We start from the raw sequence: 55,567 nt of genomic DNA, 5'->3' as shown, positions 1-55,567 counted from the left end.
GCCGTAGTGGCCGTCGAAGCGGCGGTAGAGCACCCGGGCCCGGTGGTCGCCGGGGTCGGTCCAGCCGACGAACGGGCGGCCGGTGAGCCAGAGCCGGCGGGCCGCCTCGGCGAGGTCGAGCGGGGGCATCGCGCTGGTGCCCGCGGCGCACAGTTCCACCGTGCCGCCCGGCGTGCAACGGTGCACCAGGCCGTCCCGTCCGGTCGCGGCGTCCGCGAAGAGGTGGAACCGCCGGTCGAGGGCGAGCAGTTCGAGCACGGCCTGTTCGGGGCCGCGGCGGGCGAGCACGACCGCCTTGTGCCGGGCGATCCGCCGCTGGGCGAGCGGACGGTCGGCGAACTGCGGGCGGTAGGCGCTCTCGTACGCGACGGCGAAGCCGATGTCGCCCTGCTCGCGCAGCCGGACGGCCCGGCCGGCCAGTGTGCCGAGCACCAGGTCGACGGACTCCCGCGCGGTGCCGGTGGCCAGCTGCACCCGGACCGGACCGACGCCCGCCAGCTCGACGTCCGCCTGGGCCAGCGCGGGCCGGGTCACCGAGCGGTTTCGCGAGCGGGTCAGCCGCAGTCGCAGCGCGTGGGTGCCGGGGCCGAGCGCCGCGGCGGTGGCCAGTGCCCGGGCCCGGGCGTACTCGGCCTCCTCGCGGGGCAGCTCACCGCGGATCTCCACCCGGACGTCGAGGGCCGGCCGGTGGCGCAGACGGGTCATCAGGTTCCTCCTTCTTCGCATCCATGCTGTCCCTCGTACGCCCGTGCGGCGAGGGTCCAAAGACCCTGCCCCGCGGGCGAGCCGCCGACCGCCCGGAGGGCCGCATCGGCGCAGGTCAACACCGGGTTTCGAGCACGCACGAAAGGGTCGATCCACTCGGCCGTTGGAGTGATCCCCGCACATTCGGCGCAACGCTCGGGAAACCGGCGCGTTTGTTCAACGTGCGCCCTCCCGCCGGGGGCGCGCGCGGGGCCCGCGCTGGGCGGACCCCCGGCTCCCGGCCGGCCCGCCGCTGCCACCCGGCATCGCCCGCACCGGCCCCTCTGGTGAGAGGTAGTGTCATGTCCCTGCTGACCGAGACGCGGAAGCTGATCGTCCCCCCGAGAACCGCACCCGGCCCGGCCCCGCTGGCCCGCGCCGCCGTCCCGCCGCTGGCCCCCGGCGCCCTGCCCGGCCTCGGGCACGCCGGCGCCCTGCTGCGCGACCCGCTCCGCTTCCTCGGTTCGCTCTCCCGCCACGGCGGGGTGGTCCGCATCCGCCTCGGCCCGCGCACCGTCTGCGTGGTCACCGACGCCCGGCTGGTCCACACCCTGCTCGTCGCGCTGGCCCACGACTGCCCGCGCGGCGCCGTCCAGGACACCCTCAAGACGGCCTTCGGCGACGGCCTGCTGATGTCCGAGGGCCAGGCCCACCGGGACCGCCGCCGGATCATCCAGCCGGCCTTCGGCCCGGACCGGATGGGCGAGTACCTGGCCGTGATGCAGCAGGTCACCGAGGAGCGGGCCGGGCGCTGGCGCCCCGGGCAGGTCCTCGACGTGGCCAAGGAGATGAACCACCTGGCGCTGGAGATCGTCACCCGCACGCTGTTCGACGCCCGGCTCAGCGAGGACGCCACCGTCGCCTTCCACCGGGCGCTGCCGGACCTGGTGAAGGGCCAGATCGTCCAGTCCCTCTACCCGAGCCCGGCGCTCGCCCGGCTGCCGCTGCCCGTCAACCGGCGCTTCGACGACGCCGTCCGGGTGCTCAACCGGGTGGTCGACCAGGCCGTCAACGGCCGCGCCGCGGGCGCCGAGGAGGGCCGCCGCACCCTGCCCGCCCTGCTGCGCGCCGCGACCGACCCGGCCAGCGGGTGCCCGCTCACCGAGGCCGACGTGCGGTCCGAGGCGATCGCCATGTTCGGCGCGGGCACCGAGACCGTCTCCACCACGCTCACCTGGCTGCTGGACGAGCTGCTGCGCCACCCCGAGGTGGAGGCCCGGATCCTCGCCGAGCTGGACGAGCACCTGCCCGCGGGCACCGTCCCCACCCTCGAGGCGCTGGCCCGGCTCACGTACACCCGCAGCGTCACCCAGGAGGTGGTGCGGCTGCACGCGCCGAACGCCTTCCTGATGCGCACCGCCCGGGTTCCGGTCGATCTGGGCCCGTACCGCGTCCCGGCCGGCACCGAACTGCTGTACAGCCTCACCGCGCTGCACCGCGACCCGCTGCGCTACCCCGAGCCCCTGAGCTTCCGGCCCGAGCGCTGGCAGGACGCCGGCGGCACCGGACGGCCGTCCTTCCTGCCGTTCGGTGCGGGCAAGCACAAGTGCATCGGCGAGGCCTTCGCCTGGGCGGAGCTGACCGTCGCGGCCGCGGCGATCCTGCGGCGCTGGCGGCCGGTGGCGGTGCCGGGCGCCCGGGCCCGCGAGGTGGTGTGGACGACGGTCCAGGCGCACGGCCTGCGGGTGCGGCTCGCGCCGCGCGGCGCGCGCTCCCCACGCAGGAGCTCCACCGCGGCCTCCCGCGAGGGTGATACCGGCTCCTCACCGGGGGACACAGTGCCCTCCTCCCCCGGTGAGCCGCCGTCGGGCCGGTGCCCGTTCACCGGCGCCAGCCGTGCGACCGCCCCCGCCGACCCGGCCGCCCCGGCGGACCTCCGGTCGCGTGCCGACCTGCTCCTCTCCGCCGACCGGCACGCCGACTGGGCGGTCCGCCGCGGCCTGCTCACCCCGGCGGAGCTGCCCCGCTACCGGGGGTACGCGCTGCACGAGCTGATCGGCTACGCCTATCCCCGCGCCCGGGGCACCGAACTCGACCTCCTGGTGGACATGCTGGGCTGGTTCACCATCCTGGACGACCGGTTCGACGGCCCGCCCGGCCGCCACCCCGTCCAGGCCCGCGCCGTGGTCGACCCGCTGATCGCGGTCCTCGACGGCGCCTGCGGCGGGAGCCCTTCCGAAAGTCGACTACTGCTCTCCTGGAGGGAGTTGTGGGAGCGCCAGACCGCCTCGATGTCCCCCGAGTGGCGCGCCCGGGCGGCCCGGGAATGGCGGGCCTGCCTGGCCACCTTCCCCGCCGAGGCCGACCACCGCGCCAACGGCACCGTGCCCGCCCTCGGCCTCGACCTGACGGACACCATGTGGCTGCGCCGGCACGGCAGTTGCCTCTACCCGTTCATGAACATAATGGAACGGGTCCACGGCACCGACGCCCCGGCCGCGCTGCACGCGGAGCCCGCGCTGCACCAGCTGCGCGCCAACACCGCCGACGCCGCCACGCTGATCAACGACCTCTACTCGCTGAAGCGCGAGGAGCGGCAGGGCGGGACGGCGTTCAACACCGTGCTCACCCTCGAGCGGGCCCACGGCTGCACCCGCGACCGGGCGGTCCACGCGGTGCGCACCCGGGTGGCGCAGCTGCAGCAGGAGAGCGAGGAGCTGCGCCGCGACCTGCTGCGCCGCCACCCGGCCGGGCGCTGGTACCTGGACGGCACCCGGGAGCTGGTCGCCGGCGTGCAGGCCTGGACCAGCACCAGCCACCGCTACCGCGTGCGGGACCGGGAGGCGCGCCAGTGAGCGGCCCGGTCCGGGAGCGCTACTTCCGGCCGCCGAGCGCGAACAGCAGCAGCACGAAACCGGCGAACAGGTGGGTGGCGAAGATGTAGATGCCCGCGCGGATCAGCATCGCCTTGCGGCGCCGCTTCTCCTCGCTCGTACCGTCCCCGCCCGTACCGCTCCCGCTGGTACTGCCCTCGCTCACGCTGTCGTCGCTCGTGCTGGCGCTCATGGTGGTGCTTCTCCTCGGATCGGGCGGACGGGCCGGGCGCGGCTCAGCGGGGCCGACCGCCGGGGGCGCGCAGCTCGGTGAGCAGCGCGCCCTGGTCGGTGATCAGCTCGGTCAGGATCCGGCGGGCCGCGCGCAGCAGTTCGGCGACGTCCGGGGTGCTGAGCGCGTACACCACGGTGTTGCCCTCACGGGTCGCCGTGACCAGCTGGGTGCGGCGCAGCACCGCGAGCTGCTGGGAGAGGTTGGACGGCTCGACCTCGATCTCCGCCAGCAGCTCGCGCACCGGCCGGGGGCCGTCCTGGAGCAGTTCCAGGACCCGGATCCGTACGGGGTGGCCGAGGGTGCGGAAGAACTCCGCCTTGGCCTGGTACAGCGGCACCGGCATCGTCCGCGCTCTCCCTCGGGTCCGGCTGGATGGTCGTCCGGCCGGGCGGGGATCTCCGCCGCGGCCGGTAGGCATCATCGCGACAGATGAAGATTTCTTCAAGTCGTCACCGCGCGCAGCCGGGGTGCGCCGGGATCCGGAAGGCCCCGACCGGACGCTCCGCCGGGCGGTCGCGATCGGGTCGGGGCATACGAAAGCCGAGCCCGGGACGCTGCCAACTCCCGGGCTCGGCAGTCATGGTGATGAGCCGTCAGCAGACTACAGGCACATCGACCGTGGCCGGGACCTGCCCGCTCCAGAAGCCCTCGACGTCGAAGGAGACGTGCACGGTGGACCCGCACGGCACCGTGCTGGAGATGCCGTCGACCCGCACGGTGGAGACCTGGAACACGGTGCGGCCGTTCACGGTGCCGAGCGAGGCCCCGCCGGTCACGTTGGCCGACAGGTGGGTCACCAGCTCCTTCGGCGCCGGCGGCCACGGGGTGCCCGGGGACGGCGGGCCGGCCAGGCCGATCTTCCCGTAGACCGCGACGCTGTCACCCGTCACGTCGGCGCAGGCGTAGGTGGCCAGGCCGGCCTGCAGGCTGGAGTAGCCGCAGGTGGTGACGGTGGCGGTGGTGGTGGCGGCGGCCGGGGTCGCGGCGATGGCCGGGACGGGGGCGGCGAGCAGGGTGACGGCGCCGGCGGCGATCCAGGTGGCGCGACTCATGCGGTTCATCGGTGCCTCCTCCTTCGGAGGGTATGAGGACGGACTGGGAACAGGTGACGTGGTACATATGACATTTCATAGGCCCACGACAGAAACTTTGACATGCGATTCCTCGGCCATGAGGCGGATTTACCCTCGGAAGTCAGGTGTCGACCGAAACTGAACCTTCGATGGCGCAATCAGCGCTGGACAGTCGAACGGGCGCCCCCGTCCAGGGGACGCCCGCGTGGAGCCCGGGTGAACCGTTTTCGAACGCCCCCGGAGCCGCCTTCGAAGCCGCCGCCGAAGCCGCCGCCGAGCCGCCGCCGGCTCAGCCCAGCGAGCCGCGCAGGGCGTCGACCCGGACCACCGCCTCGCTGAAGGCGTGCCGGTCCAGGCGGCCGTCGTCCAGGGCGGCGGCCAGCGCCTCGGTGGCCTCCTCGCCCTGCCGGGGGTCCCGCCCGGAGCAGAGCATCAGGTCCATCCCGGCCGCCGCGGCGGCCAGCGCGCGGTCACCGGGGCCGCCGTACGGGGCGAGCGCGGCGGCCTCCATGGCGTCGGTGACGGTCACGCCGTCGAAGCCGAGCCGGCCGCGCAGCTCGCCCTGGATGATCGCGTGCGAGAACCCGGCCGGGTGGTCCGGGTCCAGCGCCGGGTAGACCGCCCAGGAGGCCATCACCAGGCGCACGCCCGCCGCGATGGCCGCCCGGTACGGGGCCTCGCCGCGGGCGCGGAGCTGCGACAGCGGGACGTTCAGGGTGACCGGGCTCTCGTCGGTGTTCGCGCCCCGGGGCGCGGCGCCGAGACCGGGGAAGTGCTTGGCGGTCGCGGCCACGCCGAGGCCCTGCTGGGCGGTGAGGAAGGCGCTGCCCAACTCCGCCACCTTGGCCGGGTCCTGGCCGAAGGAGCGCTCGGAGTGGTCGATGAAGTTGTCCGGCGTGTCGTAGACGTCGAGCACCGGGGCGAGGTTGAGGTTCAGCCCGGCGTCGGTGAGGGTCCGGGCGGCGCCGGCCCCGGACTCCGCCGCCGCGGCGACCGGGTTCGCCGCCAACCCGACGCGGCGGGCGGAGAGTTCGGGCGCACCGGGCAGCCGGCGGACCTTGCCGCCCTCCTGGTCGGTCATCAGCAGCAGCGGGCGCGGATGCGGCGCCTCGGCGGCGGCCTGCTTCAACTCGGCTATGGCCTCGGCGAGTTGCTCCGGGCTGGTGATGTTCTCACCGAACAGGATCACCCCGGCGGCCCGGCCCTCCCGGATCGCCTGGAGCGTCGTGGCCGACGGTATCGGGCCCGGGTACGACAGCACGACCCGCCGCCCGGCGAGCACCCGGGAATCCTCCTGCGCCAGGCCGGCCATCGCCGCGGTCCTCTCGTCCGGTGCGCCCGGGGCACCCGGAGCGCCCGGGGCACCCGGAGCGCCCGGGGCACCCGGAGCGCTCGGGGCACCGCGCGGCGGGGCGGGCGAGCCGAGCGGCACCGGCCCGAGCGCGGCGCCCATGACGGCCAGCACCACCCCGAACTGGGCGACACTTCGGAACAGGGCCATCACGCCTCCCGGTCGACAGGTGACTTCGGCATGTCAACGTACCCAGGGGTGCGGCGCGGCATTCCCCCATACACCGTATTCATCCGATAATCCGACTCAATCTCCGCGAGGTGACACCTCTCCGCGGACCAGCCGGCCCAGGACGGCCACACCCTCGGCGATCTCGGACACCGAGCCCGCCGCGTAGCCGAGGACCAGGCCGGGCGGGTGCGGCAGCCGGGCGTGCCAGGACAGCGGCTGCACCTTGACCCCCTCCGCCAGGGCGGCGGCGGCCAACCCCGTATCGGTACGGCCGCATCCCTCCGGGAGCGTCAGCATCAGGTGGAGGCCGGCCGCCGCGCCGTGCACCGTGGCCCCCGGCAGGTGGGTGCGGATGGCGTCGATCATCGCGTCCCGGCGGCGGCGGTGGCGGCGGCGCAGCAGCCGCAGGTGCCGGTCGAGGTCGCCGGACTCCATCAGCCGGGCGAGGACCAGCTGGGGCAGCACCGGGTTCCCGAGGTCGGCGAACCGCTTGGCCTCCAGGACGGCGTCCCGCAGCCGGTCCGGGACCAGCAGCCAGCCGGTGCGCAACGCGGGGGCGAGCAGCTTGGAGACGCTGCCCGCGTAGCAGACCCGATCCGGCAGGACCGCCCGCAGGGCCGGGACGGGCGGACGGTCGTAGCGATGCTCGGCGTCGTAGTCGTCCTCGATGACCAGGCCGCCCTCCGCCGCCCAGCGCAGCAGTTCGCGGCGCCGTTCGCCGCCGAGCACGACACCGGTCGGGAACTGGTGGGCGGGGGTGAGCAGGACGGCCGGGGCGCCGGTGGCGCGCAGCGCGTCGACCCGGACGCCCTCGGCGTCGACCGGGACGGGCGGGGTGGCGGCGAGCCAGTGGGCGAGGTGCTGCCGGACGCCGACCGAGCCCGGGTCCTCCACCGCGACCTCGTCGATGCCCGCCCGCCCGAGCGCGCGGCCGAGCAGGGCGAGCGCCTGGGCCGTACCGGCGACGATCAGCACCTCGTCGGGGTCGGCGCGGATGCCCCGGTTGCGGGCCAGCCAGTGGGCGACGGCCCGGCGCAGGGCCGGGGTGCCGCGCACGTCGCCGTAGCCGAGGTCGGACGCGGCGAGGCCGTCGAGGACGGCCCGTTCGGCGCGCAGCCAGGCGGCGCGGGGGAAGGCCGCGAGGTCGGGCACGCCGGGGGTGAGGTCGATCCTGGCGGGGGCACCGCGCAGCTGCTCGAAGACCTCGGGGTCGGGGTCGTCCCGGAACAGCGCGGGCACCTGGCGGGGCGGCCGCGCCGCGGGCACCTCGCCCGGTACGACGGCGGCCGTGACCGGTACGGCGGTGGCCGCGACCACGACTGTGCCGCCCCGCCCGCGGCCAGCGACCTGCCCCTCCTCGGCGAGGCGCCGGTAGGCGTCGGTCACCACCCCGCGGGAGACGCCGAGTTCGGCCGCCAGCACCCGGCCGGCGGGCAGCCGGGCCCCGACCGGGAGCCGCCCGTCGGCGACGGCCTCGCGCAGCCGGCGGGCGAGCCAGTCGGTGAGGCCGCCGGGCGGGGCCTCGGCGGTGTCGAGCTCGAGGAAGTCGGCGCCGGCCTCTTTGGACCGGTCGGATGCCTCGGCTTTGGACCTGTTCACCGGACCATAGTGGCGGCGAGGGTGGGGCCATGACCACGGAAACGACGGCGCCCGCGAACGCGGCGGCGCCGGAGCACGGGCTCGACCACGGCCCCGACCACGGCCCCGACTACGTCCACGGCTACTCGGAGACCGAGGCCCGGCGCCTCGGCGACCAGGCCGACACCCTCGCCGAACTGCTGCACGCCGGCACGGCCTACCCCGCGGGCAGCCGGGTGCTGGAGGCCGGCTGCGGGGTGGGGGCGCAGACCGTGCACCTGCTGGCCGCCAGCCCCGGCGTGCGGCTGACGGCGGCCGACCTCTCGGCGGACTCGCTGGCCCAGGCCCGCTCCCGGGTGGCCGCGCAGGCACCCGCCGCGGACGTCACCTGGCACCACGGCGACCTCCACCGACTGCCGTTCCCGGACGGCTCCTTCGACCACGTCTTCCTCTGCTTCGTGCTGGAGCACCTGACCGACCCCGCCGCCGGGCTGGCGGCGCTGCGCCGGGTGCTGCGGCCGGGCGGGACGATCACCGTGATCGAGGGCGACCACGGCTCGGCGCTCTTCCACCCGGAGACCCCGGCGGCCCGCCGCACCGTCGACCACCTGGTCCGGCTGCAGGCCCGGGCGGGCGGCGACGGCCTGCTCGGCCGCCGCCTCCACCCGCTGCTGACGGAGGCCGGGTTCGCGCGGGTGACGGTCCGCCCGCGCACGGTCTACGCCGACGACGCCCGGCCCGCCCTGGTGGAGGGCTTCACCCGCCGGACCTTCGTCGCGATGGTCGAGGCCGTCCGGGCCGAGGCGCTGGAGGCCGGACTGAGCACCCCGGAGGCCTTCGACCGGGGCATCGCGGAGCTGCGCCGCGCGGCCGAGCCGGGCGGGACGTTCCACTACACCTTCTTCAAGGCGGTGGCGGTCCGGCCGTAGCGCGGGCCTGCCGGGACCTGCTCCTGCCGGAGCGGGCCCCGCGGGCGGGGTCGTGGACGGGGGTCACGATCGCGCCCGCGGGGCCCGCCGGGGAGCCGGGCACTACTCCGGGCTGTCCCCGAGGTCCGCCAGCAGGGTGCGCATCACCTCGACGAGCGCCGTCCGCTGCGCCTCGTCGAGGCCCGCCAGCATGCGGTACTCGGTGGCGAGGTGGTCGGGCAGCGCGCGGTCGATCAGGTCCCGGCCCTCGGGGGTGAGGGCGACCTCGCGGCTACGGCCGTCCTGGTCGCTGCGGGCGCGGGTGACCAGTCCGCGCGCCTCCAGTCGGTCCAGCCGCTGGGTGATGGCGCCGGAGGTGACCATCGCGGACCGCATCAGGCCGGTGGGGGTGAGGCGGTAGGGCGGGCCGCTGCGCCTGAGAGTGGCGAGGACGTCGAAGGAGGCGGCGTCCAGCCCGTGCTCGGCGAAGGTGCGGTTGAGCTCCGTGTCCACCAGCCGGTAGAGGCGTTTGAGCCGGCCGAACACCTCCATCGGGGAGACGTCCAGGTCGGGGCGCTCGGTGCCCCACTGCGCGACGACGCGGTCCACATGATCTGCCACGGGTTCAGGGTAGGCGATCCCGACCACATTCCTTAGCGCTGAGGTAACCGTGAGCCATGTCACTCACTCGATGCGGTGAAGAATGCCTTAGCGCTGAGATACATTGCCTTAGTGCTAAGAAATCGCCTCGCCCTCGTCCTGGTGACGGCCCTCGCCCCGGCGGTCTGGGGCACGACCTACCTGGTCACCACCGAACTCCTGCCACCCGGGCGCCCGCTGCTCGCCGCCGTCATCCGCTGCCTGCCCGCCGGACTCCTCCTGATCGCCCTCACCCGCCGTCTGCCGCAGGGCAGTTGGTGGTGGCGCTCGCTGATCCTCGGCGCGCTGAACATCGGGGTGTTCCAGGCGCTGCTGTTCATCGCCGCCTACCGTCTGCCCGGCGGCATCGCCGCCACCGTCGGCGCCGTCCAACCCCTGGTCACCGCCGGGCTCTCGGCCCTGGTCCTCGGCGACCGGCTCACCCTGCGCACCGTGCTGGCCGGGATCGCGGGCGTCGCCGGCGTCAGCCTGCTGGTACTGCGGGCCGACGCCGAGCTGGACGCGGTCGGGGTGGTCGCCGCGCTCGGCGGTGCCGTGGTGATGGCCGCCGGCATCGTCCTCTCCAAGCGCTGGGCCTCCCCCGCCCCGATGCTCGCCACCACCGGCTGGCAGCTCACCGCCGGCGGACTGCTGCTGGTGCCGGTCACGCTCCTCACCGAGGGCGCCCCACCGTCCCACTACAGCCTCGCCAACGTGCTCGGCTACACCTACCTCTGCCTGATCGGCGCGGCCGTCACCTACGTGCTCTGGTTCCGCGGGCTCCGCGCGCTGCCGCCGACCTCGGTCTCCTTCCTCGCCCTGCTCAGCCCGGTCGTCGCCACCCTGCTCGGCTGGCTGGCGCTCGGCCAGGACCTCAGCCCGCTCCAGGCGCTCGGCGCCCTGGTCGTGCTCGGCTCGCTGCTCGCCGCCCAGGTCCAACGGCCGCGCACCGCACCGGAGTCCGCACCCGGAGCCGGGCCGACGGCCGCCCCGCGGCCCGTCCGCGAGAACGCCTGACCCCGCCCCACCCCACCGTTCCTACCCCTTTCCCACCACCTCCAGGGAGTACCCCATGCGCATCACCGTGTTCGGCGCCACCGGCAACGTCGGCCGCCGGGTCGTGGCCGAGGCCCTGTCCCGCGGCCACCACGTCACCGCCGTCGTACGGGACCCGGCGAAACCGCACGACCTGCCGTCCGCCGTCACCCTGGTCGTCGGCGACGCCCGGACGCCCGAGGACGTCGCCCGGATCGCGGCCGGACAGGACGTGGTGGTCACCGCCACCCGCCCGGTGCCCGGCAGCGAGCACGAGCTGGCCATCGCCACCAAGGGCCTGCTCGCCGGGATCGCCGGCACCGGCGTGCGGCTGCTGGCCGTCGGCGGCGCGGGCAGCCTGCTCGTCCCGGGCGGCGGCGGGACCACCCTGGTCGAAAGCCCCGGCTTCCCCGACGCGATCCGGCCCATCGCCCTGGCCTGCGGCGAGCAGCTCGACCTCTACCGCGCCGCCGGCCCGGACACCGACTGGACGTACCTGAGCCCGGCCGCGCTGCTGGAGCCCGGCGTGCGCACCGGCCGGTTCCGGACCGGCCGCGACGAGCTGCTGGTCGACGCCGACGGCACCTCGGCGATCTCCATGGAGGACCTCGCCGTCGCACTCCTCGACGAGACCGAGCGGCCCGCCCACCGCCGGTCCCGCTTCACCGCCGCCTACTGACCACCTGCCCATCCACCTGACCACCCGAGGCCCTGGCACCCCCGCCCCGGCGGGGGTGTACTCAGCACCACCCCGAAGACGGCAGTGGGGGTGATCGATCGTCAGACCGGGGCCGGACATGATCGTTCCTGTGACCGAGACCGTGACCAAGACCCCGGCCCAGAACCAGAACCAGACCCGGAACAAGGCCGGGAGCCGGCCCGCCGAGACCGCCCCGCGGCGCGCCCGGCGCAGCCGCCGTGCCGTGCTGGCCGTCGCCGCCGCCGTGCTGGCCGGCCTGGCGGCGCCCGCCACCGCGGGGGCCGCCACCGGCCGCGACCCGGGCGACGCCGACCCGGCGCCCGCCCGATACACCCACCAGAGCCTGAACTGGCAGCCCTGCGCCCAGCAGCCCGCGCTGGACTGCGCGGCCATGACCGCCCCGCGCGACTGGCACCACCCCGGCGTCGGGGCCGACCTGACCATCGCCGTCTCCCGGCACCGCGCCACCGACCCGGCCAAGCGCAAGGGCACCCTGCTGATGGCGGCCGGCGGCCCCGGCGGCTCGGGCCTGCTGCGCCCGGCCGGGCTGGCCGGCGCCGCCCCGGCGCTCGGCGCCGCGTACGACGTCGTCGGCTTCGACCAGCGCGGGGTCGGCGAGAGCACCAAGGCGGTCTGCCAGACCCCGGAGGAGTTCCAGGAGTTCCTGGCCGGCGACTACCGCGACCAGTCCCCCGCCGCGATCGACCGGGTCATCGCCAACTCGAAGAAGCTGGTCGCCGGTTGCCAGGAGCGCAGCGGGGACCTCCTCCCCTATCTGACCACCGAGCAGACGGCCCACGACATCGACCTGTTCCGCGGCCTGCTCGGCGAGCGCAGGCTCAGCTACTACGGCCCGTCCTACGCCTCCATGATCGGCGCCTACTACGGGACGCTCTTCCCGCACCGGGTCGAACGGATGGTGCTGGACAGCAACATCGGCTTCGACGGCACCTGGGAGGCCTTCGAGCTGGGCCAGCCGATGAGCTTCCAGCGCCGCTTCGACGAGGACTTCGTGCCCTGGCTCGCGGCCCGGGACGCCACCTACCACTGGGGCGCCACGCCGGAGCAGGTGCGGGCGCACTGGGAGCAGCGGCGGGCCGCGCTGCACGACTCCCCCATCGTCGAGGGCCCGGTGACGATCGGCCCGAACCAGCTGGACAGCCTCACCATGTCGGCGATCTACCGGGCGGCCAACTTCCCCGACCTGGCCGGGATCCTGGCCACCGTCGACGACTGGCAGGGCGCCGCTCCGGCGACCAGGGCGGCGGCCGCGAAGGCCTTCAACAGCTACCTCAGCCCGGAGTTCCTCGCCGAGTACTTCGCGGTGACCTGCAACGACACCCCGTGGACCAGGGACCTGGGCAGCTGGATCGAGCGCGGCGCCGAGAACACCGCCCGCTGGCCGCTGGCCGGGGCCCGGACGCTCGCCTTCAGCGCGGTCTGCGCCGCCTGGCCGGTCGCCCCGGCGCCCAAGGTCACGGTGACCGGCGCCCACCTGCCGACCACGCTGATGCTCAACTCGGTGCACGATCCAGCGACCTACTACGAGGCGGCGCTCGGCGCCCACCGCGCGCTGCGCGGCTCCAGGCTGGTCACCGTCACCGGGAGCGGCGACCACGGCCAGTACCCCACGTCCAACACCTGCGTCAGCGCGGTGGTCGAGCGCTACCTGCTGGACGGCACCGCACCGGGGCGCGACCTCACCTGCCCCTCCCCGCAGGCCGGTTGAGACCGGCCGCCCGGTCAGTTCCGGGGCCGCGCCCGCAGTCTGCCCCGGAGCCAGGCGAAGCCGACGGCCAGCCCGGCGAAGCCTCCGACGGCGAGCTTGATCCCGGCCTTGGCGACGATCCAGCCGACCCACGGGACGCCCCACCCCAGCCAGTGGAACACGGCCAGCAGGACCGCGGCGCCGGACAGCGCCGCGAGCAGGGTGACCACGACGGCGGCGGCCCGTGAGAGCTCCCGCGGGCCGTCGGCGTGCTCCCCCGCGGCCGTGCCGTCCGGGTCGGCGGTCGGGTCCTTCGTCATCTCGTTCGTACCCCCCTCGGTCATGAGGGCGATGATACGGCGTCAGCGGTAGGCGTGGTGGGTGTCCCCGACGTGCTCGCCGGTCTCGTCGTCGGGGAAGCTGACGGCCATGGTGACGCGGTACTCGTGGACGTCCTCGCGGTGTCCCGGCACCCGCGCCCAGGCCAGCGAGTGCACCTCGGCCTCGGGGGCCTGCCGACACCAGGCGGCGGCCTCCTCCAGGACGCCGGCGGGGGACCGCCCGGTGCACACCACGGCGGTGTACGCGGCGACCGCGACGTCCCCACCGGAGCGGCGGGTGCGCGACACCGCCCGGACGGCCGCGGCGGCCTGGGTCAGGTCACGGGCCAGGTCGTCCACCACCCGAGGGGGAGCCGGCAGGACGACCGTCCCCTCGGCGAGGGTCTCCGGCAGGTTCGGGCTCACGGTCTGGACCTCCATCCGCATCATCACGCGGCACAGCATGCCGGGCAGTCATTCCTGGCATGCCCATTTTCACCAGAACGTCACCCGTCCAGGGCCGAGTCGGGGTCGCGCCCTGGCGTCCCGACGTCCTTCCTGGTAGTGGCGCCACCGACGCCCTCCGACGTTCCAGCAGGTCAGCAGGGGCGGCAGCGGGCGGCGCCGGGGGGCCCGAAACGCCGCGGACGCACCACCCCCGTGCCCCGAACCGCCGGTCCGGCGCCCGGGAGCGCCCGTCCCACCGGTGTTGGCCTCACAGTCAACTCTCCGTACCGGAACGGGAGTTGCCGCCGGGTCGCGGTCGGGAAGCGGAAGGCGGCACAGGCGGCCGGACGGCACGGCGCCCGGCCGCACCCCCGCTGAGGTGCCGAGTTAACCCCTCGGAGGGCTCCGGTCCGCCTCCCGGTCACCCTGTCCCTGTCAGATCGTCGTGATACTAATCGTGGCGGCGGCGGGCCCGGTCCTCGGCTGGACGGGCACGATGACGACAGCTCAACCGTTCCGGAAGGGTCCGGACGGCAACGGGGAGGGGCAGCGGATGACGGTGCGGATCGGCAAGGCCAAGGACGGGCGGAAGGTCCGGATAGGCAAGCGGGTCACGGGGACGGCGGCGGCCTTCGCCGCGCTGGCCGCGCTGACCGGCTCTCAGGTGACGGGCATCGGGCTCGCCCCGGCCGCGGTCGCCGACGCCGGTCCGGCGAACGGCGCCGCCGATCAGGGCGCCGGCCGCTACCTGCCCGGCGGCGGCCCCTCGACGGACCTCCCCGGCACCTTCGGCACCGGCGTGCCGGCCGACGGCGGCGGCACCGTCCAGCTCCCGCAGCCTCCCGGCACCCTGCCCGGCCTGCCCTCGGCCGGCCCGTTCGCGGCCACCGGCCCCGCGCTGCCCGCCACCGTGCTCGCCGCCTACCGCCAGGCCGAGGCCTCGCTGGCGCAGCGCTCGCCGGGCTGCCACCTGCCGTGGCAGCTGCTCGCCGCGATCGGCCAGGTCGAGTCCGGCCAGGCCAACGGCGGCCAGGTGGACGCCGCCGGCACGACGCTGACGCCGATCCTCGGCCCGGCCCTGGACGGCAACGGCTTCGCCGCGATACCCGACAGCGACGGCGGCCGCTACGACGGCGACGCCCGCTGGGACCGCGCCGTCGGGCCAATGCAGTTCATCCCCTCCACCTGGGCCTCCTGGGGCGTGGACGCCAACGGCGACGGCAAGGCCGACCCGAACAACATCTTCGACGCCGCCGAGAGCGCCGGCCGCTACCTGTGCGCGGGCGGACGCGACCTCGCCGACCCGGCGCAGCTCGACCGGGCGATACTCAGCTACAACAACTCCGGCGAGTACCTGCGGACGGTGCGCAACTGGATGGCGCACTACGGCAGCGGCACGGTGACCACCGTCCCGAACCGTCCGGGCTCCCCGGTGCCGCCCGCCCCGCTGCCCTCGCCGTACCTCCCGGGCCTGCCCACCGGCGGTTCGGGCACGGGCACCGGCGGCACGCCCACCACGGAGCCGCAGCCGCCCGCACCGGTCACGCCGACGCCGGACCAGTCGCCGAGCCCCCAGCCGACGACGACCCCGAGCGCCACCGCCACGCCCACGCCCGGCGGTTCGACCTCGCCGTCGGCGACACCGACGACCACCCCGAGCGGCGGCGCCTCCCCGACGGCGACGCCGACCGGCACGCCCACCACGACTCCGACCGGCACGCCCACGGGTACCCCGACCGGTACGCCCACCAGCTGCCCGGACCCGACGGCCACCCCCACCGGCACGCCCACCCCGACGGGCTCCCCGTCCCCGGCCGCCACGCCCACCGGCACCCCGACGGCGACGCCCCTCCCGGGCTGCCCCACCCCCACCCCGACCGCGACGGACACCCCGAGCGGCGCGCCCAGCACCACTCCCAGCGCCGCCTTCTCGCCGTCGGCCGCCCCGACGAAGTGAGCAAAGGGGCGCGGTTCCTCCTGAGGAACCGCGCCCCGCTCAACCGGCGCTGCCGGTCACTGCCTCACGGCCGCGCCGTTGTCCGCCCCGACCACCCGGAAGCGCCGGGCGACGGCCGGCGTTCGCCGAACCACGGCCCGCCCCGATCAACGGATTCCTCCCCGCGCGCAACGGCCCCGGCCGGGCTCCGGCGCCGCGACGTCCACTGACGCCCGCAGCGCCGGGCACCCGCCGCAGCGAATCAGAGGTGCTTCACCAGCTCCGGCATCAGGTCCTGGAAGGTCCGCCCGCTGGCGGGCTGGCCGATCGCAGTCATCTGCCAACCCGTGGCCGTGCGCTGCACCTTGGCCATGACCTGGGCGGTGTACGGGCCGCCGGCGGTGAGCGTGTAGCGGGCCAGCTCGACGCCGGTGGTCTCGTCCACCAGCCGGCAGAAGGCCGCCTCGACCTCCTGGAAGGTCTGCCCGGTGAAGGAGTTGACGGTGAAGACGATCTGGTCGACCTCGGCGGAGACGGCGGTCAGGTCGACCGTGATCGACTCGTCGTCGGTCGCGTCGCCCGCGCCGCCGACCAGGTTGTCCCCGCTGTGCCGGACCGAGCCGTCGTTGCTGTTGAGGTGCTGGAAGAACACCACGTCCACCGGACGCCCCTGGGCGAACAGCACCGCCGAGGCGTCCAGGTCGATCTCCCGGCCTGCGGCGAGCAGCTTGGCGAAGAAGCCCTTGCGCTCCGCCGCCTTCCAGCCGAGGCCCATCCGGACCAGGCTCAGTTGTCCACCGCCCGGCTTCTCCAGGCTGATCTTCTGTCCCTTGGCCAGCGAAACGCTCATCGCGTCCTCCTCGTTCTGCCACCGCCCGTGCCGCGAATCTACAGCACTGTAGAGAATTTATGATCATCGACGGCGCCCTGCGAGCACCCCTACCCCGAACTCCCCCGGACCTCACCCCGACAACGGTCCGCACACTGAGGGAACCGGCGGTCAGACGTCTGGCGTAGCCGTGGACCGCGACCGGACGACCGGGGCGGCGCACGGTCTAGGGTCGGCCCCGGGACCGCCGCCGGCAACCACGGCGCGCCGTCCGCGCACCGATCGCCGTACGCCACGATCCACCGTGCCCACGACCCACCGTGTTCACCACTCGCAGTGCCCACGATCCACCGTGCTCACCACTCGCAGTGCTCACGACCGTTCCCGGGCCAGGCCGACCCGCGCCGGCCCGCTCACGCTGGGGGGACCACCATGCCCGAGCAGCACGAAGGAACCGAACAGCACACCACCCCCGAACGCCCGGGGGGATCCCGCCTCGGCCGCCGCAGACTGCTCCGGGCCGGCCTCGGCGCCGGCGGCGCGCTGGCCACCGTCCGGCTGCTGAACGGCGGCGCCGCCTGGGCCGCCGGGCCGCCGCCCGCACCGGCCGCGGCCGAGGACTACGGAAACTCGGAGTACCAGGGCCAGTGGCCCACCTCCCACCTGGCCGCCGCCCCCGGGACCGCCGCGCAGACCTGGCCGGACTGGGCCCGCTACGCCCGCATCGCCGACGGCACCTTCAACGAGCCCGCCGACATGCAGAGCGCCGTGGACGCCCTCAAGGCGCAGGAGGTCAGCGTCATCGAGCTGGACACCCTGCTCTCCGACTGGCTCACCGACGCCCAGTTCGCCGCGCACATGGCCGAGGTGAAGCAGTTCACCGGCCTGGCCCACGCCGCCGGCCTCAAGGTCGTCATGTACTACCCGTCGCTGGAGCTGATCTCCCCCGGCGGCGAGAAGGGCCGCTCCTTCTACAAGAACGACCAGGGCAAGAACTGGGTCCAGCGCGACCTCGCCGGCAAGCCCAACGTGTTCTACGGCAGCGTGGTGGTCTGGGTCGACCCGGGCGACGAGAGCGTCTGGCTCAGCCCCAACTCGCCCTGGCGGGACTACTACCTCAAGCGGATCAAGGGCGTGGCCGCGACCGGCGTGGACGGCATCTGGCCGGACGTCCCGATCTACTTCGACGGCGTGCAGTCCTGGTGCGACGCCTCCACCTGGGGCGCCGCCGCGTTCAAGGCCGACACCGGCCTCGCCCTGCCCACGGCCGCGAACTTCGCCGACCCGGTCTTCCGCCGCTACGTCGAGTGGCGCCACCGCAACCTGCTCCAGTTCCAGCTGGACATCGCCGACGCGGGCCGCTCGGTCAACCCCGACCTGGTCACCTTCGTCGAGACCGTGTCGATGGACTACCGCTACGCCACCTCGATCGGCCTGGACGGCGGCTACCTGCGCCAGGCCCCCGGCGCCGTCAGCCAGGTCTGGGAGGTGGACATCCTCGGCAACTACGACGGCATGCGGCACGCCACCGCCTCCGACTGGGTCTGCCTGATCTCCATGTACAAGTACGCCCGCGCCGCCAGCGGCACCAAGCCGGCCTGGGCGTTCTCCTACGGCTGGCAGGCCGACGACGCCTCGCTGGTGATGTCCCAGCTGATCGCGGCCGGCTGCAACCCGTACGAGGTGAAGACCCCGTTCAAGAACGACACCGTGGACGCCGCGATGCGCACCCGGATGTACCGCTTCGTGCGCACCAACCAGACGAAGCTCTACGACCCGGCCTCGATCGCGCAGGTCGGCGTCTACCACTCGGCGCCGTCCCGGGACTACGTGGCCCCGGGCGAGGGCAACGGGATGTACGTCAACGCCAAGGCCCCGGCCGGGATCGCCGACTGGTGGGGCGGCGACGACCCGCAGATGAGCTGCGCCTCGCTCCCCTGGCTCGGCGAGTTCCGGGGAACCGTCAAGGCGCTGGTCTACGCCCACGTCCCGTTCGACACGGTGTCCAGCCCCGGCCTGACCGCCGACGACCTGGCCCGGTTCAAGGTGCTGCTGCTGCCCAACCTCCAGGCGGTCTCGGACACCGAGGCGGCGCTGCTGCGCGGCTTCGTCTCGGCCGGCGGAACCATCGTGATCACCGGACCGGCACCCACCGCGCTGGACGAACTCGGCGGCCAGCGCACCGAGTTCGCGCTCTCCGACGTGCTCGGCCTGCGCAAGGCCGACCCGCTTCCCACCGGCAAGCGGAACTCCTACGGCAGCGGAAGCTGTTGGTACGTCAAGGCACTGCCCGGGCTGAGCTACCTCACCAAGACCGACCAGGCCTCGGCGGACCAGCTGCTCACCGCCGTCCAGCAGGCCGCCCCGCCGGCGGTCACCCTCGCCGGGGACCGCCGGATCTTCCTGGACGCCCGGCGGCTCGGCGCCGACACCGTCGTCCACCTGGTGAACTTCACCAACTTCGGCGACACCCCAGCGGCGTTCCACAGCGCACCCGCCAACTGCACGCTCTCCTACGCCCTCCCGGCCGGGGCGGGCGTCACCGCCGTCACCGTCGCGAGCCCGGACGGCACCGACCCGGCGCCCAAGGCCGTCCCGTACACCGTCACCGGCGCGACGGTCAGCGTGCCGCTGACCGTCGCCCAGTACTCGGTGGTGACGATCACCACCGCCTAGCGGTTTCCAGGGGCCTGGATGCGCCAGAGGGCGGCGGGGTTGGCCTCGCCGCCCGGGGCGGACTCGAAGGCGATCCACTGCCCGTCCGGGGACCAGCTCGGCGCGCCGTCGTAGGCGGTGTCGTCGCGGGTCACCCGGACGGGAGTGCCGCCGCCCGCGTCCACCACGAAGACCTGGGCGTTCGGCAGGTCGCCGAGGTTGGAGGAGAAGACCAGGAAGCGGCCGTCCGGGGACCAGCTCGGGTCGGTGTGCTCGCCCGGCGCGTCGGTGACCCGCCGCAGTCCGCCGCCGTCCGCGTCCACCGTCCACAGCGACCAGTCCTCGCGGCCCGCGCTCCGCCGCTGGAAGACGATCCGGTCGCCCTTCGGGGACCAGTTCGGCTGCCGGTTGTCGGATCCGGTGCCCCGGCCGTCCACCAGCAGGACGGGCGCGCCGCCGCCGCGGCGGACCTTCCAGAGCGAGTCCTGCTCGGCCGCGTCGCCGTGCACCGCGGCGTGCTCCGGCTCCCAGCTCTGCTGGAAGACGATCCACTCGCCGTCCGGGGAGAAGCTCGGTTCGCTGTAACCGCTGCCGTCGGCGTGGCTGGTCACCCGCTCGGGGGCGCCGCCCGGCTTCATCAGCCAGACCTCGTCGTGCCCGGACTCCCGGTCGGTGGCGAAGGCGAAGGCGTCGGCGGCGGCGTTCCAGCTGCTGCCGGGGAGGTTGACGGCCGCCTTGTCGGGATCCTCCAACACCGTGCGCGGCGCGCCACCGTCCAACGGCAGGACGCCGAGGGCGGCGGCGCCCTTGTTGTAGCCCCCGCTGAACTCGGTCAGCAGCACCGAGCGGCCGTCCGGGGCGAACGCCGGGTTCTGCGCGCTGTGGCCGCCCCCGGCGCGGTAGAGCAGCCGGGCACCGTCGGCGCGGCGCTCGGCCCCACTCGGGGAGGTGCCGCTCGGGGCCGCGCCGGTCGGGGCCGCGCCGGTCGACGACCCGCCGGCCGACGGCGCACCCGTCGGTCCGGGCGCCGGCTCCTCCTCGGAACCGGAGCCCGAGCTGCCGCAGCCGGCCAGGAGCACGGCGGCAGCCAAGACCGCCGGGAGCATGCGAGTCCTCATGCCCCACAAGCTAGTTGACGAGTCGTCAATTGTCGTACGCCGCCAGGCGGATCAGGGCGCAGCCGTCCGGCAGGCCCCGCCGGCGCCCCCGCCCGTCACCCGCCGCTCCGCTCCAGCCGCACCAGCGCGTCCACCGCGACCCGGCCGCCCTCGTTCGCCTCGGCGCCCTCGACACGCTCGGCGCTCTCGCCACTCCCGGCGCCCGCAGCGCCCTTGTGGCCCGGCTCGCCGCCGACCGTCCGGTGCACCCGCTCGGCGCGGACGGTGCGCAGCCCGCGGTCGGCGAGGTCCGCCAGGACGTCCTCCGGGGTGAAGAGCACGGCCGGGTCCTGCGGGCCGCCGACCCCCTCGGTGAGGTTGCTCAGGTCGTGCCCGATGACCAGCAGGGTGCCACCGGGGCTGAGCGCGTCGGCGGCGCGGCGCAGCGCGGCCCGGCGCTCCGCGGCGGGGATCTGCAGGTAGGCGACCAGGACGAGGTCGTAGCCGGCGGCGGGGGCCTCGTAGGCGCGGGCGTCGCCGTGGCGCCAGGTGAGCCGGTCGGCGACCTCGTCGGGCAGCTCGGCGGTGAGCCGTTCGGCGCGCTCCAGGGCGACGGCGGAGAAGTCCAGTCCGGTGACCTCCCAGCCCTGGGCGGCCAGCCAGATCGCGTTGCGGCCCTCTCCGGCGGCCAGGTCCAGCGCGTGGCCGGGAGTGCGCCCGGCCAGTTCGCGGACCACCCACCGGTTGGGCGCGGCACCCCACACCAGCTCGCTCGCGGCGTAGCGGTCGTCCCAGTCCTGGCTGTCCATCGCGCGTCCTCCGTTCGACGGGCCTGCTCGTACCGGCCAACCTACCGGGCCGCCGCCGACCCGGCAGGGAACGGTCCAGCGGGCGGACACCCTTGACGGCGAATATTGGTCCAGTCCAATCTGTTCAGTCGTGACGTGCACGGGTCGGCCGCCCGTCGCGTCCGCACTCCGCTCGTCCGCACACCGCTCGTCAGCACGCGTCACCAGCCCGCGCGCCCCCACCGCGCCCGGGCCGGCTCCCCTCGGCCCGTCCCGGGCCACCGCACCGCCGGAACCCCCCACACATCCGGAGGACCCACCGCATGCACGACCGCGTCACGCCCGCACGGCCCGCCCACCCCGCCGGGGAGCGCGCCGACCGCCGGGCCGCCCAGCGCAGAAGAGCCACCGCACTGGCCCTGGCCGCCACGCTGACCACCAGCGGCGCCGCCATCGCCCTCACCTTCGGTTCCGCCTCGGCCGCCCCGGTCAACCTGCTGACCAACGGCGACTTCGAGACCGGCACCCTGGCCGGCTGGACCTGCTCCAACGGCTCGGTCGTCACCACCCCGGTGCACGGCGGGAGCCGCGCGCTCGCCGGCGCCGCCTCGGCCGGCGACACCGCGCAGTGCCAGCAGACCGTCACCGTCCAGCCGAACACCACGTACACCCTGGCCGGCTGGGTGCAGGGCAGCTACGTCTACCTGGGCGCCACCGGCACCGGCGTCAACTCCTCGGCCTGGACGCCGGGCGCGACCGGCTGGAACCAGCTGAGCACCACCTTCACCACCGGCGCCACCACCACCTCCGTCACGGTCTTCACCCACGGCTGGTACGGCACCGGCACCTACTACGCGGACGACCTCACGCTGACCGGCCCGGCCGGCCCCACCTCGTCCGCCAGCCCGACGGCCACCGGCAGCCCGACCGCCACGGCCAGCCCGACGGCCACCGCGAGCCCCACCGCCACCGGCAGCCCCACCGGGAGCCCGACGGCGACCGGCAGCCCGACGGGCACCCCCACGACCACCACCCCGACCCCGACGGCCACCGCGAGCGGCCCGGCCGGGGACGGCAAGGTCACCACCCCGACCGGCTTCGCGGTCACCAGGACCACCTCCAACGCGGTGGTGCTCACCTGGCAGCCGTCCACCCTCACCAGCGGCGACGGCCCGGTCGCCTACAAGGTGTGGTCCAACGGCCAGCTGGTCGCCACCTCGATGGGCACCTCCGTCGCGGTCAGCTCGCTGCTGCCGGGCAGGAGCTACACCTTCAGCGTCCAGGGCTACTCCGGCAGCCACGCCTCCGCCCAGTCCGCGCCGGTGAGCACCACGACCGCGGCCGCCCCCGCCCAGCAGCCGATCCGCTCCGCCTACTTCGACCAGTGGGGCGTCTACGAGAACGCGTACAACGCCAAGAACGTCGACACCAGCGGCGCGGCGGGCAAGCTGGACGTCGTCCACTACGCGTTCGCCAACATCGACCCGACGAAGTTCACCTGCTTCCAGGCGGTGAAGGCCTCCGACTCGGCCAACGAGTCCAACCCGAACGCCGGTGACGGCGCGGGCGACGCCTACGCCGACTACCAGGCCGACTACAGCTCCGCCACCAGCGTGGACGGCACCAGCGACACCTGGGAGCAGCCGCTCAAGGGCAACTTCAACCAGCTGCGCCAGCTGAAGGCCAAGTACCCGAACCTGCGGTTCACCATCTCGATCGGCGGCTGGACGTACTCCAAGTACTTCTCCGACGCGGCGGCCACCGACTCCTCCCGCAAGGCCTTCGTCTCCTCGTGCGTCGACATGTTCCTCAAGGGGAACCTGCCGACCGGCGTGGCCGGTGACGCCTCCGGCGGCGCGGCCTCGGCGGCGGGCCTCTTCGACGGCGTGGACCTCGACTGGGAGTACCCGGGCTCGGCCGGCGGCCACACCGGCAACCACTACTCCGCGGCCGACAAGCAGAACTACACGCTGCTGCTCAAGGAGTTCCGCACCCAGCTGGACGCCCTCGGCGCCGCCCAGGGCAAGCGCTACCTGCTGACCGCCGCACTGCCCAGCGGCCAGGACAAGGTCGCCCAGCTGGAGACCGACAAGATCGGCGCCTACCTGGACTACGCGGACGTGATGTCCTACGACATGCACGGCGCGTGGGACGCCACCGGCCCGACCAACCACCAGGACCCGCTGCACGACAGCCCGGCCGACCCGACCACGCCGATCACCCCGGGCACCCGCAAGTACAACGTGGACACCACGCTCGCCGCGTACACCACCGGCCTGCCCGAGTACGGCATCCCCGGCGGCTTCCCCGCGAACAAGATCGTGCTGGGCATCCCGTTCTACTGGCGCGGCTGGACCGGCGTCCCGGCCGGCTCCAACTACGGCCTGTACCAGAGCGCGACCGGCCCGACGGCGAAGAAGCCGCTGAGCCAGGAGGCCGGCCTGGCCGCCTGGAAGGAGCTCAACCCGACCGCGGCCCAGACCCACTGGGACCCGGTCACCGAGAGCAGCTGGGTCTACGACGGCACCAACTTCTGGACCGGTGACACCCCGCAGGCCGTCCAGGCGCGCGGGGCCTATGCCAAGGCCAAGGGCCTGGGCGGGCTGTTCGCCTTCTCCCTGGAGAACGACGACGCCTCCGGCACCATGCTCAACTCGATGGACAGCAGCCTTCGCTGACGTTTCGTCATGCTTCGTCAGGAATGAGCGATGGCCCGCGCGGAGACTCCGCGCGGGCCATCCGCGGTCTTCCCGTCCCGGGCTCGGCCATCGCGACCCGGCCGGCCGCGGCTCAGCGCGGCGGCACCGGGTCCGCCCCGCCCGCGCCCGGGCGGCAGCGCAGCAGCCGCCCGGCGGTCAGCCGGGCCCCGCGCAGCGCACCGTGCCGGTGCAGCGCCCGCACCGCGTAGGTCGAGCAGGACGGCGTGTACGGGCAGCAGGCCGGACGGCGGGGGCTGACCTCGGCGCGGTAGTAGCGCACCGCGCCGTACAGCACCCCGGCCGCGAACCCGCGCGGGGCTGGGGCGGACGGATCGGCCGCCCGGCGACCGCGCGCCCCGGTGAGGGCGAACCGGACGCCGGAGGCCATCATCACCGGGATCAGGGCGATCAGGCAGGGGTCGGCGAACTCGCAGCAGCCGTCGACGCAGCAGTCCGCGCCCTCGTCCCGGGCGCGCTTGCGCCGCTGGGCCTTGGCGTGGTCCTCCTTGCGGTAGCGCTCCCGGTAGTCCTCCCAGGCCCGCCGCTGCTTCTTCCGCCGGAGCCGTTCCGAGGCGGGCAGCCACCACCAGGCGCGCTCCGGGCGGGCCGGCGGGAAGTGGGCGCCGAGATCCGGCGTCGGGTCGGACACTGCTGACGATCTCCTCGTTCTCTCCGCCGGGGGCCGACCCCCGACGATCCGGGCAAGATTATCCGAAGATCATCTGCCCGGATCCGCCCGGCGGCCGGCGGCCCGCAAGCAGCGGCCCGCGACCGGCGAGCAGCGGCCGGAGACCGGCTCAGCCGCCGAGGTTGAGCGAGGGGAAGAGGTCCTCGAACGGCTGGGTGGTCACCGAGACGCTCCGGGAGAAGGGGTTGTCGAAGTCCCAGATCATGAACAGCAGGAAGGCGATCAGCACGCTGAAGCAGAGCGCCAGGGTCAACTCCCTCGGCGTGCGCCGGATCTGGAGCGCGAAGAGCATGCCGACGGTCACCACCGCACCCCCGATCAGGCCGAACCAGACCACCCCGGGCATCGTCGGCCCGGCGTTCTGTCCGCGCGAGTTGCGGGACTCGGACGCCTGGCTGACCCGGTCCATGATCGGCTGGTAGCCCTGCGACTCCAGGTCGGAGGCGGGCGAGCGGGTGGCGATGTCGTTCTGGAGCTTCTGGAGCAGCTGGTCGCCCTTCTCGGTGATGCCACCGGTCTCCTGCATGTAGGACCACTCGGTGTTCACCACGTACGAGACGTAGGTGTCCACGTCGGCCCGGACCTGGTCGCGGAACTCCGCCGGGTAGATCACCGCACGGTCGCTGATCTCGCGCAGCGACTGCGCCTCGCGGAACAGGTCGTCCTGGGCGGCGCCGCGCGCCTCCCAGACACCCGCGATGGCGAGACCGAGGACGATCGCGTAGACCACCCCGATCATCATCGTGATGTACTCGATGACATCCGGGGTCTCGTCGGCACTCTCCTCGATCGGTCGGCGCTGCCTCAGCACCACCACCGCCATCACGACGGCACAGGCCGACGCCATGGCGATGATCAACGCCACCCACTCGGACATGGGAACTCCCTTCTCTGGCTTGGCTTGTGACGGAACGGAAAGCTCAAGGGGGCGGCCCCCGACCGCTTCGGCCCGCTCGGGTTCGGTTCGGTTCGGGACCGGGCGGTAGGACGGGCCCCCGCCGACCGGGAACCGGTCGGCGGGCCGTCAGGGGACGGTCAGGACGGGCCCGAACGGCCGCCGCGTCCTCGGCCACCACGGCCCGGGCGCAGGGCCGCCGCCGCGAGCACACCGGGGACCATGATCACCAGCAGCATGGTGGTCATCGAGGTGCCCTGGTGCTGCCGGGCCATGGGCGCGGGCTTCGCCCTGGGGGCGTGGAACACCGGCTGCGCCGACGGGGTCGGCCACAGCGGGCTCGGACGGGCCGAACTCGGCGAGGCCGCGGGGCTGGGGGCCGCCGGACCGGGCGCGGCCGGGCTCGGGACCGCCGGCGCGGGAGCCGCCGAAACGGGGAGCGGCGGGGCCTGTGCGGGGGCGGGCGCCGCCGGGGCCGGGGTCGCCGGCGCGGGGGCGGCCGGGGAGGGCCCCGGTGCGGGTGCCGACGGCGGCACGGAGGGCGGGACCGAAGGAGCCGGGGACGCCGAAGGTGCGGGCGACGCGGGCGACGGGCTGGGGGACGGCGTCGGGCTGGGGGACGGTGAGGTCGGCGACGACGTGGCGGTAGGGCTCGGACTCGGGCTCGCGCTCGGCGTGGGACTCGGGCTCGCGCTCGGACTCGGCGTGGGACTCGGGCTCGCGCTCGGACTCGGCGTGGGGCTCGGAGTCGGCGACGGCGTGGGAGTCGGCGACGGCGTGGCGGTCGGTGTGGGGGTGCGGGTCGGAGTCCGAGTTGGCGTCGGAGTGGGCGTCGGGCTGGGCGTGTGGGTGAGGGTCGGCGTCGGGCTCGGTGTGGGCTTCGGGCTCGGACTGGGGCTCGGGCACGGATGGTGGTGGTGATGGTGATGGTGGTGCCAGCCGTGGTCGCCGTACTCGTCGTCGCCGTACCCGTCGTCGTACTCGTCGTCATCGCCGTCGTCGTGGCCCGGCCCGAGCTGCCCGGGGCCACCCTGCCCCTCGACCGGCCGTCCGGGCTCGCTCCGCAGCCCCGCCGGACGCGAGGGCGAGGAGAAGGGCGGCGAGGACAAGGACGGCGCCGAGACGGACGGCGCCGGGACGTGCGCCGAGGGGAACTGGGGCGAGGGGAAGTGCGGCGCGGTGGGCTTCGGGGCGGGCTTGGGTGTGCGGCAGGGGTGGTGCCCGTGCGGGGGCTTGGGCCCGTGGTGCCCCGGGCCGACGCCCGGCGCGGCGCCGACCTGGACGTCCACGTCCACGTCCACGCCGACGGTCACCTGTCCGCCCGGCCGCACCGACATCGAGAGGTCGGTCTCGTCGCACACGCAGATGTCCACCACCGGGCCGTGCGGGTACCCCCCGGGATGCCCGGCGCCGGACGCGGTCGCACCGCCGACCAGCGCGCAGATCGCGACCACGCCGGCCGCCGCGCCGATCAGCCGTACCCGCCGCCCGGGGGCCGCACCCCCAGCGACGCCGGACGGTATCCGGCAGATCTGCCGACGCTGGGGCATGGGCTCCACACACCTCTCGGATCGTCCGGGGAGGACGGAACGGGCTCGGGCCGACCGGCCGCGAAGGAACGGGCCGGACGGACGGAACGGGCGGAAAGGTCGAGTACGGTCGCGTTCCCGACGGAAGTTCCATCGGGTACGACCAGAAGTGATCAGACACGGTCAGGCGGACGGCCCGCCTTCAGGGGGCGGGCCGTCCGTCATCAGGTCAAACGATCATCGAGCCGACCGGTAACGGCCCGCGCTCACCGTTCTGCGCGCTCAGCTGCGGCGGTGGGCGATCTCCACGTTCTCCAGCACGCCGACCGCGTCCGGCACCAGGATGGCGGCCGAGTAGTAGGCGCTGACCAGGTACGAGATGATCGCCTTCTCGTCGATGCCCATGAAGCGGACCGACAGCGAGGGCTGGTACTCGTCCGGGAGGCCGGTCTGGTGCAGGCCGATGACGCCCTGGTTGTCCTCACCGGTACGGATCACCAGGATCGAGCTGGTGTTCTCCTTGGTGATCGGGATCTTGTTGCACGGCAGGATCGGCACCCCGCGCCAGGCCGGCACCTGCTGCCCGCCGAGGTCGACGTGGGTGGGGTACAGCCCGCGGGCGTTGAACTCCCGGCCGATCGCGGCGATGGTCCGCGGGTGGGCGAGCAGGTAATCGGGGTCGCGGCGGCGGTTGAGCAGCTCGTCCAGGTCGTCCGGGGTGGGCGGGCCGGAGTGGGTCTGGATGCGCTGGTCGAAGTCGGCGTTGTTGAGCAGGCCGAACTCCGGGTTGTTGACGATCTCGTGCTCCTGGCGCTCGCGCAGGGCCTCGATCGTCAGCCGCAGCTGGTGCTCGGTCTGGTTCATCGGCTGGTTGTACAGGTCCGCGACGCGGGTGTGGACCTTCAGGACGGTCTGCGCGACGCTCAGCTCGTACTCGCGCGGCTTGAGCTCGTAGTCCACGAAGGCGCCGGGCAGCTCGTACTCGCCGTGGTGGCCGGCCGACATGGCGATCTCGGCCTCGCCGCGCTCGTTCTGCGCCTGGAGCGGCAGGGCCAGGAAGCCCTGGAGGTGCTCCTGGAGGCTGGGCGCGTTGTCCCGGATGGCGGCGAAGTCCGCCCGGGTCAGCGTCAGGGCGACACCGGAGGTGGCGGTCTTGGCCGTGAACTCCCAGACGGCGTCCGGGTTCAGCAGCGCGTCGTCGCCGAAGCGGTCGCCGTCGCCGGCCACGCCGACCACGGTGTCGTCGCCGTACTTGCCGGTGCCGATCTTGTTGATCTTGCCGTGCGCGATCAGGAAGATCTTGTCGGCGGCCTCGCCCTGGGTGGTGAGCACCTCGCCGGGGCCGAAGTCCCGCTGCTGGCAGCGGTCGGCCAGGGCGGTGAGGACGTCCTCGTCCTCGTAGCCGCGCAGCAGGGCCAGCTCGCCCAGCTCGGCCGGGATCACCCGGACCTGGGAGCCGGTCTTGATGAACTCCACCACCCCGTTGCCCACGGCGTAGGTGAGCCGACGGTTGACGCGGTAGGCGCCACCGGCCGCCTGGACCCAGGGGAGCACCTTGAGCAGCCAGCGGGAGGTGATCTCCTGCATCTGCGGTGCGGACTTGGTCGTGGTGGCAAGGTTCCGGGCAGCAGCCGTCGCAAGGCTCTGCTGCTTGGCCTGCACTGCCTCCGGGCTCGTGTCCACGGTCATCGGCAGGGCTCTCCATTCCTGTGATCGGGTCACACGTCCAGGGGCACAGCGGCCCGCCCTGACGCATGCCATGACGGATCATCAGATCCGTTTATCGGTGGGGGCGTTGGCGATTTACGCGAGAAGGCGACCACCGTCTCCCGGCGGCCCACCCGGAACCCTAGATCATCAGGACCCGACGGAGCCCGAACGAAGGCTCACTACCCCCCGATAGGGTGAATCTTGCCCGGTCCGCCCCCATCTCCCCGCAAACTCCGGGAACATCCGTTCGCCCCGGCGATCCCCCTGCGGCCAACGGCCTTTCCACCCCGGTCGGGGCCCGGCCGGACGGCCCGGAGACCACCGTCCGGCGTCAACCCGACGCACCGTCCCGGCGGTTCGGACACCCGCGCGCCGCCGGGCTCCGACCGCCGCTCCCCGCGGCCGACCACGGGAAACGCGAACGGCCCGTCAGGTGCCGGCACGGGGGAGGCCGGCACCTGACGGGTGAACGGGGGGTGCGCGGTGGGCGTCCGCGCCGGAGAGGACGGTGCGCGCCTGTGGTGCTCCGCCGATGACACCGGTGGGCCGGTCGGACCATTCGGGTCAGGCGGGTCATTCGGGTCAGGCGGACCAGGCGGGTGACCAGGCCGGTGAGGAAGGCCGGTCGGGGCGGGCGGGTCAGGCGCAGGCGACCTGGGTGCCGGGGACGCCGACGATGCCCGAGTTGTTGGCCTCACCGCCCTTGTACTCGTAGTACAGGTAGGAGTAGAGGTCGATCCGGGTGCCGGGACCGCAGGCCGAATCGGGGGCGACGGCGTACGTCACCGTGAAGGCGCTGCTGGCACCGGGGGCGAGTGGGACGTTGTACCGGGCGATGCCGCCGTGGACGTTGTCACTGCACCCGTTGGTCTGGGTGCCGCAGGCGGTCGCGGTGAACTTCAGCCCGGTCTCCAGACTCGTGGCGTAGGTCTCCTGGACGCTCTGGTAGACGAACTGGATCGGGGTGTCGTACGGGTTGGTGAGCGTCAGGGTGACGGTGAACTCGCTCCCCCGGACCGTCGTCTGCTTGTCGGAGACGGCCGTGAGGGGCAGTTGTCCGTCGGCCCGGGCGGCAGGGGCGGCGGAGAGGAGCAGACCGACGACGAGGGCCGGACACGCGGCGAGCGCGGCGCGACGCGGATGTGTTCTGCGCATGACCAAGGAGCGTAGGCCCCGCCTCCGCCGGGGTTGTGCTCCTCGGCCCGGGTCCGTACCGACGCAGGAGCGGCGAGCGGACACCGCGCACCGGCCGCTCTCGTTCCGCCCCCACGGGCGCACCCGGGGGCCTATCCTTCGCCGCTGCTCCCGGGGACGGCCCTCACCCGCACGGCGGCAGGATGTCGCAGAGCGCGCCGAGCGCCGCCGGGTAGGCGTGGTCCGGCGGCGTGGCGTAGCCGACCACCAGGCCGTCGACGGCGGGCATCGCCTCCTCCCCGACCGCCGGGTGCCGGTAGTCCGCGAGCCCCTCGACGGCCAGGCCCCGGTAGGCGGCGGCCTTGAGCACCGAGCGCTCGGTGCCCGGCTCCAGGCGCAGCACCGCGTGCAGGCCGGCCGCGATGCCGGACACCTCGACGTGCGGGGCGCGGGCCGCGAGGGCGGCCACCAGCTCGTCCCGGCGCTCGCGGTAGCGGCGGCGCATCCGGCGCACGTGCCGGTCGTAGCCGCCGGAGTCGACGAACTCGGCGAGGGTCAGCTGGTCGAGGGCGCTGGCCCAGCCCTCGCGCTCGCCCTTGGCGGCGAGCACCCGGTCCACCAGGTGGTCGGGCAGCACCATCCAGCCGAGCCGCAGCGCGGGGGTGAGGCTCTTGCTGGCGCTGCCGAGGTAGACCACCCGTTCGGGGTCGAGCCCCTGGAGGGCGCCGACCGGCTGGCGGTCGTAGCGGAACTCCCCGTCGTAGTCGTCCTCCAGGACCAGCCCGCCGCGCCCGCGCGCCCAGTCCACCACGGCGGCGCGGCGGCCCGGGTGCAGCGGGCCGCCGGTGGGGAACTGGTGGGCGGGGGTGAGCAGCGCCGTCCGGACGTCCGGGTGGTTCGCCAACTCGCCGGTCCGGGCGCCCCGTTCGTCGATCGGCAGCGGAACGGTGGTGACGCCGGCGGCGGCCAGCAGCCCGCGGTGGAAGCCCAGCCCGTACGCCTCGACGGCCAGCGGGCCGTGCTCGGCGGGCGGCAGGACGGGCGCGGCGCCGTCGAAGAGCAGCCGCAGCGCGTGGGCGAAGCCCGAGCAGACCACGATCCGGTCGGGGTCGGTGCGCACGCCCCGGGCGCGGGCGAGGTAGTCGGCGAGGACGGTGCGCAGTTCGCGCCGGCCCTGGGGGTCGCCGGGTCCGAAGGCCTCGTTGGGGGCGGCGGTGAGGGCCCGGCGGGCGGCGGCGAGCCAGGCGGTGCGCGGGAAGGAGGAGGCGTCGGGCTGGCCCTGGCGCAGGTCGTGGGTGGGGCCGGGGCGGCGGGAGGGCCGGCGGGCCCGGCCGCTCGGGACGGGCTCGGCGCGTTCGGCGACGGTGGTGCCGGAGCCCTGCCGGGCGGTGAGCCAGCCCTCGGCGACGAGTTCGGCGTAGGCCTCGGCGGCGGTGTTGCGGGCCAGGCCGAGGTCGGTGGCGAGGGCGCGGTAGGGCGGCAGCCGGGTGCCGGGGGCCAGTCTGCCGCTGCGGATCGCCTCGCGCAGGGCCGTCATCAGCGCGGCACGCCGGCCCCCGGTGGCGGGGAGGTCGAGGTGCAGGTCACTGCCGGTCGGGTGGGCGGGCTCGGAGGGGTGCGTGCCCCGCGTGTCCGTCATGGTCACGCACCCTACCGGCCGCCGCTCCGGCCCCCTTCAGGCGGCTGCCCGGCCCCGGGCCGGGCACGCACCTCAGGCCCGGGGCACGCAGCTCAGGGCACCCGCCTCAGGCTGGGGGCACACGCCTATGGGACGACGGTGACCGGCCAGCGGCCGGCCTTGACCAGCCGGACCGCCACCGAACCGATCACCTTGTGCCCGGCCTGCTCGGAGACGCCGACCACCACGGCGTCGGCGCGCAGCTCGTCCGCGAGCTTGGCGAGGCCGGTGTACGGGTCGCCGCGCATGGTCAGGAAGCGCCACTCCACCTTCCACACCTCGCGCACCCGGTGCTCGGCCTCGCGCAGGGCGGCCAGCAGCTCCTCGGCGATCTCCTGGGTGGTCTCCTCCACCGCGGCCCCGGCCAGGGCGGTCGCGGCGCCGAGGATCGGCTGGACGTACGCCACCGCGAGGACGGCGCCCTGCCGGCGGGCCAGTCCGGCGGCGTAGGCGGTGGCGCGCCAGGAGGAGTCGGAGCCGTCCAGGCCGGCCAGCACCACGCTGGGGCCGTCGGTGCCCAGCTCGAAGCCCGCGGGCGCGGCCGCGGCCTCGTGCTCCTCGGCGCCGATCGGCACCCCCGCCGCGGCGGCCCGTCCCGCACCGGCGTCGGCCGCCCCTCCCGCACCGGCGGCCGCCTCTCCCGCGTCCGCCGTGTCCGCTGCATCGCTGTCGTTGCTCATGGGGCCGAGGCTATGCCCGCCACCGGGAGTGACGGCAGGGGGCACTCCGGGTGAGGGCTGTGGCGCGGGCCACCCGGGCGGGCGGCCGCGGCGGCGGAACCGGCACCGGCGGCTGGCCGACCGTCACACGCTGTCGACCGTGTGGGCGGCCTCACACCGGTTCCGGAGCGGGTTCGGAGTGGCGCGGGCCACTTCCCGGGGCTTTTTGATCTTGGAAATGGTGGCAAATCGGGCGAAATCGCCATATTTCCTTGATCCTTACGCGCGGTAACACCCCTCTGACGTGGCTAAACCTTCGGATCCTTGAAACCGCCCCGTCCACCCCCGTAACTTCGAACCCGTTGCACCGAGCGATCCGCTCCGGCCGGGCCAACCGCCCCCGGGCAGAACGGTGCAGGACCACGCGAGTGACGTGTCCCCGAAACCGACGGCCTTCCGAGGGCCTGGTTCCGCGCGCTCGCAGACCCCTCCGAAAGGAACTCCATGACCTTCCGTAACGAGACCGCCGCTGCCACCACCACTGCCACCCCGAAGCGCCGCAACCGCGTCCGGATGGCTCTGATGGCCGGGGCGATCACCGCCCTGCCCGTGGCCGGCCTCGTCACGGCCACCAGCGCCTCCGCCGCGCCGGCCACGGTCTGGGACAAGGTCGCCGCCTGCGAGGCGACCGGCAACTGGGCCATCAACTCCGGCAACGGCTTCTACGGCGGCCTGCAGTTCACCCAGAGCACCTGGGCCGCCTTCGGTGGCACCTCCTACGCCGCGCAGGCCCACCAGGCCACCAAGGACCAGCAGATCGCCATCGGCGAGAAGGTCCTCGCCGCCCAGGGCCCCGGCGCCTGGCCGGTCTGCTCCGTCAAGGCCGGTCTGGGCAAGTAGGACCGCAGGCCACGAGGCCGCCGCACCCCGCCCGGGGTACGGCGGCCTCGTCGCGTTCCCGGCCGGAGCCCCGGCTCCCGACCCCTCGGCTCCCGGCCCCTCGGCCCCCGGATCCCGGATCCCGGCCACCCCGGTGGAACGGGCCGGTCAGGACGGCCGGGGCGGGAGTGGCAGCGGAACGGCCGGCAGCCCGTCGATGCTGCTGCCGACCAGCGGCTTGCGCTCGCAGTAGGCGCCGAACTCCTCCTCGTCCTTCCGGTCGAAGTACTGGGCGTGCAGGTCGCGGTCGGCCCGGTAGTCCATGAACGGCACCGCGTACCCGCAGGAGTCGCTGACCCGCTCCGCCCGGACCAGCACGATCGCCCGCAGCCCGGAGCCGTCGGCGGACGGGTCGAAGTGGCCGAGCAGTTCGGCGAACCGCGGGTCGTCCCGGAACACCGGCTCCCCGCGCCCGTGCACCCGCACCACGGTCGGCGGGCCCTCGAAGGCGCACCACATCAGGGTGATCCGGCCGTTCTCCCGCAGATGGGCGACGGTCTCGGCCTGCGAGCCGCCGAAATCCAGGTAGGCGAGGGTGAGTTCGTCGATCACCGCGAGCGTCCCTGACCGGCCCTTGGGCGAGAGGTTGACGTGCCCGTCGGCGGCCAGCGGGGCGGTGGCCACGAAGTAGACCGGCTGGCGCTCGATGAACCGGCGCAGCCGACCGTCGATGGCTTCGTACTGCTTTCCCATGCCCGCCAGTCTGCCCCCATCTCGGCTGGCAAGAAACCGGATTCCGCTTCCTGAGACGCCCCGCACCGCCCGGGCCCTCCCGGGGGCCGGGCGGTGCCGCCTACGATGGCCCGTGCGCGTGTCACCCGCCGGACCGAGCTGGGGAGTTGCGATGATCCGGAACACCCCTCCCGGGACGGTCCTCGGCGCGCCGGCCGCGCCGCTGCGCGGGTACGTGCTCGGCTACCGGGGCTACCGGCTGGCGCTGCGGCAGCCGCTCCGACGGCTGGAGGTGCCGACGGACGTGGTCACCGTGGCGCTCGCCTTCGAGGGCACCATGAGCCTCACCGACGCCGTCTCCCCCGCGGCCGCCGCCTCCTTCGGCTCGGTCGCGGCCGGGCTGCGCCGCACCGCGACGGTCGCCGAACACGCGGGCGCGCTGCACGGGTTGGCCGTCTCGCTCACCCCGCAGGGCGCGTTCCGGGCGTTCGGGCCGCTGGCCGGCGAGCTCGGCGGGCACTGGGCCGAGGCCGGGGACGTCCTGGGCCCGCGGCTGCGGGCGCTGACCGACCGGCTGGCCCACGCGCCGAACTGGCCGGCCCGGTTCGCCATGCTGGACGGGTACTTCGGCGCGCTGTTCGCGTACGGGCCGGACTGGGACCCGTCCGTGCACTGGGTGTGGCGGCAACTGCGGCACTCGCACGGGCTGGTGCCGATCGGCACCCTGGTCGAGGGCACCGGGTGGAGCCGCCGCCGACTGGAGCTGCGCTTCCGCGAGCACCTCGGGCTGGCCCCCAAGCAGGCGGCCGGCATCCTCCGGCTCCAGCGCACCCTCAACGCCCTGACCGCGCACGAGGACCACCCCTCCGGGGATCACCGCTCCGGGCACCGGCCCACCGGCGCCGACCTGGCCACGCGCTGCGGCTACTACGACCAGTCCCACCTCGACCGGACCTTCCGCGCCATGGTCGGCTGCTCGCCGCGCGCGTTCCTGGCCGCCCGGCGCACCGCCGCCGCCCTGCCCGGGCCCGCCGAGCGGGTCACCGACCGGGTCAGCGGGCGGGTGACCAGCACCGTCCTGGACCCAGGGGGTTCCGGGAGCTGAGGAGTGCGCATTCGTACAAGACGCACCGCTGCCCCGCCCGGCACGCTCGAAGGGCCCGGCCGGTACGGGGGGCCGGCCGGTCACCGGAGCGGGCGGGGCGGGGCAGGGCAGGGCGGAAACGGGGCGGGGCGAGGCGGGCCGGGCGGGGTGTCAGCCGGTCAGTGCTTCAGGTACACGCTGTCCATGAACTCGATGATCTGCTGATCGGTCAGCCGCTGGCCTTCGCGGTGGCCCATCGCCAGGTCGGCCTCGCTGATCATGCCCACCAGCCGGTCCCCGTCGATCACCGGGATGCGCCGGATCTGGTGCTGCTCCATCTTGCGCAGCACCGTCTCCATGCTGTCCTCGGCGCGTACGCAGTGCAGGTGGCCGCCCAGTTCGATGGCCGTCATCGTGGCCGGGTCCTTGCCCTCCGCGATACATCGCAGCACGATGTCGCGGTCGGTGATGATGCCCTTGAGCTTCTGGTCGTCGCCGCAGATCGGCAGCGCGCCCACGTGCTTGTCGCGCATCATCCGCGCGGCCTCGGCGAGCGTCTGGTGGGCGCCGATGCACTGGGCACCGGTGTGCATGATGTCTCGGGCTTTGGTCACGGGGACTCCTTCGTCGGTGGTTCCCCCCGCCGGATCCCCCCGCGTCCCCCCGGCGGTGCTCCCGGGCTCCCGCCGTCGGGGCGGAAGGGGGCTGTGACCGCGCCCTCACCATAAGCAACCCCGCCTCCGCCCGCGACCCCGCGCAGCCGGAGCAGGCGAGTCCGCGCGACCTTCGAGGCGGGGCCCGGGGCGCGGCCGCAGAGTGGAGGAGAGCACGACCGGCCCGGCCACCGGCCCGGCCACCCGCACCTCCCGAGGAGTGAGCGAGCCATGGACACCACCGAGACCCCCGCCCCGCAGGTCTGGCCCAACCTGCGCGCCACCGACGCCCGGGCCCTGATCCGCTTCCTGGTCGACGCCTTCGGCTTCCAGGAGGTCGTCGCCTACGGCGAGGGCGACTTCGTCGCGCACGCCGAACTCGCCTGGCCCGAGGGCGGCGGCGTGATGCTCGGCTCCGACCGTCCGACACCCGAGGACGCCGAACCGTGGCCGGGCCGGCCGGGCGGCTTCACCGCGTACGTGGTCACCGCCGACCCGGACGGCGTGCACGCCCGCGCGGTGGCCGCCGGGGCCCGGATCATCACCGGGCTGTACGAGACCGACTACGGCTCGCGCGACTTCGCCGCCGCCGACCCGGAGGGCAACCGCTGGTACTTCGGCACCTACCCGGGCGCGCCCCGGCCGGCCGGCCGCCCACGGGGGTGAGGCGGTCCGCGGCCACGGACGGCCCGGAGCGGCGGCGCCGAGGCGGTGGCCGCCGGACCGGGGCAGACTGACAGCGGGGGCCACCCCACCGGAGGCATCGAAGGCACCGGAGGCATCGGAGGCGGACCGTGCCGCAGATGACGGTGGACGGGCACACCCTCGCCCTCTCCCACCTCGACAAGGTGTACTACCCGCGCACCGGCACCCCCAAGGGCGAGGTGCTGCGCTACTACGCCGCCGTGCACGCCGCGCTGCTCCCGCACCTGCGCGACCGCCCGGTCTCCTTCCTCCGCTGCCCGGACGGCGTCGAGGCGGAGGTGTTCGTCGCCAAGAACCCGCCGCCCGGCACCCCGGACTGGGTGCGCACGGTCAACGTGCCGAGCAACACCGGCGAGCTGCGCCAGGTGGTACTGGAGAGCGGCGCGGCGCTGCTGGCGGTCGCCAACCTGGGTTGCCTGGAACTGCACGTCCCGCAGTGGCACGCGGCCCGACCCGCCCTCGCCGACCGGCTGGTGCTGGACCTGGACCCCGGCGAGGGCGCCGACGTGCTCACCTGCCGCACGGTCGCGCTGCTGCTGCGCGAGCGGCTCGCGGCGGACGGCCTGGCGGCCTGGGTGAAGACCTCCGGCTCCAAGGGCCTGCACCTGCTGGTCCCGATCGAGCCCGCGCCGAGCGCCCGGGTCTCCGGGTACGCGAAGGCGCTGGCCGCCGCCCTGGAGGCCGAGCACCCGGAGCTGGTGGTGCACACCATGGCCAAGGCCCGCCGCCGGGGCCGGGTGCTGGTCGACTGGTCGCAGAACAACGCCAAGAAGACCACCGCCGCGCCGTACACCCTGCGGGCTAGGCCGCTGCCGACCGTCTCCACCCCGCTGGCCTGGGCGGAGCTGGAACGGGCCGCCGACGAGCGGGACCTGGTCTTCACCCTCGCCGAGGTGCCCGACCGGCTGGCCGCCCACGGCGACCTGCTCGCCCCGCTGCTGGACCCGGAGCGGGCCCGGCCGCTGCCCGGCGCACCGGCGGCGCCACCGCCGACGGGGTCACCACCGACCAGGCGGGCGGAAGGAGCGCGGCCGGCCCAGGTGCTGCACCCGCCCGTCGAGGTGATGCGCCCGGCCGCCGTGGCCGCCGTCCCGCCCGCCGACGGCCTGGGCGGCGGGGGCGTGCAGTACGAGCTGAAGCTGGACGGCTTCCGCTGCGTCGCCTTCGCCCGGGGCGGGCGGCCCGCGTACCTCCAGTCCCGCGGCGGCCGCGACCTCGCCGCCGAGTTCCCGCCGATCGCCGTCGCCGTCGCCCGGCTGCCGGAGGGCCTGGTGCTGGACGCCGAGCTGGTCGCCTGGCGCGACGGCCGGTTCGCCTTCGGCGAGCTGCTGCGCACCCGCCGGGCCCGCGCCGCCGCCACCGGGGTCGCGCTCGGCCTGATCGCCTTCGACCTGCTGGCGCTGCCCGGCCGCGACGTACGGGCCCTTCCGCTCACCGACCGCCGCCGGCTGCTGCTCGCCGCCCTCGCCGACGTCCCGCCGCCGATCCGGCCGGTCATGGCCACCACCGACCGGGCGGAGGCGCTGGAGTGGACGGAGCGGCTCGCCGACACCGGGGTGGAGGGGCTGGTCTGCAAGGCCGCGGCGGCCCCGTACCGCCCGCGCGGCGCGGGCCGGGTCTGGGTCAAGTACCGCCGCGGCGACACCCTCGACGCCACCGTCCGCGCCGTCACCGGCCCGGCCGCCCACCCGCACGCGCTGATCCTCCAGCTGGACGACGGCCGGGTGTTCCTGACCACCCCGAGGCTCACCCCGGTCCAGTCCCGCGAGGTCGCCGAACTCGCCCGCCCCCTGCTCGGCCCGCCCGCCACCGACCCGGACCACGGCCCGGTCCACCCGCTGACCGCCCCGCTCCGCGCCGAGTTCACCCTCACCGGCCGCCCGCCGTCCGCCACCTTCCTCCGCCTCCGCGGCGACTGACCCCGCCCTCGCTCCCCTTGCTCACCGCCTCCGTTTCGCCGCCGCGTGGGCGAACTCCGTCACGAAGGCGTCGTCGAACAGCGGCAGGTCGCCCGGCTTGCGGCTGGTGACGAGCGGGCCGGGGCCGTCGTGGCAGACGTGGACCGGCTCGTCCACCCAGTGGGCGCCGGCGTTGACCAGGTCGGTGCGCAGGCTGGGCCAGGAGGTGAGGGTGCGGCCGCGGACGGCGTCGGCCTCGATGAGCGTCCAGGCCGCGTGGCAGATCGCCGCGACCGGACGGCCGGCGGCGCAGTAGGCGTGCACGAAGGCGACCGCCGGGCGGTCCAGGCGCAGCCGGTCGGGGTTGGCGACGCCGCCGGGGAGGACCAGCCCGTCGTAGGCCGCCGGGTCGGCCTCGGCGACCAGGGCGTCCACGGCGAAGGTGTCGCCCTCGGCGTGGTGCCGGACGGTGCGGACCCGGCCCTCGGCGGTGGACAGCAGCCGCGGGGTGCCGCCGGACTCGGCGACGGCCTGCCAGGGGTCGGTCAGTTCGACCTGTTCGGCCCCGTACGGCGCGACCAGGAGGGCGATCACGCGTCCGGTGAGCGTCGTGGACGGCCAGCCCATGGCGTGGTCGCTCAGCGCGGGTGCGGGGCGGTCAGGTCGACGGCCGCGGGCGGGGCGGAGCTGAGCCTGGCGCGCGGGCAGTCGAGGTGGACGGCGCGGTCGAGGTGGTCGAGCCGGGCGACCAGCCCGGCCGGGACGAGCACCCGGGTGCCGGGCACCCAGGGTTCGGCGTCGACCAGCAGGTGGTCCCCGGCGTCCTGTTCGACCCGGCCGACCGGGCCGTCGGTGGCAAGCACCTCGTACCCGACCAGCGTGAGGTCGGCGGCGGGATGGGAGCCCGGGCGGTACTCCCACAGGTCGGTGGTCATGGTGTCACGCCTCCGGACGGTCCCAGGGCCGCCGTTCGCGGCGCTCCCGGCGTTCCCGGGCCTCCGCCGGGTCCACCGCTTCGGTGCGGCCGCGGCCGGCGCGGCGGCGGCGCAGCAGCTCGGAGGCGGCGAACGCGGCCGCCACGGTGGCCGCCCAGACCACGCCGAGCGCGACCAGTACGGCGGTGGCCGGGGTCCGCAGGCCCACACCGAGGCAGATCATCGTCATCACCAGGGCGGTCAGCACGACCCCCGCCGAGAACCTGCGCCCGATGCCGCGGAGCACGCCCCGGACCCGGCTCGGCGGCTCGGCACCCATGGTGCTCAGCTTCCGGTCGAGCCGTGTGTCCTGGCGCAGATCGGACTCGATCTCCTCGAGGAGCCGCCGCTCCCATCCGCTCAACGCGGGTCCGTCCATCTCGGTCACCTCCGACACTTCGGGTGACGTGCTCGCACCCGGGCGGTTGCCCGGTACGGGCTCGCGCTAACCGTTCCGGGCACCGCCTGTTCCGGCGCCGACGGGCCCGAACGCCCGGGGGCGGGCGAGCAGGCTGTCGTCCAGGACGCTCAACAGGGCGGCGGCGTCGCGGTGGACCTCGGCCGCGCCCGCCGCCCGCAGCTCGGGGCCGGTGTCCCGGCCGGCCGCCAGGGCGACGCACGGCACCCCGGCCCGCCGCGCCGCCCGGACCTCGCGCACGCTCCCGGCGACGGCCACGGCGTGCGAGGGCCTGCCGTCCACCAGGTCCAGCGCGGCCCGCACCGGGTCGCCCCCGGGGTCGGCCACGGCCAGGGCCGGAGCCCCGGCCGGCCCGGGGCCGGTCAGCACGACCGTCCAGCCCCGTACCGCGCACTCGCGCAGCAACTCGGCACCGCCCGGCAGCGCGGGCTGCCACCAGTCGGTACCGAAGAGAGCCGCCGAGACCACCGTCATGACCACCGCTTCCGTTCGCGGGCGACGCACCGAACGCTCTCCTCCAGGTTAGGTCGCTCCCCCGCCGCGCGCGCAGCCTGCACCCCGTGGATCCGCGACGGGGGGCCGTGGCAAGGAGCCACGGCGGGGCGCCGCGCGGCCGTCGGTTCGCGCCGCCCGGGCCGCCGCTCCGCGCGTGCGCCGTCGCTCCGGAGCGCGGGCCGGGGCCGGGGCGGGGGCGGCGGCCGCGCGCCGGGGCCCGTCGTGCGGTGCGGTCCGCGAAAAGCCGCTGGTCCGGGGCTGCCCGCAGGCCCTAGGGTGTCGCCCCGTCACATTGGTCCAGTCCAGGAGTCCGTCCCCGATGCCTTCGCCCGCGCTGTACCGCTCGCCCAGACCCAGCTCCACCGCCGCCACCGTCCTGCTCGCCGTGTGCGGCACCGCGACCCTCGCCTCGCTCGCCGCGGGCTTCCGCCTGTACGGGGAGGCGGGGGAGTTCGCCGCCGACTCCGACCTGGCCGACGAGTCCGCGCTGACGGACGCGGCCCTGCTCTACGACAACGTCAGCCTGGTCCAGACGCTCACCCTGCTGGCCTCGGCGGTCGCCTTCGTCACCTGGTTCCACCGGGTGCGGGTGAACGCGGAGGTCTTCGACCCGAGCGGGCACCGGTTCAAGCGCGGCTGGGCGATCGGCGGCTGGTTCACCCCCGTGGTCGCCCTCTGGTTCCCGTTCCGGATCACGGTCGACACCTGGAAGGCCAGCGCCCGGCCGGACGCCTCCGGGGTGCGCCTGCCGCACCCCCAGCCGCTGGTCAACCTCTGGTGGGCCACCTTCTGGCTGGCCAACGCGACCGGCCGGTTCGGCGCCAACTACCTGAACTCGGCGAAGTACCCGGACGACTACCAGACCGCCCTCGGCTGGCTGCTGGCCTCCGACGTGCTGGAGGTGGTCGCCGCCGTCTTCGCCGTCCTGGTCGTCCAGCGGCTGACGGCCATGCAGGAGGAGCGCTTCGCCGAGTCCACCGCCCACGCGTACGCGGTCCGCGGCGGGACTGTCCGGGGCTGAGCCGTTCCGCCGGCCGCGGGCCCGCGGGCGGGCGCTCAGTCCGTGAACGGGTCCGAGGCCAGCCGGGCGTGCAGGTGCTCGTCCGTGTAGACGCCCCCGCCGTAGGTGTAGGAGGCGCGCAGGGTGCCCTCGTACGGGAAGGCGGCCCGCTCGGCGACCCGGCAGGAGGCCTCGTTGCCGACGGCGTGGTAGAGCTCGATCCGGCGGGCGCCGGCGTGCTCCACCGCCCAGCGGGTGACGGCGGTGGTGGCCCGGGTGGCCAGGCCCCGGCCGCGGGCCGCGGCGAGCAGCCAGTAGCCGACCATGGCCACGCCGTCGTCCCGGTTGCTCCACCCCAGGTAGGCGTTGCCGCAGAGGCTGCCGTCGGCGGCGTCGATCACGGCGAAGGAGGCCGCGCTGCCGTCGGCCCAGCCTGCCTCGCAGCGCTCCAGGTAGGCCTGCGGGTCGACCGGGCCGGTGGCGCTGAGCGGGTTCCAGCGGGCGACGGCAGGGTCCGCCGCGGCGGCGAGCAGGGCGGGCACGATTCCGCCGGACACGTCGAGGCCGGGCCCCCACGGGCGCAGCACGGCGTCGCCGAGGTCGAGGACGGTGGGGCGGAACAGCCGCTGGGCGGTGCCGGGATCGCTGATGGTCATCCCGTCTTCCTATCCCCCGCTCCCCCGGGCCCGCCAGCGAATATTCCGGCCTCCGGGCCCGTACGCCCGCTCCGCCCTGGTGGACGGAGCGGGCGGGCGGACCGGGCGGGCGGACGGGGCGCGGTCAGATCCGGGCCAGGTAGCCGTTCTCCACCAGCCAGAGCACGTTCAGCTTGGCCGGGCCGCCGGGCAGCAGGGTGGCGTCGAGCTGGTACTGGAGGCCCCAGCCGGGCTGGTTGAACCAGGGAGCGATCGGGCCGGCGTGCACCGTGAAGGCCTTGACCACCTTGTAGTCGTGGTAGTTGCAGGCGGCCGGCGGGGTGCCGTCCAGGCTCTGCGGCGGGAGCGCGCGGCTGGCGTAGGGCAGGCCCTCGGGGGCGAGGTAGGCGCCGTACTCGCTGCCGTAGCGGTCGATGTTCTGGTTCGGGTAGAGGGTGAGGTCGAACTCGATCGGGCTGCCGTCGGGCAGGGTGACGTAGCCGTCGGCCGGCGGGTATATCCAGCCGCCCTTGCCGCCGTTGCCGGCCGGGTCGTAGTACTTGGCCAGGAAGTCCTGCTCGCCCGCGCCGCCGGTGCGCTGGTAGCCGACGAGCTGGCGGCCGACCGGCCCGGCGGTCGGGAGGTCGGCCGGGCCGAGGCGGGCGTCGTCGTGGCGGAAGGCGGCGGAGCACTGGTCGGCGGGCGTGGCCGCCGGGGCCGCGACGGCGGCGGGGACGGTCACGGCGGTGAGGGCGGCGGCCGCGGCGAGCGGCGCGACGAGCAGGCGAAGGCGAAGGCGCACGGTGTCTCCGTCGAACGGGTCATCGGTCGAAAAAGGAGCCACGGAGGAGCGTTGTGCTCACCCTCCGTGGCTGGTTCGACACCAGGCAATCGGATCATCTGATCATTCGTCAACATGATCCGTGCGACTGCGCGTTCGACTCGGCGGATTCGGCCAAAGCCGGGACACCGGGACCGCCCGTCCGCGAGGATGAGCGGTCCGGCGCGCCCGGGTCACTTCCCCGGGGCGACCCGCCCGAGCAGGTGGAGCAGCCGGTCGAGGGCGTCCTTGGAGTTCGGCTCGGTCAGGTTGGCCATCAGCCGGAACGCCGCCTTCAGCAGCGCCGGGTGGCCGAGCCCGGCCGCCCCGGCCGCGCCGCGCAGCTTCGGGCGGCCCAGCATGTCGGCGGCCAGGCGACCGAGCGCGAAGTAGCCCGCGTAGGCGGAGCGCAGCGCCTGCGGGTAGGCGCGCAGGGCGAGTTCGCGACCGCGGTCGGTGCGGCGGGCGAGGGCCTGGACGATGGTCTCGGCGGCGTAGCGGCCGGACTCCATCGCGTAGGCGATGCCCTCGCCGGTGCCCGGGCTGACCGTCCCGCCCGCGTCGCCGATCAGCAGCAGACCGTCGGCGTAGTGGGGCGCGCGGTTGAGGCCCATCGGCAGGGCGGCACCGCGGATCGGCTCGGTGACCGCGTCGGGGGTGTAGCCGTAATCCGGGGGCAGGCCGTCGCACCAGCGCCGCAGCACCTCGCGCCAGTCCGCCTCGGTCCCGGCGGTGTCGAGGACCCCGAGGCCGACGTTGGCGGTGCCGTCGCCCATGCCGAACACCCAGGCGTAGCCGGGCAACTGGCGCCGGGCCCGGTCGTCGGGGTCGCGCAGGTCGAGCCAGACCTCCAGGTAGCGGTCGTCGTGGCGCGGGGTGGTGAAGTACGTCCGGTAGGCGACGCCCATCGCGCGGTCGGTGCGGCGGTAGCGCCGCATCGCCACCGACAGCCGGGTGGAGTTGCCGTCGGCGGCGACCACGACCGGGGCCCGGTAGGCGACCGGCCGGCGCTCCTCTCCCAGCTTGGCGGTGACGCCGGTGATCCGGCCGGTCCGCTCGTCCAGCGTCGGGCCCGTCACATTGGCGCGTTCGACCACCCGGGCTCCGAGCGAGGCGGCCTTGCGGGCGAGCAGTTCGTCGAAGTCGGCGCGGCGCCGGACCAGTCCGTACCCGGGGTAGGCGGAGAGCTCGGGCCAGTCGAACTCCACCGAGCGGTGCCCGGAGATCAGCCGCAGGCCCCGGTTGTGCAGCCAGCCGGCCTCCTCGGAGACGTCGATGCCGAGGTCGGTCAACTGCTTGACGGCGCGCGGGGTGAGGCCGTCCCCGCAGACCTTCTCGCGCGGGAAGGCGGACTTCTCCAGCAGCAGGACGTCCAGTCCGGTCCGGGCGAGGTGGGCGGCGGCGGTGGAGCCGGCCGGTCCGGCGCCGACCACGATGACGTCGGCGCTCCCCCCGTCCTGGACGGCCTCCCCGCCACTGACGGTCTCCTCGGGCCGGACGGTCTGCTCTGGGCCGGGCATCGCACTCTCCCACGGGTCGGATCGGCTGTCCGCGCGACGGAGTCCTCGGACTGGGCGGTTCCGGACGGACGATAGAGAACCCCGGCGCCCGCCCGCCGCCCCGACACGCAGGCCGCCCCGCGAACCGGCCAATACCGGCCACCCCTGCCGTACGGGTCCACCCGCCACGCCGGGGCCCGGACGCAACCGAGCCCCCGGCCCGCGAGCAGCAGCGGGACCAGGGGCTCTCCGTCGTTCCGCGGCGCGGACCCCTCGGGGGGATCAACGGCGGTCGCGCCGGGTTCGACGAGGGCCCCGACCACGGGGGCGGACCGGGGCCCTCATCCGGTACCACGGCCGGCACCGCCTCCCGGGTTCACCACCAGTCCCACTGGTCTCACTAGTCCCACTGACACCACCGGCACCACCCGATCCGGCCCCGGGAACGGCGGAAGCCCCTGACCGCACGGGGGAACGTGGCAGGGGCTTCCACTGTCGACTACGGCCGGCGGGCCCTCACGGGTTCAGCGCCAGCACCACGTACCCCGCCAGCACCGCCAGGTGCACCGCGCCCTGCAGCGGGGTCGCCCGGCGCGGGATGACGGTGAGGGTGAGCAGCACGATGGTCAGGCTCAGCAGCACCATGTGCGCCGGGTCGAGGCCGAGGACGAGCGGGCCGGACAGCCAGGTGGAGGCGATCGCGACCGCCGGGATGGTCAGGCCGATGCTGGCGAGCGCCGAGCCGAGGGCGAGGTTGAGGCTGGTCTGCACCCGGTTGCGGACGGCCGCGCGCAGCGCCGCGATGGTCTCCGGCAGCAGCACCATCATGGCGATCACGACGCCGACCACGGCGTGCGGCAGCCCGGCGTCGTCCACCGCCTTCTCGATGGTCGGCGACACGCCCTTGGCCAGGCCCACCACCGCCACCAGGGCGACGGCGAGCAGCAGCAGGCTGATCCCGGCGGCCCGGAGGGTGGGCGGGGAGGCATGCTCCTCCTCGGCCAGCACCCGGCCCTCGGGGGTGACGGGCAGGAAGTAGTCGCGGTGCCGGACGGTCTGGGTGGCCACGAACAGGCCGTAGACCACCAGCGAGGCGGTGGCCGCGAAGGTGAGCTGGGTGGTCGAGAACTGGGGGCCGGGCGAGCTGGTGGTGAAGGTCGGCAGCACCAGACTGAGGGTCGCGAGGGTGGCGATGCAGGCCAGCGCGGCGCCGGTGCCCTCGGCGTTGAAGACGGCGGTCCGGTACTTGACGGCGGCGACCAGGATGGACAGTCCGAGGATGCCGTTGCAGGTGATCATCACGGCGGCGAAGACGGTGTCCCGGGCCAGGGTGGAGGACTTGTCCCCGCCGTCGGCCATCAGCGTCACGATCAGCGCGACCTCGATCACGGTGACCGCCACGGCGAGGACCAGTGACCCGAAGGGCTCCCCCGACCAGTGCGCGATCACCTCCGCGTGGTGCACGGCCGACAGCACGGCGCCCACCAGGAAGCAGGCGACCACCGCCACCACCCAGCCGGGGAGTTCCTTGTGCCAGGTCAGGGCGAGGACGAGGAACGACACCACCGGGACGACGACGGTCCATTGCGCGAGAGCCGCGCGGAGCTTCGTGATCATGCCGCCGAGGATCCCAGACCGGAGGCCCGTCACCCGGGTGCCCGCGCCGGATACATAGGGATGTGGCATAACTCATCCCAATTCGGCAGTCACCCACCGTAGCCATGAAGGTACTGAAGCACTTTGTCGACATGTTGCCGAAGCCGTTCCGGGACGCCCCCGGCGGTCGCCACGGTCTTGTCGCTGGTCCGGTAGGCCGCCGCGACCAGGGCGGGCAGGTCGTGGGTGAAGCCGTGGCGCTTTATCTGCTGGTCGAGCCAGCAGGCGTAGTTGCCCATCGCGGCGATCGCGTCGCCCGGGTCCCAGTACGACTTCGGACCGGCATGGGTGGCGGCCTTGCCCCAGGCCTCGAAGACGGAGGGCGTCCACAGGGCGATGCCGTACTCGCCGGTCTCCGGGCGGGCGGCCTTCGGGTCGAAGCCGCTCTCGGCCTTCAGCATGGCGGCCAGCAGCACCGGGGTGACCTCCGGCTCGGGGCAGCGCCGCGCCGCGGTCTCGATCATGCCCCGATAGGCCACCGGGACGTCCGATCCGGCCGGGATCGCGCCGGGCGGCGGGGGCGCCGCGCGCTCAGCCGCGCCCGGACCGCCGGACTCCGGGCCACCGGCCAGGACGAGGACGGCGAGCCCGCAGGCGAGCAGGCCCGCGCCGGACCGGACGGCGGCCTGGACGGCGACCCGGACAGCGGCCCGACGGCCCCGACCCGGAGCGGCCGCGGCCCGGGCGACCAGGGCCGCCAGCCCGGCCGGCCCGGTCCGGGTCCGCTCCTCCCGCCCGGGGGCGAGGCAGGCGGCGACCACCGGCCGCCAGCGCACCGGCAGCGCCTCGTCCAGCCGCAGCGGCGCGGCGCCCCGCGCGTACGCCTGGGCGGCCAGCGAGCGGGCCCGGCTGGTGGCGCCGAGGAAGGGGTGCAGGCCGCCGGTGAGCACCTGGTGGGCGATCACCCCGAAGGCCCAGACGTCGGCGCTGGGGCGCAGCGCGATGCCGCGGGCGCCGGTGCGCTCGGACCACCACTCGGGCGGGACGTGGTCGGGCGAGCCCAGCGGCGGGGCGTAGGCGTGGGTGCCCTCCAGCTCGGCGGTGAGGCCGAAGTCGGCGATCTTCGCGGTGCCGTCGGGCATCAGCAGGACATTGGCCGGTTTCAGGTCCCCGTGCACCCAGCCGACCCGGTGCATGTGGCTCAGCCCGGCGCAGACCTCGGCCAGGATCCGCTCGGCGCCGGGCACCGCGGCACCGGGGCGGGCCTCGCCCAGCAGGTCCTGGAGGCTACCGGCGGCGCGTTCCATCACCAGGGCGACGGCACCGTCGAGCGCCGGGTGGTCCGGGTCCTCGACGGTGGCCACGGCGAGGGTCCGGATCAGGTGGGGGTGGTCGGCGCGGCGGCTGAAGCGCTGTTCGCTGCGGGCCATCCGGGCCACGGTCCGGCGCTGACCGGGGGCGAACCGGGCCGCGCCGAGGATCTTGACGGCGGCCTGGCTCCCGTCGGGGCCCTTGGCGGCGTACACGCTGCCCCAGGCACCCGCGCCGAGGAAGGCGCCGAGGCGGTAGCCGGCGATCGGGTAGCCCTCCGGGACCGCGAAGGACGGGCCCCCGGACGGCCCGCGGTCGGAACCCGGCTCGGGCTCGGGGTCGGAACCCGGCTCCGGCCCGGGCTCGGACCGCGGCGACGGCTCCGGCTCCGGCTCGGACCGCGGCGACGGCTCGGACGGGGCGCCGGGCGTCACGGCCGGGCGACCGCGCGCCGGGGCGGGAGCAGGGCCAGGTGCTCCTCCCGGACGAGGTCGAACTTCAGCGCCAGCGCCACCAGTTCCTCGCGCTTGCCGCCGGCCGGCCCTTCCTCGTACGGCTCGCGCAGCCGCAGCTTGGTCTCCACCAGGTAGTCGATGTGGTAGTTGACCGCCGAGCGGCTCAGCCCGCGGCAGCCGGGCAGGGCGCGCAGCCGGGCGAGCACCTCGGTCACCCCGGGGACGGCGGCGGCGGAGGGCGAGCGCAGCCGGGGCTCGCAGAGCGCGAGCAGGACCAGGAAGTACTTGGCGGTCGGGTCCAGGGCGAACGGGCTGACGGTGTGCTCGCCGTCGGCGCCGTCGGGCCGCCCGTCGAGGTAGGCGTGCTGCGGGGCGAAGACCTTGAAGGCCGCGGGCTCGCCGAGCGCGGGCAGCAGCACCCGGGAGAGTTCGAACGGGACGGGGGCGCCGAGCCGGCCGGGCGCGACCTTGACGTGCTCCCCCGCACCCTCCAGGTTCTCCACCACGTAGGTGGCCGAGGTGCTGAAGTTGGACAGCCGCCAGTAGTCCTCGGCCGCGACCACCTCCCCCGCCCGGCGGGAGACGCCCTGGTCGGGCAGTGGGATGGGGACCGGTCGGCCGGGCTCCCCGCGCCCGAACACCGCGGTCTCGCCCGGGCCCATCCGCAGCAGGCCGGGGGCCCCACCGGGCCTCATCCCGGGCCCGGGGCCGGGCAGTTGGACGATGACCGTGTCCACGCGGCACCTCCGTGGGATCGGGTCGATACCTCCGTGGGATGGGGTCGATGGTATCCGTCCTATTCGCCCCGGGGGCAAACCCGCCACCCGGACGGGTGAGGAACCGCCCTTTTCCACCCATGAACTGATCATCCGTCAGGACTGGAGTTGTCCGTGCGCTGAACAGATGAGGAATGGTTGCAGGATGTAGTTGAACGGTCACCATGAGTGTGACGCAACGCACACACAACACGTTCACGATGTGTGCAAGACTCATCTCAAGGAGTGAGATTCCCTTAATTTCCAAGGAGGTTCGTATCATGCGCGCTCGGATCGCAGCTGTGGTGATGGCGGCGGCAGGGATCGCCGGCCTGACGGCGGCCCCGGCCATAGCGGCCACCGCGACGTCCGACACCGACACCGCGCTCTGCGCCACGGTGCTCAACCAGCCCTGCATCTCGCACCAGGCCGACGGCGCCGGCATCGTCGGCGTCGCCCAGGTCAGCGCGGACCCGGGCCAGTTGACGCTGGTTCGGGTCGAGGTCCGCACCCAGGCCGCCTGGGGCAGCCCCTGGGAGGCGGTCGCCTCCGCGACCACCGTCCGGTTCGGCTCCGCCAAGGCGGTCACCCCGCGGGTGACCGCCGGCGCCCCCCGCATGATCTGCGCGACCGCCGGCCCCGCGCTGGACGTCGCCAAGCAGGTCACCACCTGTACCCGCCCGTTCTGATCGCGGGGCCGCCGAGGCGCCGCACCCGCCACCCCCACGCCGTCCGTACGACCGGGCAGCCGTCCGGACGACCAGGGGGCGGGAAGCAGTAGAGGACACCACCACCGGGGCCGGCCGCCGGGACATCCCGTCCCGACGACCGGCCCCGGCCATGCCGATCGGGCGGCAGCCGTCCCGATCAGGCAGAAGAGGCGGCGGCGGAGATCATCCGGAACGCGGACCCGGGTGGACCTGGGGCACCCCTTCACGGCAAACTGGTCTAGACCTTGGAGGTCTAGACCTCAGCCTCGCCTCAGAACGGTGGACCCAGTATGGAAATCGTGATCGTCCCTGACGCCCGTGCGGCCGGCGAACTCATCGCCGCGGCGATCACCGATCTGCTGACCGACAAGCCCGACGCCCTGCTCGGCGTGGCCACCGGCTCGACCCCGCTGCCGATCTACCAGGCCCTGGCCGAGCGGGTCCGCGACGGCCGACTGGACGCCGCCGAGGCGCGCATCTGCCAGCTGGACGAGTACGTCGGTCTGCCCGCCGGCCACCCGGAGTCCTACCGCTCGGTGGTGCTGCGCGAGGTCGTGGAGCCGCTCGGCCTGACCGAGGACTCCTTCCTGGGCCCGGACGGCAACGCCTCCGACATCGCCGCGGCCGCCACCGCCTACGACCGCGCGCTGGCCGAGGCCGGCGGCGTCGACCTCCAGCTGCTCGGCATCGGCACGGACGGCCACATCGGCTTCAACGAGCCCTGCTCCTCGCTCTCCTCCCGGACCCGGATCAAGACCCTGACCCGGCAGACCCGCGAGGACAACGCCCGCTTCTTCGACAGCCTCGACGAGGTCCCGCACCACGTCATCACCCAGGGCATCGGCACCATCCTGGAGGCCCGCCACCTGGTCCTGCTCGCCACCGGCGAGGCCAAGGCCGAGGCCGTCGCGCTCGCCGTCGAGGGCCCGCTCTCCGCGGTCGTCCCCGCCTCGGCGCTGCAGCTGCACCCGCACGCCACCGTCGTGGTGGACGAGGCGGCCGCCTCCCGCCTCAAGCTCGCCGACTACTTCCGCGACACCTACGCGGCCAAGCCGGCCTGGCAGAAGCTCTGAGCGCTCCCGGGCAGCGGCCTTGACGGCCGGGGCGCCGGCCACCGACTCCCCTCGGTGGCCGGCGCCCCGGCCGTTTCGCCGTACGGAGACGCCGCTCAGTACCGCGAGCGCCGCTCAGCGTGGGGAGCACCGCTCAGTTCCGCGAGCACCGCTCAGCACGGGGAGCACCGCTCAGCACGGGAAGCGCCGCTCAGCGCTTGCGGAGCCAGTCGGCGAAGGCCGCCAGGCCCGGGCCCGGGTCGCGGCGGCCGAGGCCGATCCGGAACCGGTCGGCCGGGGTCGGGGTCAGCTCCGAGCGGAAGATCCCGGCGGGCAGCAGCAGCACGCCCGCCTGCTCGACCAGCGCGGTGCAGAACTCCTCCACGCCGTCCGGGCCCAGGTAGCGCGGGAAGGCGACGCAGCCGCCGTCCGGCGCGCGCCACTCGAAGAGGTCGGCGAACTCGGCGAAGAAGGCGTCGAACAGCGGCAGGTTCCCGGCGATGATCGCGCGGTTGCGGGCCAGGATGCGGTCGCGGGCGGTGATCGCGATCCGGGCCAGCACCTCGCTCGGCGCCGAGTTGCAGATCGTGGTGTAGTGCTTGGCCCGCTCCAGGCGCGAGCGCAGTTCCTGGTCCCGGCAGGCGATCCAGCCGATCCGCAGGCCGGGCAGGCCGAGCGACTTGGAGGTCACGTTGAGCGAGAGGGCCCGCTCGGAGAGGTCGGCGGCCTGCGGCAGGGCGCGGGCCGGGTCGCGCTCCAGACCGCGGTAGACCTCGTCCGAGAACAGCCGGATGCCGCGCTCGTCGCAGAGCTCGGCCAGCCGGACGAAGTCGGCGGTGTCGATCACCGTGCCGGTCGGGTTGTTCGGGAAGTTGACCGACAGCACCCTGGTGTTCGGCCGCAGCGCCGCCTCGACCGCGTCCAGGTCCAGCGCCCAGTCCCGCTCCGGGTCCAGCGCGACGCCGGTGACCTCGCAGAGCGAGAGCGGGACGGTCTCGGCGGACTGGTAGTTCGGGGTCAGCACCACCGCGTGGTCGCCCGGTTCGAGCAGGACCTACATGGCGAGGTTGAGCCCCTCCTGGGCGCCGCCGAAGCAGATCACGTCGTCCTCGCCGACCCGCTCGTACATCCCGGCGACGGCGCGGCGCAGCCCGGGGTCGCCGAAGGTCTCGGTGTAGCCGAGGGCCAGGGTGTCCCAGGCCTCGCGGTCCTCGGGGCCCGCCAGGGCGAGCAGCTCGGCCATCGTCATGGTCTGCGCGTCGGAGGCGGTGAGGTGGTGGCGGGCGGTGAACTCCCAGCGCGAGAAGTGGGTTTCGAGCCGGAAGTCGGGGAGCCGGGTCACTGGTGGTCCTCCTCGCCGGGGCCCGCGGGGTGCTGCTTGAGCTCGGCGAGCAGGCTGTAGGCGCTGGAGCGGGAGATCCGCAGCGCGGTGGCGACGACGGGGACGGCGCGCCGGACGGCGAACACCCCCGCCCGGTCGAGTTCGCCCAGGACGGCGAGCCGGTCCTCGCGGGTGAAGCGCTCCAGCGGGCGGCCCTGGGCGCGGACGTACCCGCCGACCACGTCGTTGATCCGCTCGGTCCAGTCGCGCTCGAAGAGCGGTTCGGGGCGCGGCGCGGTGGGGGCGGCGAAGCCGGCCAGCAGGGCGGCGGCCTGCTCCAGCGGGCCGCGGTCGAGGTTGACGCAGAGCACCGCGGTGGGCTTCCCGTCGTCGTCGCGCAGTACGGCGCTGACGGAGGAGAGCCGGCGTCCGTCGGGCAGCAGCTTCGCGTACGGGCCGTAGACGTCGGGGGCGGAGGGGTCGATCCCGTCGAGCTCGCCGAGCAGTGACGGGTCGCCGGGGGCCCGGGGGGTCATCGGGTTCCAGACGGCGAGGACCCGGTCGGTGGCGGTGTCGTGCAGCACGACCTCGGCGTACGGGCCGAGCAGCAGGGCCACCGCGCGGCAGACCGGGGACCAGGTCCGTACGCGGGGGTCGGGGTTTTCCGAGGACATGCCTGGACTGTACGTCCGGCTCGGACACTTGGTCCAGGGCTTTCACGCCCCGGGCCCCGCCGGAGGGTTCCGGCGGGGCCCGGGGCGGCTGCCCGTGCGCTACTTGCAGGTGATCAGCAGCCCGAGCACCGCGGAGCAGCTGCGGGTGGCCCGGCTGGTGGCGGGCGACGGGTCGGCGGGCGCCCCGGCGGTGCGCGCCACGGTGACGTCCCAGCTGCGGAGCAGGGTGAGCAGGCCGACGCCGACCGAGAAGTGCCGGGTGGTGCTCGCGCCCTTGGCCAGCGGCGCGGTCAGCGCGCAGTTCAGCTTCCCGGCGGCGACGGTGCAGTCACCGGAGGTCGTGGTCAGCCCGGCGGGCAGGTCGGCGGCGACGGTGGCCGTGGTCACCGGGTCGGGGCCCTGGCCGGTGAGGGTGACGGTGTAGTCGACCCGGCTGGAGAGCAGCCCGGTGACCGGGGTCGCGGTGAGCGCGACGCCCAGGTGGGCGGCGGGGGCGGTGTAGGTGAAGCGGTCGGCGGCGACGGCCGCGCTGGTGCCGCCGGGCCCGGTGACCCGCACGTCCACGGCTCCGGCGACGGTGGTGGCGGGGGCGGTCGCGGTGCAGCTGGTCTTCGTGCAGCTGAACGAGGTGGCGGCGCCGGCCGCGCCGAAGGTCACGGCGGTGGCGCCGGCCAGGTCGGTGCCGGTGATGGTCACCGCGGTGCCGCCCGTCCCGGAGCCGCCGTTCGGGCTGATCGCGGTCACGTCCGGCACCGGCAGCGGGAAGGTCACCACGTCGACGGCGCTGCCGGTGAAGTCGGCGAGGTAGCCGTGCCGCCCGTCGGCGGTCAGGGCCAGGCTGTACGGGCTGGCGCCCACCGGGACGGTCGCGGTGACCGTCCGGCTCGCGGTGTCCACCACGCTCAGGGTGTTGTCGGCGTAGTTGGAGACGTAGGCCGCCGTGCCGTCCGGGGAGACGGTCACCGCGTAGGGGCCGGAGCCGACGGCGACGGTGCCGAGGACCGTACCGGCCGCGGTGTCGATCACGGCGGCGGTGCCGTCGTCGCCGTCGGCGGTCCACAGCCGGGTGCCGTCCGGGCTGAGCGCGAGGCCGAAGACGCCGTGGCCGACCGGGACGGTGCCGCTCACCGTGCCGCTCGCGGTGTCGACCACGGTGACGGCCTTGGCGCCGGACGCGGCGACGTACAGCCGGGTGCCGTCCGGGGAGACGGCCAGGCCGTGCGGCTCGGCGCCGACCGGCACGGTCGCGGTCACGGTGTCGGACGACGTGTCCAGCACGCTGACGGTGTTGGCGGCGGCGTTGCTCACGTAGGCGCGGGAGCCGTTCGGCGCGAGGGCGAGGCCCCAGGGCTGGGCGCCGACCGGGACGGTCGCGGTGACGGCGTCGGTCGCGGTGTCCACGACGCTGACGGTGTTGTCCAGGTGGTGGGTCAGGTAGGCCCGGTGCCCGTCGGGCGACACGGCCACGGCGTACGAGCCGGACCCGGCGGTGAAGCCGCCGGACACGGTGTTGCTCGCGGTGTCGAGCACGCTGACGGCGCCGCTGCTCTGGCTGGTCACATAGGCGTGGCCGCCGTCCGGCGTCAGCGCGACGCCCGCCGGGTACGGCGCCACCGCCAGGTGCGCGGCGACGGCCGGCGGCGGTGTGACGGCCTCGGCGGTCGCGGGCAGCGACAGCAGTGCGGCCGTGGTCGCGGATATCGCGGCCACGGCCGTCCGGGTACGACGGGGTGTGCGGGGTGTTCTCACGGGTCTCTCCAGCTGCTCGGCACGGACGAACGTGTGGTGGTGCTGTGGTGGGTTCGGAGCCGGGGGAAGCGTAGAAGCCGCCCTGACTTTCCGTCAGGGAGTGACTACTAATGTCGCCAAATGTTCAGATCCGATCGCCGCGCGAGGGTGCGCGGACCCGCCACGGCCCCGACCGGGCCGAGGGCTCCGGATCGACGTGACCGGGGTCTCGATCGACGTCGTGCAGAAAATTGGAGTTGCGGAGTCGTATTCGATAGCGTTCCGAACGTGAGGCTGACCAAGAGCACCGACATCGCCCTGCGGATCGCCATGCGACTGGCCGTCCTGGGCGAGGGCGACAACCCGACCACCCGCGAGGTGGCCGCGTCCGTCGGCGTGCCGTACACCCACGCGGCGAAGGTGGTCAGCCGGCTGCAGCACCTGGGGGTGGTGGAGGCCCGGCGCGGTCGCGGCGGCGGGCTGATGCTCACCTTCGCCGGGCGGACCGGTTCGCTCGGACTGCTGCTGCGGGAGCTGGAGGGGGTCGGCGACGTGGTCGGCTGCGAGGACGACCCGCCCTGCCCGCTGCGGGCCGCGTGCCGGCTGCGCGGAGCACTGCGGGGCGCCCAGGAGGCGTTCTTCGCCGCGCTCGACCACCTCTCCATCGACGACCTGGTGGCCTCCCCCACCGGGCCGGTCCTGCTCAGCCTCACCGCGAGACCCGCCGACACCGCCTGACCCACCGGCGTCACCGGCACCGCCGGACCCACCGAGACCGCCGGACCCACCGGCCGATCGGCCCACCGGGGCTGCGCGCCTCTTTCACAGCCTTTAATGCGAATCTCAAATACCAGTTAGGAGCCCGACTGATGCTGTCCGCGAAGTCCACCGAGGTCATCGAGGCCACCCTGCCCGTCGTGGGCGCCGCCATCGGCGACATCACCCCGCGCTTCTACGACCGGCTGTTCGCCGCGCACCCGGAGCTGCTGCGCGACCTCTTCAACCGGGGCAACCAGGCCAACGGCACCCAGCGCGAGGCGCTGGCCGGCTCGATAGCCGCCTTCGCCACCGCCCTGATCGCCGACCCGGACCAGCGGCCGGACGCGATGCTCGCCCGCATCGCCCACAAGCACGTCTCCGTCGGCATCGACAGCAGCCAGTACAAGATCGTCCACGAGCACCTGTTCGCCGCCATCGTGGAGGTGCTCGGCGAGGCCGTCACCCCCGAGGTCGCCGCCGCCTGGGACGAGGTCTACTGGCTGATGGCCAACGCGCTGATCGCCCTCGAGGACCGGCTGCGCGCCGAGGCCGCCGCCGGCGGCGACCCGGCCGACCTGTGGCGCCCCTACACCGTGATCGCCCGCCACCAGGAGACCAAGGCCGTCACCAGCTACCTGGTCCGCCCCGCCGACGGCCGCCCCGTCCCGGCCTTCCGCCCCGGCCAGTACGTCTCGGTGCGCACCGAACTGGCCGACGGCGCCCGGCAGATCCGCCAGTACAGCCTCTCCGGCGGCGCCGACGGCGCGCTGCGCTTCAGCGTCAAGCGCGAGGACGGCGGCGAGGTCTCCGGCCACCTGCACGACCACCTGAAGGCCGGCGACCCCGTCGAACTGGCGCCCCCGCTGGGCGACATCGCCCTGGCCGACGGCGACGGCCCGGTGCTGCTCGCCTCCGCCGGCATCGGCAACACCCCGATGACCGCCATGCTCGACCACCTCGCCACCACCGGCTCCACCCGGCGGATCGTCTCCGTCCACGGCGACCGCGACCAGCTGAGCCACGCCTTCCGGGCCGAACTGGCACGGCTCACCGCCGACCTGCCGAACGCGGACTCGCACGTCTTCTACGAGCGGCCGCTCGGCGAGTGGCCGGCCGAGCGCACCGGCCTGGTGGACCTCTCCACCGTCGAGGTCCCGGCCGGCACCACCGCCTACCTCTGCGGGCCGCTCCCCTTCCTGCGCGCCGTCCGCGAGCAGCTGCTGACCGCGGGCGTCCCGGCGGCGGACATCCACTACGAGGTGTTCGGGCCGGACCTCTGGCTCGGCGCCTGAGGCCGTGAGGCCGTGAGGCCGTGAGGCCGTGAGGCCGTGAGGCCGTGAGGCCGTGAGGCCGTGAGGCCGTGAGGCCGTGAGGCCGTGAGGCCGTGAGGCCGTG

General features: G+C 74.7%; 52 protein-coding genes and 1 pseudogene (1 of these 53 running past the window's edge). 19 read left to right on the top strand and 34 right to left on the bottom strand.

Annotated elements, in window-relative coordinates:
* Nucleotides 1-705: the 5' portion of a sigma 54 modulation/S30EA ribosomal C-terminal domain-containing protein gene (locus ACFVU7_RS21515; protein WP_388046479.1), read on the bottom strand. 60 nt of this gene lie to the left of the window's left edge; only the first 705 of its 765 coding nucleotides appear in the window; the start codon lies at nt 703-705; its stop codon lies beyond the left edge, outside the window.
* Nucleotides 706-1,046: 341 nt separating this feature from the next.
* On the opposite strand from ACFVU7_RS21515, the gene ACFVU7_RS21510 reads away from it, so the two are divergent.
* Entirely contained in the window at nt 1,047-3,539 is a 2,493-nt protein-coding gene (locus ACFVU7_RS21510) for a cytochrome P450 (protein WP_388046478.1), read from the top strand.
* A 19-nt stretch (nt 3,540-3,558) separates the two neighbouring features.
* On the opposite strand, the gene ACFVU7_RS21505 is transcribed toward ACFVU7_RS21510, so the two are convergent.
* The 5 genes from ACFVU7_RS21505 to ACFVU7_RS21485 all read right to left on the bottom strand — a co-directional run bounded on the left by ACFVU7_RS21505 (nt 3,559) and on the right by ACFVU7_RS21485 (nt 7,986).
* Nucleotides 3,559-3,750, bottom strand: coding sequence for a DUF6126 family protein (locus tag ACFVU7_RS21505; protein WP_049656767.1), 192 nt, complete (start codon nt 3,748-3,750; stop codon nt 3,559-3,561).
* A gap of 43 nt (nt 3,751-3,793) precedes the next feature.
* Nucleotides 3,794-4,135 (bottom strand): helix-turn-helix transcriptional regulator, encoded by a 342-nt coding sequence (locus ACFVU7_RS21500; protein ID WP_049656769.1) that lies wholly within the window; start codon nt 4,133-4,135, stop codon nt 3,794-3,796.
* 250 nt (nt 4,136-4,385) lie between these two features.
* Nucleotides 4,386-4,853, bottom strand: coding sequence for a hypothetical protein (locus ACFVU7_RS21495; RefSeq protein ID WP_049656770.1), 468 nt, complete (start codon nt 4,851-4,853; stop codon nt 4,386-4,388).
* Nucleotides 4,854-5,154: 301 nt separating this feature from the next.
* Nucleotides 5,155-6,366, bottom strand: coding sequence for a glycoside hydrolase family 3 N-terminal domain-containing protein (locus ACFVU7_RS21490; protein ID WP_388046476.1), 1,212 nt, complete (start codon nt 6,364-6,366; stop codon nt 5,155-5,157).
* Nucleotides 6,367-6,462: 96 nt separating this feature from the next.
* Nucleotides 6,463-7,986, bottom strand: coding sequence for a PLP-dependent aminotransferase family protein (locus tag ACFVU7_RS21485; RefSeq protein WP_388046474.1), 1,524 nt, complete (start codon nt 7,984-7,986; stop codon nt 6,463-6,465).
* A gap of 29 nt (nt 7,987-8,015) precedes the next feature.
* On the opposite strand from ACFVU7_RS21485, the gene ACFVU7_RS21480 reads away from it, so the two are divergent.
* Nucleotides 8,016-8,894 (top strand): methyltransferase domain-containing protein, encoded by an 879-nt coding sequence (locus ACFVU7_RS21480; protein ID WP_388046473.1) that lies wholly within the window; start codon nt 8,016-8,018, stop codon nt 8,892-8,894.
* Nucleotides 8,895-8,996: 102 nt separating this feature from the next.
* Here the strand turns inward: ACFVU7_RS21480 and ACFVU7_RS21475 are convergent, their stop codons facing one another.
* Nucleotides 8,997-9,494: a MarR family winged helix-turn-helix transcriptional regulator gene (locus tag ACFVU7_RS21475; RefSeq protein ID WP_388046471.1), complete on the bottom strand. Its 498-nt coding sequence runs from the start codon at nt 9,492-9,494 to the stop codon at nt 8,997-8,999.
* 111 nt (nt 9,495-9,605) lie between these two features.
* Here ACFVU7_RS21475 and ACFVU7_RS21470 point away from each other — a divergent pair, with 111 nt between their 5' ends.
* The 3 genes from ACFVU7_RS21470 (at nt 9,606) to ACFVU7_RS21460 (ending at nt 12,976) form a co-directional block, all read left to right on the top strand.
* The gene (locus ACFVU7_RS21470) at nt 9,606-10,529 is read left to right on the top strand and encodes an EamA family transporter (protein ID WP_388046469.1); all 924 of its coding nucleotides are present in this window, start codon (nt 9,606-9,608) and stop codon (nt 10,527-10,529) included.
* A 55-nt stretch (nt 10,530-10,584) separates the two neighbouring features.
* Entirely contained in the window at nt 10,585-11,226 is a 642-nt protein-coding gene (locus tag ACFVU7_RS21465; RefSeq protein ID WP_388046467.1) for an NAD(P)-dependent oxidoreductase, read from the top strand.
* A gap of 130 nt (nt 11,227-11,356) precedes the next feature.
* Nucleotides 11,357-12,976, top strand: a complete 1,620-nt coding sequence (locus tag ACFVU7_RS21460) for an alpha/beta hydrolase (protein ID WP_388046465.1) — start codon at nt 11,357-11,359, stop codon at nt 12,974-12,976.
* A 14-nt stretch (nt 12,977-12,990) separates the two neighbouring features.
* On the opposite strand, the gene ACFVU7_RS21455 is transcribed toward ACFVU7_RS21460, so the two are convergent.
* Together ACFVU7_RS21455 and ACFVU7_RS21450 are read right to left on the bottom strand one after the other, a co-directional pair.
* Nucleotides 12,991-13,299, bottom strand: coding sequence for a hypothetical protein (locus tag ACFVU7_RS21455; protein ID WP_147409350.1), 309 nt, complete (start codon nt 13,297-13,299; stop codon nt 12,991-12,993).
* Between the two features lie 18 nt (nt 13,300-13,317).
* On the bottom strand, nt 13,318-13,728 hold the full coding sequence (locus ACFVU7_RS21450; protein ID WP_143204668.1) for a hypothetical protein: 411 nt from the start codon (nt 13,726-13,728) through the stop codon (nt 13,318-13,320).
* Between the two features lie 490 nt (nt 13,729-14,218).
* On the opposite strand from ACFVU7_RS21450, the gene ACFVU7_RS21445 reads away from it, so the two are divergent.
* Nucleotides 14,219-15,679: a lytic transglycosylase domain-containing protein gene (locus ACFVU7_RS21445; protein WP_310593228.1), complete on the top strand. Its 1,461-nt coding sequence runs from the start codon at nt 14,219-14,221 to the stop codon at nt 15,677-15,679.
* A gap of 241 nt (nt 15,680-15,920) precedes the next feature.
* Here ACFVU7_RS21445 and ACFVU7_RS21440 read toward each other — a convergent pair whose 3' ends face one another.
* Nucleotides 15,921-16,508, bottom strand: coding sequence for a TerD family protein (locus ACFVU7_RS21440; protein WP_049656177.1), 588 nt, complete (start codon nt 16,506-16,508; stop codon nt 15,921-15,923).
* 411 nt (nt 16,509-16,919) lie between these two features.
* Between ACFVU7_RS21440 and ACFVU7_RS21435 the strand changes: the two genes are divergently transcribed.
* On the top strand, nt 16,920-19,163 hold the full coding sequence (locus tag ACFVU7_RS21435; protein ID WP_388046464.1) for a hypothetical protein: 2,244 nt from the start codon (nt 16,920-16,922) through the stop codon (nt 19,161-19,163).
* On the opposite strand, the gene ACFVU7_RS21430 is transcribed toward ACFVU7_RS21435, so the two are convergent.
* Nucleotides 19,160-20,260 carry a hypothetical protein gene (locus ACFVU7_RS21430; protein ID WP_388046462.1) on the bottom strand — a complete coding sequence of 367 codons (1,101 nt, stop codon included), beginning with the start codon at nt 20,258-20,260 and terminating at the stop codon, nt 19,160-19,162. The genes ACFVU7_RS21435 and ACFVU7_RS21430 overlap by 4 nt on opposite strands.
* A 95-nt stretch (nt 20,261-20,355) precedes the next feature.
* Nucleotides 20,356-21,048 (bottom strand): class I SAM-dependent methyltransferase, encoded by a 693-nt coding sequence (locus ACFVU7_RS21425; protein WP_388046460.1) that lies wholly within the window; start codon nt 21,046-21,048, stop codon nt 20,356-20,358.
* A gap of 302 nt (nt 21,049-21,350) precedes the next feature.
* On the opposite strand from ACFVU7_RS21425, the gene ACFVU7_RS21420 reads away from it, so the two are divergent.
* A complete protein-coding gene (locus ACFVU7_RS21420) occupies nt 21,351-23,705 on the top strand; it encodes a glycosyl hydrolase family 18 protein (protein WP_388046459.1) in 2,355 nt (784 codons plus the stop codon).
* Between the two features lie 112 nt (nt 23,706-23,817).
* Here ACFVU7_RS21420 and yidD read toward each other — a convergent pair whose 3' ends face one another.
* On the bottom strand, nt 23,818-24,375 hold the full coding sequence (gene yidD / locus ACFVU7_RS21415; RefSeq protein ID WP_259317003.1) for a membrane protein insertion efficiency factor YidD: 558 nt from the start codon (nt 24,373-24,375) through the stop codon (nt 23,818-23,820).
* A gap of 148 nt (nt 24,376-24,523) precedes the next feature.
* Nucleotides 24,524-25,291, bottom strand: coding sequence for a DUF4239 domain-containing protein (locus ACFVU7_RS21410; RefSeq protein ID WP_049660896.1), 768 nt, complete (start codon nt 25,289-25,291; stop codon nt 24,524-24,526).
* A gap of 240 nt (nt 25,292-25,531) precedes the next feature.
* On the opposite strand from ACFVU7_RS21410, the gene ACFVU7_RS21405 reads away from it, so the two are divergent.
* Entirely contained in the window at nt 25,532-26,230 is a 699-nt protein-coding gene (locus ACFVU7_RS21405) for a hypothetical protein (protein WP_388046457.1), read from the top strand.
* A gap of 890 nt (nt 26,231-27,120) precedes the next feature.
* On the opposite strand, the gene ACFVU7_RS21400 is transcribed toward ACFVU7_RS21405, so the two are convergent.
* The 4 genes from ACFVU7_RS21400 to ACFVU7_RS21385 all read right to left on the bottom strand — a co-directional run bounded on the left by ACFVU7_RS21400 (nt 27,121) and on the right by ACFVU7_RS21385 (nt 32,040).
* Nucleotides 27,121-28,527, bottom strand: coding sequence for a family 2B encapsulin nanocompartment shell protein (locus ACFVU7_RS21400; protein ID WP_074004908.1), 1,407 nt, complete (start codon nt 28,525-28,527; stop codon nt 27,121-27,123).
* A 660-nt stretch (nt 28,528-29,187) separates the two neighbouring features.
* A complete protein-coding gene (locus ACFVU7_RS21395; protein WP_063780349.1) occupies nt 29,188-29,703 on the bottom strand; it encodes a hypothetical protein in 516 nt (171 codons plus the stop codon).
* A 163-nt stretch (nt 29,704-29,866) separates the two neighbouring features.
* Complete coding sequence (locus tag ACFVU7_RS21390; protein ID WP_049658329.1) at nt 29,867-31,321, bottom strand: PLP-dependent aminotransferase family protein; 1,455 nt, start codon at nt 31,319-31,321, stop codon at nt 29,867-29,869.
* Between the two features lie 125 nt (nt 31,322-31,446).
* On the bottom strand, nt 31,447-32,040 hold the full coding sequence (locus tag ACFVU7_RS21385) for a universal stress protein (protein ID WP_375873738.1): 594 nt from the start codon (nt 32,038-32,040) through the stop codon (nt 31,447-31,449).
* Nucleotides 32,041-32,523: 483 nt separating this feature from the next.
* Between ACFVU7_RS21385 and ACFVU7_RS21380 the strand changes: the two genes are divergently transcribed.
* On the top strand, nt 32,524-32,919 hold the full coding sequence (locus tag ACFVU7_RS21380) for a transglycosylase family protein (protein ID WP_063780366.1): 396 nt from the start codon (nt 32,524-32,526) through the stop codon (nt 32,917-32,919).
* A 147-nt stretch (nt 32,920-33,066) separates the two neighbouring features.
* Here the strand turns inward: ACFVU7_RS21380 and ACFVU7_RS21375 are convergent, their stop codons facing one another.
* Nucleotides 33,067-33,651 carry a pyridoxamine 5'-phosphate oxidase family protein gene (locus tag ACFVU7_RS21375; RefSeq protein ID WP_049658863.1) on the bottom strand — a complete coding sequence of 195 codons (585 nt, stop codon included), beginning with the start codon at nt 33,649-33,651 and terminating at the stop codon, nt 33,067-33,069.
* Nucleotides 33,652-33,802: 151 nt separating this feature from the next.
* Here ACFVU7_RS21375 and ACFVU7_RS21370 point away from each other — a divergent pair, with 151 nt between their 5' ends.
* The gene (locus tag ACFVU7_RS21370; RefSeq protein ID WP_388046456.1) at nt 33,803-34,735 is read left to right on the top strand and encodes a helix-turn-helix domain-containing protein; all 933 of its coding nucleotides are present in this window, start codon (nt 33,803-33,805) and stop codon (nt 34,733-34,735) included.
* 158 nt (nt 34,736-34,893) lie between these two features.
* Here the strand turns inward: ACFVU7_RS21370 and ACFVU7_RS21365 are convergent, their stop codons facing one another.
* Nucleotides 34,894-35,328: a CBS domain-containing protein gene (locus ACFVU7_RS21365; RefSeq protein ID WP_234348648.1), complete on the bottom strand. Its 435-nt coding sequence runs from the start codon at nt 35,326-35,328 to the stop codon at nt 34,894-34,896.
* A gap of 270 nt (nt 35,329-35,598) precedes the next feature.
* Between ACFVU7_RS21365 and ACFVU7_RS21360 the strand changes: the two genes are divergently transcribed.
* The 3 genes and pseudogenes from ACFVU7_RS21360 (at nt 35,599) to ACFVU7_RS21350 (ending at nt 37,991) form a co-directional block, all read left to right on the top strand.
* Nucleotides 35,599-36,033: a VOC family protein gene (locus ACFVU7_RS21360; RefSeq protein ID WP_388046455.1), complete on the top strand. Its 435-nt coding sequence runs from the start codon at nt 35,599-35,601 to the stop codon at nt 36,031-36,033.
* 137 nt (nt 36,034-36,170) lie between these two features.
* Nucleotides 36,171-37,040 (top strand): annotated as a pseudogene (gene ligD / locus ACFVU7_RS21355) (non-homologous end-joining DNA ligase); the annotation flags it as partial.
* Between the two features lie 96 nt (nt 37,041-37,136).
* Nucleotides 37,137-37,991 carry a DNA ligase gene (locus tag ACFVU7_RS21350; protein ID WP_388046647.1) on the top strand — a complete coding sequence of 285 codons (855 nt, stop codon included), beginning with the start codon at nt 37,137-37,139 and terminating at the stop codon, nt 37,989-37,991.
* A 21-nt stretch (nt 37,992-38,012) separates the two neighbouring features.
* On the opposite strand, the gene ACFVU7_RS21345 is transcribed toward ACFVU7_RS21350, so the two are convergent.
* From ACFVU7_RS21345 to ACFVU7_RS21330, 4 genes are all read right to left on the bottom strand, one after another.
* On the bottom strand, nt 38,013-38,597 hold the full coding sequence (locus tag ACFVU7_RS21345) for a type 1 glutamine amidotransferase domain-containing protein (RefSeq protein WP_388046453.1): 585 nt from the start codon (nt 38,595-38,597) through the stop codon (nt 38,013-38,015).
* A gap of 11 nt (nt 38,598-38,608) precedes the next feature.
* Nucleotides 38,609-38,905 (bottom strand): hypothetical protein, encoded by a 297-nt coding sequence (locus ACFVU7_RS21340; RefSeq protein WP_049660555.1) that lies wholly within the window; start codon nt 38,903-38,905, stop codon nt 38,609-38,611.
* A gap of 4 nt (nt 38,906-38,909) precedes the next feature.
* The gene (locus ACFVU7_RS21335) at nt 38,910-39,323 is read right to left on the bottom strand and encodes a hypothetical protein (RefSeq protein ID WP_375873734.1); all 414 of its coding nucleotides are present in this window, start codon (nt 39,321-39,323) and stop codon (nt 38,910-38,912) included.
* 66 nt (nt 39,324-39,389) lie between these two features.
* Entirely contained in the window at nt 39,390-39,866 is a 477-nt protein-coding gene (locus ACFVU7_RS21330) for a hypothetical protein (RefSeq protein ID WP_143204671.1), read from the bottom strand.
* 310 nt (nt 39,867-40,176) lie between these two features.
* Here ACFVU7_RS21330 and ACFVU7_RS21325 point away from each other — a divergent pair, with 310 nt between their 5' ends.
* Nucleotides 40,177-40,878, top strand: coding sequence for a DUF4328 domain-containing protein (locus ACFVU7_RS21325; RefSeq protein ID WP_388046452.1), 702 nt, complete (start codon nt 40,177-40,179; stop codon nt 40,876-40,878).
* 35 nt (nt 40,879-40,913) lie between these two features.
* Here the strand turns inward: ACFVU7_RS21325 and ACFVU7_RS21320 are convergent, their stop codons facing one another.
* The 6 genes from ACFVU7_RS21320 to ACFVU7_RS21295 form a co-directional block, all read right to left on the bottom strand.
* On the bottom strand, nt 40,914-41,513 hold the full coding sequence (locus ACFVU7_RS21320) for a GNAT family N-acetyltransferase (protein WP_053112412.1): 600 nt from the start codon (nt 41,511-41,513) through the stop codon (nt 40,914-40,916).
* Between the two features lie 124 nt (nt 41,514-41,637).
* Entirely contained in the window at nt 41,638-42,294 is a 657-nt protein-coding gene (locus tag ACFVU7_RS21315) for a TNT domain-containing protein (RefSeq protein WP_074004920.1), read from the bottom strand.
* A 212-nt stretch (nt 42,295-42,506) separates the two neighbouring features.
* Nucleotides 42,507-43,832 (bottom strand): geranylgeranyl reductase family protein, encoded by a 1,326-nt coding sequence (locus tag ACFVU7_RS21310; RefSeq protein WP_388046450.1) that lies wholly within the window; start codon nt 43,830-43,832, stop codon nt 42,507-42,509.
* A 495-nt stretch (nt 43,833-44,327) separates the two neighbouring features.
* Nucleotides 44,328-45,428: a calcium:proton antiporter gene (locus tag ACFVU7_RS21305; protein WP_074004922.1), complete on the bottom strand. Its 1,101-nt coding sequence runs from the start codon at nt 45,426-45,428 to the stop codon at nt 44,328-44,330.
* Nucleotides 45,429-45,517: 89 nt separating this feature from the next.
* On the bottom strand, nt 45,518-47,152 hold the full coding sequence (locus ACFVU7_RS21300; RefSeq protein ID WP_388046448.1) for a protein kinase: 1,635 nt from the start codon (nt 47,150-47,152) through the stop codon (nt 45,518-45,520).
* Nucleotides 47,149-47,910, bottom strand: coding sequence for a serine/threonine protein kinase (locus ACFVU7_RS21295; protein WP_388046446.1), 762 nt, complete (start codon nt 47,908-47,910; stop codon nt 47,149-47,151). Before ACFVU7_RS21295 ends, ACFVU7_RS21300 begins: the two co-directional genes overlap by 4 nt.
* Before the next feature lie 299 nt (nt 47,911-48,209).
* Here ACFVU7_RS21295 and ACFVU7_RS21290 point away from each other — a divergent pair, with 299 nt between their 5' ends.
* Together ACFVU7_RS21290 and nagB are read left to right on the top strand one after the other, a co-directional pair.
* Nucleotides 48,210-48,617 (top strand): hypothetical protein, encoded by a 408-nt coding sequence (locus ACFVU7_RS21290; protein ID WP_143204672.1) that lies wholly within the window; start codon nt 48,210-48,212, stop codon nt 48,615-48,617.
* A 311-nt stretch (nt 48,618-48,928) separates the two neighbouring features.
* Nucleotides 48,929-49,711 carry a glucosamine-6-phosphate deaminase gene (nagB, locus tag ACFVU7_RS21285; RefSeq protein WP_049652442.1) on the top strand — a complete coding sequence of 261 codons (783 nt, stop codon included), beginning with the start codon at nt 48,929-48,931 and terminating at the stop codon, nt 49,709-49,711.
* Between the two features lie 190 nt (nt 49,712-49,901).
* On the opposite strand, the gene ACFVU7_RS21280 is transcribed toward nagB, so the two are convergent.
* The 4 genes from ACFVU7_RS21280 to ACFVU7_RS21265 all read right to left on the bottom strand — a co-directional run bounded on the left by ACFVU7_RS21280 (nt 49,902) and on the right by ACFVU7_RS21265 (nt 53,395).
* Nucleotides 49,902-50,741, bottom strand: coding sequence for an aminotransferase class I/II-fold pyridoxal phosphate-dependent enzyme (locus tag ACFVU7_RS21280; RefSeq protein ID WP_387826667.1), 840 nt, complete (start codon nt 50,739-50,741; stop codon nt 49,902-49,904).
* Nucleotides 50,742-50,744: 3 nt separating this feature from the next.
* The gene (locus tag ACFVU7_RS21275) at nt 50,745-51,032 is read right to left on the bottom strand and encodes a hypothetical protein (protein ID WP_387826292.1); all 288 of its coding nucleotides are present in this window, start codon (nt 51,030-51,032) and stop codon (nt 50,745-50,747) included.
* Complete coding sequence (locus tag ACFVU7_RS21270; protein WP_049652446.1) at nt 51,029-51,685, bottom strand: transcriptional regulator; 657 nt, start codon at nt 51,683-51,685, stop codon at nt 51,029-51,031. The genes ACFVU7_RS21275 and ACFVU7_RS21270 overlap by 4 nt, the downstream gene beginning before the upstream one ends.
* 99 nt (nt 51,686-51,784) lie before the next feature.
* Nucleotides 51,785-53,395, bottom strand: a complete 1,611-nt coding sequence (locus ACFVU7_RS21265; RefSeq protein ID WP_380775836.1) for a beta-propeller fold lactonase family protein — start codon at nt 53,393-53,395, stop codon at nt 51,785-51,787.
* Between the two features lie 306 nt (nt 53,396-53,701).
* Here ACFVU7_RS21265 and ACFVU7_RS21260 point away from each other — a divergent pair, with 306 nt between their 5' ends.
* Both ACFVU7_RS21260 and ACFVU7_RS21255 read left to right on the top strand, forming a co-directional pair.
* Nucleotides 53,702-54,151: an Rrf2 family transcriptional regulator gene (locus tag ACFVU7_RS21260; RefSeq protein ID WP_049652449.1), complete on the top strand. Its 450-nt coding sequence runs from the start codon at nt 53,702-53,704 to the stop codon at nt 54,149-54,151.
* A 131-nt stretch (nt 54,152-54,282) separates the two neighbouring features.
* Nucleotides 54,283-55,464: a globin domain-containing protein gene (locus ACFVU7_RS21255; RefSeq protein ID WP_387826287.1), complete on the top strand. Its 1,182-nt coding sequence runs from the start codon at nt 54,283-54,285 to the stop codon at nt 55,462-55,464.
* Nucleotides 55,465-55,567 lie beyond the last annotated feature (103 nt).

It is taken from the genome of Kitasatospora sp. NPDC058046 (assembly GCF_042885595.1).
In the GTDB taxonomy this organism is placed as follows: Bacteria; Actinomycetota; Actinomycetes; order Streptomycetales; family Streptomycetaceae; genus Kitasatospora.
This window is presented reverse-complemented; position numbering and strand designations above follow the sequence as displayed.

Bases quoted from the DNA above. Each gene is read 5' to 3' on its own strand.
- ACFVU7_RS21345 (WP_388046453.1), bottom strand. From the start codon at position 38,597: ATGGGCTGGCCGTCCACGACGCTCACCGGACGCGTGATCGCCCTCCTG.
- ACFVU7_RS21430 (WP_388046462.1), bottom strand. From the start codon at position 20,260: ATGAGGACTCGCATGCTCCCGGCGGTCTTGGCTGCCGCCGTGCTCCTG.
- ACFVU7_RS21400 (WP_074004908.1), bottom strand. From the start codon at position 28,527: ATGACCGTGGACACGAGCCCGGAGGCAGTGCAGGCCAAGCAGCAGAGC.
- ACFVU7_RS21505 (WP_049656767.1), bottom strand. From the start codon at position 3,750: ATGAGCGCCAGCACGAGCGACGACAGCGTGAGCGAGGGCAGTACCAGC.
- ACFVU7_RS21455 (WP_147409350.1), bottom strand. From the start codon at position 13,299: ATGACCGAGGGGGGTACGAACGAGATGACGAAGGACCCGACCGCCGAC.
- ACFVU7_RS21510 (WP_388046478.1), top strand. From the start codon at position 1,047: ATGTCCCTGCTGACCGAGACGCGGAAGCTGATCGTCCCCCCGAGAACC.
- ACFVU7_RS21325 (WP_388046452.1), top strand. From the start codon at position 40,177: ATGCCTTCGCCCGCGCTGTACCGCTCGCCCAGACCCAGCTCCACCGCC.
- ACFVU7_RS21410 (WP_049660896.1), bottom strand. From the start codon at position 25,291: ATGTCCGAGTGGGTGGCGTTGATCATCGCCATGGCGTCGGCCTGTGCC.
- ACFVU7_RS21350 (WP_388046647.1), top strand. From the start codon at position 37,137: ATGCGCCCGGCCGCCGTGGCCGCCGTCCCGCCCGCCGACGGCCTGGGC.
- ACFVU7_RS21375 (WP_049658863.1), bottom strand. From the start codon at position 33,651: ATGGGAAAGCAGTACGAAGCCATCGACGGTCGGCTGCGCCGGTTCATC.
- ACFVU7_RS21380 (WP_063780366.1), top strand. From the start codon at position 32,524: ATGACCTTCCGTAACGAGACCGCCGCTGCCACCACCACTGCCACCCCG.
- ACFVU7_RS21305 (WP_074004922.1), bottom strand. From the start codon at position 45,428: ATGATCACGAAGCTCCGCGCGGCTCTCGCGCAATGGACCGTCGTCGTC.
- ACFVU7_RS21385 (WP_375873738.1), bottom strand. From the start codon at position 32,040: ATGAGCAACGACAGCGATGCAGCGGACACGGCGGACGCGGGAGAGGCG.
- ACFVU7_RS21395 (WP_063780349.1), bottom strand. From the start codon at position 29,703: ATGCGCAGAACACATCCGCGTCGCGCCGCGCTCGCCGCGTGTCCGGCC.
- ACFVU7_RS21440 (WP_049656177.1), bottom strand. From the start codon at position 16,508: ATGAGCGTTTCGCTGGCCAAGGGACAGAAGATCAGCCTGGAGAAGCCG.
- ACFVU7_RS21340 (WP_049660555.1), bottom strand. From the start codon at position 38,905: ATGACCACCGACCTGTGGGAGTACCGCCCGGGCTCCCATCCCGCCGCC.
- ACFVU7_RS21255 (WP_387826287.1), top strand. From the start codon at position 54,283: ATGCTGTCCGCGAAGTCCACCGAGGTCATCGAGGCCACCCTGCCCGTC.
- ACFVU7_RS21390 (WP_049658329.1), bottom strand. From the start codon at position 31,321: ATGACGGACACGCGGGGCACGCACCCCTCCGAGCCCGCCCACCCGACC.
- ACFVU7_RS21495 (WP_049656770.1), bottom strand. From the start codon at position 4,853: ATGAACCGCATGAGTCGCGCCACCTGGATCGCCGCCGGCGCCGTCACC.
- ACFVU7_RS21435 (WP_388046464.1), top strand. From the start codon at position 16,920: ATGCCCGAGCAGCACGAAGGAACCGAACAGCACACCACCCCCGAACGC.
- ACFVU7_RS21335 (WP_375873734.1), bottom strand. From the start codon at position 39,323: ATGGACGGACCCGCGTTGAGCGGATGGGAGCGGCGGCTCCTCGAGGAG.
- ACFVU7_RS21290 (WP_143204672.1), top strand. From the start codon at position 48,210: ATGCGCGCTCGGATCGCAGCTGTGGTGATGGCGGCGGCAGGGATCGCC.
- ACFVU7_RS21405 (WP_388046457.1), top strand. From the start codon at position 25,532: ATGATCACCAGCAGCATGGTGGTCATCGAGGTGCCCTGGTGCTGCCGG.
- ACFVU7_RS21310 (WP_388046450.1), bottom strand. From the start codon at position 43,832: ATGCCCGGCCCAGAGCAGACCGTCCGGCCCGAGGAGACCGTCAGTGGC.
- nagB (WP_049652442.1), top strand. From the start codon at position 48,929: ATGGAAATCGTGATCGTCCCTGACGCCCGTGCGGCCGGCGAACTCATC.
- ACFVU7_RS21370 (WP_388046456.1), top strand. From the start codon at position 33,803: ATGATCCGGAACACCCCTCCCGGGACGGTCCTCGGCGCGCCGGCCGCG.
- ACFVU7_RS21425 (WP_388046460.1), bottom strand. From the start codon at position 21,048: ATGGACAGCCAGGACTGGGACGACCGCTACGCCGCGAGCGAGCTGGTG.
- ACFVU7_RS21465 (WP_388046467.1), top strand. From the start codon at position 10,585: ATGCGCATCACCGTGTTCGGCGCCACCGGCAACGTCGGCCGCCGGGTC.
- ACFVU7_RS21360 (WP_388046455.1), top strand. From the start codon at position 35,599: ATGGACACCACCGAGACCCCCGCCCCGCAGGTCTGGCCCAACCTGCGC.
- ACFVU7_RS21500 (WP_049656769.1), bottom strand. From the start codon at position 4,135: ATGCCGGTGCCGCTGTACCAGGCCAAGGCGGAGTTCTTCCGCACCCTC.
- ACFVU7_RS21420 (WP_388046459.1), top strand. From the start codon at position 21,351: ATGCACGACCGCGTCACGCCCGCACGGCCCGCCCACCCCGCCGGGGAG.
- ACFVU7_RS21490 (WP_388046476.1), bottom strand. From the start codon at position 6,366: ATGGCCCTGTTCCGAAGTGTCGCCCAGTTCGGGGTGGTGCTGGCCGTC.
- ACFVU7_RS21270 (WP_049652446.1), bottom strand. From the start codon at position 51,685: ATGTCCTCGGAAAACCCCGACCCCCGCGTACGGACCTGGTCCCCGGTC.
- ACFVU7_RS21480 (WP_388046473.1), top strand. From the start codon at position 8,016: ATGACCACGGAAACGACGGCGCCCGCGAACGCGGCGGCGCCGGAGCAC.
- ACFVU7_RS21445 (WP_310593228.1), top strand. From the start codon at position 14,219: ATGACGACAGCTCAACCGTTCCGGAAGGGTCCGGACGGCAACGGGGAG.
- ACFVU7_RS21320 (WP_053112412.1), bottom strand. From the start codon at position 41,513: ATGACCATCAGCGATCCCGGCACCGCCCAGCGGCTGTTCCGCCCCACC.